The following is a 57,671-nucleotide window of genomic DNA, read 5'->3' as shown; positions in this document are numbered from 1 at the left end:
CAGGTGGCGCCTGGCGGCGCGATGCGGCGAACGGCGGGGAAGGGGCCGCACACGAGACGACCAGCGGCACCGACCCGCACGGCCGCCCCTGGCCGGAGCTGATTCCCGATCACCGGCCAGTCCTGGCCGCCCCGCCGCCCCGGCTGCCCGCTGGTCCTCGAAGACGGCGGTTGTGCCCTCGTTGTGGTGTAGCCGATCAACCAAGCGTCGCGTTGGTGGTGCTGGGAAGCGCGGGGGCGCTTTTGGGGAGCTTGTCGGGGTAGAGCTGCTCCCTGCTTCCTTCGGGCAGGTGGCTGCGGGAGAAGGCGATCCACTCGTCGTGCAACTCGAAGAGCACGGCAGCGGCCAGCCGTAGGAGAGCCTCTCCGTTCGGGAAGGCCTGAACGACGTCGGTGCGGCGTTCGCACAGGTGACCTACGGCAACTCCTTTGGTGAGACGTTCACTGGTGGCGGAGACGGGGCTGGTGGAGGCGGAGGCGCCGGCCAGAACCACCCCGCCCCCGTCCTCAGGACCGGCGGCCCCGGCACGGCAGGCACCGCAGGTGGCAACGGCTGCATCACCCTCACCTTCTGACACCGTTCTCAAGCAGCACTGCCGGCTTCGGCGCTTCAGGGTGAGGGCCGTGGAAGGCCGAGAGCGAGGCCGACGGCCGCGAGGAAACCGTCGAGGATCGCGGAGCGGTACCGCAGACGTTCGAGTCGGTTACGCAGGAGAGCTTCGCGTCGGCCGGGCGCGACGTGGGGCTGGGCTGTGCTGCACGTGCGCCCGGAGGTGCGCGACCACGTTCAACTCCGCCGCGTACGCGAGTAGGAGGAAGACGGCCAACCACTCGCGCTCGTCGATCAGCCGACGCATCTCGTGGGGGACGTGGATGTTCGAGCGGTCCCCGTACATGGCGCGGGCAAGGTGGCGCTCCACGGCGTCGGACTGCTGGAGCTTCGCCCGCAGGCGACTTCACCCTTGGTCCAGTGCCTGACGGCCGAGCACGTCACTTCGCACCTGCCTGGGCACGTGAGTCAGTACCCCGACAGCCGGCGCCGTCCGCGTGCTGGGACGGCAACGCGGACGGCGCTTCACGGTTGCTGTTCGGCGCCGGCGCCCGTCAGTAGGTGAGGGTGATGCAGCCGTTGCTGCCGGCGGTGCCGGCGGTGCCGGGGCTTCCCGGTGGTTCGAGGTTGCCGTTGCCGCCGTTGCCGCCACCGTTTCCGCCGGGGCCGCCGCTGCCGCCGCTGCCGGTGCCGATCGGGCAGGTGGCCGGTACCGGGGACGCCGCCGCGCCACCGGTAGCACCACTACCGCCGGGGCCGCCGGCAGGTGTGCCACCGCCGTCGCCGCGCCCGCCCTCGTCGCCTTCTTCTCCGACGCTGTCGCTGAACTGGCTGCCCTGACAGGTGGAGCCGCCGAACAGGCCGCCGCCGTAGCCGCCGTTGCCCTCGTTGCCGCCGATTCCTGGCACGAGAAGGCCACCAGGGCCCAGGGGCAGGGGACCGGTCCCGCCGAAGCCGCCGCTGGCCCCGCCGCCGCCGCCGGCGGAGGCCTGGGTGCTCCCGCTGATGGCGAGGGCGGACCGGCCGCCTTTGGTGCCGTCACCGCCGGGGCCGCCGTTGGGATCGAGGAGGCCGCCGAGCCCGGCGGCGCCGGCGGCACCGTCCTGGCCGCCGGTACCGACGGTGAGGGTCAGGACCTGGCCGGGGGTGACGGTCAGGGTGCACGCCACCCGGGCACCGCCACCCCCGCCGCCCCCACCTCCACCGCCGCCCCCGCCGAGCCTGTTGTAGAGGCCGCTGCCGCCACCCCCGCCACCGGATCCGCCACCACCTGCCGAGATGAGGATCGTGGCGATGCTGGTGACCCCGGCCGGGACGGTGAAGGTGCCGTCGGCGGTGAAGGTCTGGGTGGTGGAGGAGATCGCGGAGGCGGGGACGGCCAGGCCGACCGGGAGCGCGAACGCGCCCGCCAGGCTCATCGCGCCGACCGTGGCACATACCGCGCGGGACCGGCCGGCTTTCGGACGAGGCCCACCACGCGTCACACATTGGTTGTCGCTCATGCACCCACAGTGCGAGGAGGGGCGCCCCGCCGCGACTCCAGGAGTCGGCTCGGGGTAATCCCCGCCCGGCCCTGGCCACACCGCAACGCCCGACAGGCCGCCGTCATCGCCGCACCGGGCACTGCCCAGGCCACCACCGCCAGGCCTGCCGCCATCCCCGCGGTGGACGCGTCCTGTTCCACCACCACCTGCGCAGAAACGGCGTCTCCGCTACCACATGATCAGGACATAGCCACTGCCACCCGGGTTCCCCGGCTGGCCGGAGGCGCCCGGGGAACCATCCACGCCGGAGCTGTTGCCAGTCTCCTCACGGGTGCCGCCCCGGCCGCCCTGGCCACCCGTGCCGCCCTCACCGCCGTTGCCTCCGGTGCCGCCCATCGCGACGCCGGCGGGCGGGGTGACCGCCCCGGCCGGTGCCGCACCGCCCGAGCCTCCGGTGCCGCCGGCGCCGCCCCGGCCGCCGGACCCACCCGCACCGCCCACCCCGGTGGATTTTCCCTGGCCACCGGTCACACCCGGCAGACCCGCCCCGCCGACGCTCCCGCCGGCTGCGGCCGTCCCCTTGGCGGTCGTCAGGCCGGTCCCACCAGCGCACAGACCCCCACGTGACCCGCCACTGCTACCGGGGGCACCGCCGGATCCGCCCGATCCCGCCTGCCCGCCCGACCCGCCAGCGCCACCGCTCTGGCCCGTTTTACCGTTCTCGCCCCCGCCACCCCCTCCACCACTGGTGCCGCCCCCGGCCTCCGACGACCCCGTGGTCAGGCCGCCCGGCTGGCCCGCAGTTGCCGCCATATATGCGCCCCTGCCTACCAGGACAACGGTCGAACCTCCACCACTGACGCTCGACGTCTTGGCATTGCCGCCCCCGCCGCCGGACAAGCCGGGCAACCCGCTCGTGAGCAGCGTCCCGGCCAGACCGCCGGCACCGCTCCCGCCGCCGGTCCCGGGCGCACCCTCGCCCGACGACGAACCGACGACGATCCTCAGCACGGTCCCCCCGGTCACGGTGAACGTGCACGTCGCGTAGGACCCGGAGGTACCGCCACCCCCGCCGCCGCCCCCTCCTCCGCCGCCACCACCGCCACCGCCACCGCCACCCATCAGCGACCCGAGCGGCTCGGGGTCCCCGCCACCCCCGCCGCCGCTGCCCCCGGCACCTCCGGCGCCCGGACCACCACGCCCGCCCCCACCCCAACCGAACACCTGCACCTGCGTGACACCTGCGGGCACCGTGAAAGTCCCCGACGCGGTGAACGCCTGCTCACCGGAGGCACTCAGCTGTGCGCCCCCTGCGGCAGGCACGGTGGCCACCGCCGACCCGCACAGGCAAGCGCAGCCAAGGGTCAGTGCCCCGGTCACCGCCAGCACACCTCTCCCGCCGTGGCCACGGCGCTCCCGCCGCCCGCCTCGTGCCACAGAATCCGCTGTTCCGTGCACAGCACAACCCCTTTCCGACCATGGACCGCCGGGCCCCGATGGCACGGCTTCCCACTCATCCTCACCAGCCGCCGGCCTCCCCGCGCCCGGGCCTGCGCCACCCTGACGGTCGGGTCGCCCGGGAGTGCGATTCCCCTGGGCGACCCGACCATCAACGAGGGCATCTCGCATGCCGCGATCGGCAGCGTCCAGGACGCGGACCACGAACTCCTCGGCGTCCCGTTCGTCGGCACCGACCATGTCCTGCGCCTCAACCGCACCCGGGTGGGGGCCTTCTCGGGCGTGGCCGAGGACCTCTTCGAGCACCTCGTCGAGCGCCGCCTCACCCACTACCGCGAGGAGGCCCACGCCCGCCGTTCCTCGTGGCCGACCGCCACCTGGGACGACGACTGGGACGGCCCCGTCTCCATCCACCCGGACGGATCCGTCCTCGCCCTGCGCGTGCTCCCGGAGCGGGACTGCTGACAGCGCAGCGGCCCTGCGTGTTCCGGGCTCCGGCTTCCGGTCGGCGCGGAGGCCTGCCGGACCGAGGACAGCGGGCGGCCGACGAGAGGCCGGGCCTGCCGGGCACAGCCATGCCACCTGCTATGCCTGGGGCACTGCTCATTCCTCGTCGTCGGCCTCCGGTTGCCAGGCCTGGAGCAACGCGTGAACGGGAAGTGCGGAGTCCGGCACCGCGAGTCGGGTGACCGGCATGGCGCCGGTGGCTCCTGCGACGAGGTGCTCGCCGACGAGATGCGGGACGAGCAGTGCCACCGTGCCGGCCGGCCAGTCGGCCGCGACCTGGTAGGTGGCGATGACGGCCGTTTCCCACTGCGTCAGCGGATCGTGCGCCCGTTCCTCGTACGGCTCCTTCTCGACCGTGGGGATCTTGACGGCGAGCAACTGCCGCGGGGCTTCGCCGTGCAGGGCGGCCTGTCGGCGGACTTCGCGAATCCAGCCCGTGACGAGCTCGTCGAACGCGGCCTCGGTCTCCGGTCGGCCCTTGCGGCGGCGGCCGAACGCGTCGCGCACCACGGAGGACACCGCGAAGTCGTTGTCCTCCAGGCGGCGCCACGACCAGGACGCCCGGTGCTTCCAGGCGCGCCAGGCACGTTGCACCACCTTGGCCGCATCGGCGCCGAGACCCGCGAACTCCTGGCCCGGTGTGAACTCCGGCTCCGGGAGCAGTCTGACCGCCGCGGCCTGCACCAGCGGGACCGGCTGCACCAAGGCCGCGAACGCGCGGCGCTCTTCCTCGATGACCTCGGCGAACCTGGCCTGCAACGGCTCGGCCCAGGGCTGCAGGACGGGGAACGCCTGGAGGGCCTTGTTGCTCCTGATCAGGTAGGTGTGCAGGCGGCGCCAGTGCTCATGGCGGTGGCGCCGCGTCTCCCGGGCGCGGGAGTGGCGCTCCCACGCCTCGTCGTCGAAGTCCTCCTCCAGCTCCCCGGCTTCGCCGTCCGCCTCGTCCGACGGCTCACCCATATTGCTCGGGGGGTACTCGCCGATGGCCAGGGCGAGCGCGGCATCCGCTTCCTCCGCTTTCTCCTCCTCCGAGTCGGGTTCCCGGTCGAGCCAGAACTCGAGGGCGCCGATGTCGATGACCGCCACCAGGAGCCTGAGGATCGGACTGTCGACGGGAAGCGGCCACCGGCAGCTCCCGCACAGCCGTCCCACAGCCTCACCCAGCGGGATCTCGGCGCTGCGGACGAAGGACGCCAACCGCAGCGGGCCGCAGGCCTCGTCGCCATGGAGCTTGCCCTTGCCGGACGCCGCGGCGTAGCAGGCGAGGGTGATGTTCCCGGCAGGGCCGAGCGGAATCTCCGGAGTGAAGGTGCGGCCGAGCGGGACACGGCGGACAGAGGCGGTAGTTGACGGCATGCTGGCACGCTAGCGGGTCCCACTGACACCCGTGCCGTTGTCGCTCCGCTGCCGTCCGCAGGTGGCCACGCGCCAGGGAATCCCTGGGGCCACGGCCGCCCGGGGCTACTGTGCCGTCAGCGGCACAGTAGCCGTGGGGGACAACTCCTCGGCGGCTCGGGTACGGTGTCCGGCAGGACCAGGTCCGGACCGCCGACAGCATCGGCGGAACCAGCCTCGGCCGAGTTCTTCTCCACCGTCCGGAGGTGCGTCAGCAACGCGCCCACCAGCGGAACTCCACCATCTACCACGCCGCGTGCCTGCGGCGTGCCTCACCGCACCGGAGTTCCCCGCATGCCCGAGCACCAACTCGCCGCCTCACCCCGCGACTTCCTGTGCGAACACACCCCCAGCAAGAGCCGTGTCCTCGCGCTCCTCGCCCACGACGACGGCCCTGACTCGCTCCAGGCTGTCCTCACCTGCCGTGACCCCGAACTCGCCCACCGCGCGGCCGAACTGCTGCGCCGGGCCTTGAGCCGGGCGGCGGGTGTCCTGTACACCGAGTCCGTGGACGGGTTGTGCGGGCAGTTGCCGGACGCTCCGGCGTCCTCACTCCGGCAGGCCGTGGCCCACGTGCTCTCCGGCACCTGGCCGGTCGCCGCTGGAACGCTCATCGCCTGGCCCGAAGGATCCGCGCATGAGGACCCGGGCCAGGACGACGGCGCGGACAGCGAGGGCGGCGACAACGACGAGGCCGCGGAATCCGGCGGCCCCGCGCGGGGTAAGGCTCGGTTGAGGGACCTTCCGGGCCAGGTCGTACGGATCACTTCGCTCCGCGAGTTCCACGTCCACGACCGGCAGGCCCTGCTGGACGCCGCGGGCGAACAGGGATGGGAACCGATGCCGGCCGATCAGCTCGACGATGACGATCCGTACGACGTGGTCGGCGCGGTGATGTGGCTCGCGGACCCGCCTGCCGACGTCGACGGGGCGGACGCCCTGACCGATCGCAGCCATCTTTCTCTGCTGCGGTGGGACAAGGGCGACGAGGTCGCCGAGTGGAGTGTGGAGCCGGTCGTGGCGGACTTCGGCCCCGGCCCGCGTGCCGCCAAGGCCGGGGAGTCCCCTGAACACAGCCGTGGGGAGGAACTTCCCGATTTCGCGGCGCTCTTCCCTGTGGAGCCTCCGCACTGCGAGGACCCGGAGTGTGAGGAGGAGAGCTGCTTGTGGCAGCTGACTCCCCGCACGGCCGACCTCCTCCACACCGCGCTGTCGCTGCTGGCCGACGAGGCGTACGAGGACGCCGAGGAACTCGGTGACGGGCGCCTCGTCCCGGACAAGCACGAGGGCGATTGGGGGGTGTTCCCGCGGCTGCCGAAGCTGACCTTCGCCACCGACCTCCAGTGGCGGCGCTGCTTCGCCCGCGCCGCCGACGACCTCGCCGACGACCTTGAACGCGGCCACTGGCCGCGGCCGACCTGTACCGCCGAGGAACTCGCCCTGCACCTCGCCATCGACGACGCCGGCGACAGCGCCGACGAGCTGGGGGACGACTCCGACGGCACCGGGCACGGCACGCACAGCACACTGCCGACGCACCGCGACGACTACGACTTCGGCGCCTGCACGGACATGTTCTTCCAGGACACCGACGTCCTCATGCTCTACAGCTCCCGCTTCGACGGCATCGAGGACCCCGACGGCGACGCCAACCGGCAGCTCGGTGTGGGTGACCTGCGCGCGCAGGCCTGGTTCGAACCGTTCGGGAACGTCACGGCCCGCGACCCCCGCCGCGGCTTCCGCCGCTGAACGGCCGAGCCCGCACCGGACGGTGGACGGAGGCATCTTGCGTGCCTCCGTCCACCGTCCGCGCAACCGGGCAGGAATGGCGACGGGGCACTTGCGGTCCGGCCCGGCAGGTCGGGTGACCGACCGACCGGGCGGCTATGCGGCGAGTGGCAGGTCGTCGTCGCCACGGGGGACGGCCCGGAGCCGGCCTGCCTGGGCTTGATCGAGTGCCCGGGCGAGGGCGTTGACGGCCTGGTCGGCGGAGTCCTTGAAGAGGTGGCCGTAGAGGCTGATGGTGGTCGCGAGGGTGGTGTGGCGCAGGGTCTTGGAGATGACGGCGACGGGGATGTTCTCGGCGATCATGATGCTGGCTGCGGTGTGGCGCAGGTCGTGCAGGCCGATCTTCGGCAGGTTGAGTTCGGCGGTGCGTTTGCGGAGCTGGTCGAGGACCCACTGGGGCCGCAGCGGTGTTCCGCCGGGGCGGGCGAACACCGGGCCCTCGAGCCGGGCGTCGGGGTGGGCGGCCATCTGGATCGCGCTGGCGATGGAGGGCTGCGATGACTCTGGTGGAGAGGCTGATCCAGGCGCGGCTGGCCTCGGTCTTGGGCTCGCGGAGGTGGATCTTCCCGTTGTCGATGGCGGCGAGGGTCCAGCGGACGTAGAGCTTGCGGTCCATGAGGTGGACGTCCGACCAGTGCAGGGCCAGGGCCTCGCCGCGGCGCATACCAGTGCCGAGCATGACCTCGAACAGATCGGTCAGCTGGTCCGCGTACTGCTCTGCACCATGCTGCAGGAAGGTGGCTGCCTGTTCGGGGGTCCAGCAGATGCGTTCGGCGGCGCGGGGCCTGGCCGGCACGGAGTGCTTGGCCGGGTTGTAGCGCAGCCCCCACGAACGCACCGCGGCGTTCAGCGCGTTGCGCAGCGTGGACACGGCCCGGTAGACGGTGATGCGCCCGCGGTTGGCCTCCAGCTGGGCGGTGACCCAGGCGTCGACGTGCTCCGGGCGCAGATCGAGGAGCCGGAGGTGGCCGAAGGCGAGGATGGGGTCCCGCTCGACGCACGCGGCGTGGCCGGTCGACCACCGGCGGCGGCACGCACGAGCTCGGCTTCCGCGACGGCCTGGCGGCCGCAGTCAACGCCTACGCCCGCGAGCAGCAGCTGCTCACCCCGTCCGACCCCGACCTCACCCCCGCCCAGCTCGGCGCGGGCCTGACGGCGGTCGTGTCGGTGAAGCTCGATCGCCCCGAGTTCGAGGGGTGCACCCGCGACAGACTGGGCAACGGGCCTGTCCGTGCCTGCGTCGCCGAGGCCGTCCGGGAGCACCTGGCCGCCTGGCTCCGCGCCGACCCGGCGCAGGCGGCCGCCGTCCTCGCCCGGATCTCGATGACCGCCCGCCGCTGACAGCGCACCGAAGACACCGAAGCCCAGGTCGGGGTTGGGTCCCCGGCCTGGGCTTTTCGGTGGGCGCAGACGATCCCAGCGCCCCCACCAGCCACAGGGCGCCACGGTCGTCGGGGCCCGGCCCGCCTTCGCCTACTCCGGGACGAGGACCGCGACTCCGGTCACGCGGCCCGCGGCGAGGTCGCCGAGGGCCGCGTCGGCGTGCCGCAGCGGGTAGCGGCGCACGTGGACCACCGGGCGGGTCCGGGTGGCCTCGGCCAGGTAGGCCTGTCCGTCGGCCCGGGTGTTGGCGGTGACGCTGCGCAGCGTGCGTTCCTGGAAGAGGTGCCGCTGGTAGTTCAGTGGCGGGATGTCGCTGAGGTGGATGCCGGCCACCGCGAGCGTGCCGCCCCGGTCCAGCGCCGCGAGGGCGACCGGCACCAGTTCGCCGACCGGGGCGAAGAGGACGGCGGCGTCCAGCGGTTCGGGGGGCGGGTCGTACGAGTCGCCGGCGAACTCGGCGCCGAGCTCCAGCGCCAGCCGTCGGGCCGCCGTACCTCGGGTGAACGCGGCCACCCGGGCGCCCCGGGCGAGGGCGAGCTGGGCGGTCAGGTGCGCGGACGCGCCGAAGCCGTAGATGCCCAGGAGCCCGCGCGACGGCAGCTCGGCCCGCTCCAGCGCCCGGTAGCCGATGATCCCGGCGCACAGCAGCGGGGCGAGCTCCTCGGCGGGCGGCCCTTCGGGCAGGCGGTAGGCGAAACGGGCGTCCGCGACCACGTGGCGGGCGTAGCCGCCGTGCCGGTCCCAGCCGGTGTAGCGGGAATCCGGGCAGAGGTTCTCCCGCCCGGTCCGGCAGTACCCGCAGCTGCCGCAGGTCCGGGCCAGCCAGGCCACCCCGGCGCGGTCCCCGACGGTGAACTCCTCGACCGCGGGACCGGCCGCCCGTACGCGCCCGACCACTTCGTGCCCCGGTGAGCACCGTGCCACCCGGGGAGCGAGGTCCCCCTCGGCCAAGTGCAGGTCCGTACGGCACACCCCGCACGCCTCCACTTCCACCAGGATCTCCTGCGGTCCGGGTGCGGACAGCGGCCGCCGCTCCCACACCAGCGGCCCCGGGCGTGCCGTACCCACCGGCCCCGGCTGCGCCACGACCCAGGCCTCGGTCTCTCCCGGTGCTGCGTGTGTGGTGTCCATCGCCGCCTCGTGTGTTGCTGCCCCTGCTCTTCAGGATCATCCCGGCAGGGCCGCCGTGCACACGGGCCCTGCGTCGCCCCGCTTCTGCGCCGCCCCGCCGGACAGTCGTGGAGGACCCCCTTCCGCGCAGTCAGGTCCGTTCGTTCGGCTGTCTCCTGCTCGGTGTGCTGCTCGTCCCCGGACCCGGCGGGGCCGAGGACGTCGAGGCGTCTGCGGCTGCGCCGGCTGCGTTGGATGCGACGGATCGCGTCGACGTTCTCGTCGGGGTGGCCAGGAGGATCGTGGCCAGGGTGAGGGCGGCAGCCAGCCAGGTGGTGGTGTGGAAGGCGTCGGTGAAGGCCTGGGCGGTTTCCGGGGAGGCGCCCGCGTCCAGTGGGGACGATGACGTGCCCGGGGGGAGGAGCAGTCGGTAGGCCACCGTGGTGACCGTGCCGAAGACGGCGATCCCCAGGCCGGCGCCGGCCTCGTAGGCGACGGACTCGATGCCCGCCGCCGCGCCTGCCTGGGAGGACGGCGCGGTGGTCATGATCAGGTTCGAGGCGACCATCTGGACCAGGCCGTGGCCGAACCCGATCAGGGCCAGCCCGAGCGGGACCACCGTGCCGGAGGCGGCCAGCACGTATCCGGTCACCGCGAGCAGCAGGCCGGCGGGTACGCCCGCGCGCGATTGTCCCAGGCGGGAGAGGAGCAGTCCGCCCACCGGCCCCGCCACCGTCGCGGCCAACGGCATCGGGATCAGGTACAGCGCGGCGGCCTCCGCCGACAGTCCCTTGGCGATCTGCAGGTACTGCACCAGCTGGAGTTCGAAGCCGACCATCACCAGCACCGGCAGTACCGAGGCCACCACTCCGGCGCGCAGCCCGGGCAGCCGGAACAGGGACAGGTCCAGCATCGGGTGCGGCATCCGCTGCTGCCGTCGTACGAACAGCACCAGCGCGGTCAGGCCCGCCGCTGCGGGCAGCACCACCTCCGGGATGCCGACGCCGTCGTGGGTGAAGGCGATGATGGCGTAGGCGCAGCCCAGGAACCCCACCATCGAGAGCAGGGGCGAGGTGGCCTCCCACGGTTGCCGTTCGGACTCGACCTCGTTGCGCAGCAGCAGTGCCACGGCGGGCACGGCCAGTGCCACGATCGGCAGGTTGACCAGGAAGATCGAGCCCCACCAGAAGTGCTGGAGCAGGAAGCCGCCGGCCACCGGTCCCAGCGCCGAGGCGCCGGCGGCGACCGCGCTCCACGCCCCGATGGCCACCGCGTGGTCGCGGCCGTCGCCGAAGGTCTGCCGGATCAGCGCCAGCGTGGCCGGGATGATCATCGACGCGCCGATCGCCAGCAGGGCCCGGGCGCCGATCAGGGCCGGCGGACCGGGTGCCAGCGCGCACAGCGCGGAGGCCGCGCTGAAGACGGCCAACCCGGCCAGCAGCAGCCGCTTGTGCCCGATCCGGTCGCCCAACGGCCCGCTGACCAGCACCAGTCCGACCATCAGGAGCGAGTACACGTCGACCGCCCACAGCAGTTCGGTCGGGGATGCCCGCAGTTCGTGGGCGAGGGTCGGGACGGTGATGGTGAGGATGGTGACGTCCACGGCGGCGGGCAGGAAGCACAGCAGCACCACGGTCAGCACCAGCCAGCGCCGGGCCGTCCCGACCACGGGCAGCGGGCTGCTCACCGGCCGAGGTCCAGAGCCGTCCTGGCTCGGTCGATCAGGTCGTGCAGTTCGGCGAGGCTGGGGGCGTAGAACATGCAGCTCAGTCTGCCAGTTTGAAGGTCCGTCAGCTCGGTCGGGACCACGCCCCGGTCGGCGTGTCGGGGTGAGGCCACGAGCGGTCCGAGCAGACGCAGCACTTCCGGCAGGTACAGCCCGGCCGGAAGGCCGTAGAAGTCGTAGTTGCCGACCGCGTGGGTGTCGAGGTAGCCGGGGCCGATGAGGTGCTCGCCGAACTCGTGCACGTGACTCGACCCGGTACGGCGGGCGTTGAGGTCGTGCAGGTAGACGACGCCGTCGCGGGCGATCGCGTCGATGCCGAAGCGCCCGCGGTAGCCGCGCCGTTGCATCTCCTCGGCCAGCCGGAGTCCGCCCTCGGTCAGCGGGCGGTACCACCATGCGCGGCGCAGCTCGCGCGCGGTGACGTTGCCGCGCAGGTGCGTGGCGCCCTCGAACAGCATGTCGGTCGTGTAGCAGAGGTGGGGCGGGGCGTCCGCCGGCACCATGTACTCCACGGACGGGAAGGTGATGTCGCCGTGGAGGAACTCCTCGACGACCACGGCGTCTTCGTCGTAGAACGTGCTTCCGGCCAGGCGTTCGGCGATGTCGTCGTCGCCGGGCCGGAAGATCAGCAGGCCGAGGCTCGCCTCGCCGCGATCCGCCTTGACGATGCACGGCGTGCCGGTCGCGAGCATGTCCCGGACGGCGGCCGGCACGTCCTGCTTCCCGGCGCAGTGCGTGCCGGGCGGGATGCGGCAGGGGCCGTCGGTCATGCCGAGATCGGTGGCCAGGTCGCGCAGGCCGGTCTTGGTGTCCAGCAGGTCGCGCAGGGACTGCTGCGGCGGGCTCTCCGGCAGTTCGGTCACCACGTCGTACCGGGTGCGCAGGGCCTCGGTGAACCGCCACAGGTCGGCGGTGGTGGTGTGCGGGATCAGCCGGAGTCTGCGGCCCGGCCCGGCGTGGGCGGCCACGGCGGCCATCAGTTCGGGATCGGCGAGCATGTCGGCGAACAGCGAGCCGGTGCGGCCCGCCGGGCTGAGGTTCACCACACCGTCGATCTCCAGGAACTTCCGCTGCCAGTCCAGGTCTCCGATCGGCTCGTAGGTGATGAGCATCTTGTCCAGCGGCCCCCAGAACAGCGCCTGGTCCTGCTGGGCGTAGCACTCCGACAGCAGTTCGTCGACGTCGTCGGCGCGGACGGCGAAGTCGCGCAGGGTGTCGACGGCGTTGCTCACGCAGAGGGTGGGTACGGTCACGGCTTCTCCTCGTGCAGATCGTGCAGAAGTCCGTCGCCCTGGGACACCAGGTCGACCGCGGCCGAGACCACGTGCCAGAAGAGCTCCTTGCCCAGGGCGGCGGTGGAGCCCGAAGTACTCGACAGGACACCCTGGTTGGTCGTGCGGCTCACGTCGGCGGGGTGCAGGTAGATCCCCGGGCGGGGTGGGTCGGCGTGGTCGGGCCGTGCGGGCGAGACCAGCTCCGGGCGGAGGTAGAGCATCAGGCTGGTCTCGGTGATCCCCGCGTGCTCGGCGTGCCACCCCGGGAAGAGCGGCACCCGCCCGGCGAGCCAGTCGGTGTCGACCAGGCTCCACCAGCTCAGCGCGATGAACTCCTTGCCCGCGGCCGCCGGCCGTCGGCCCACCTCGTCGAGGGCCTCGAAGAGGAACGGCTCGTTCTCGAAGTGGCCGTTGACGACCAGCAGTCGGCTCCACGGCAGGGCGCACAGCGACTCCAGCGCGTCCTCCAGGAAGGCCAGCAGGGACCGACCGCGCACGTAGACGGTGCCGGGGAAGGCCAGGCCGCCGCCGCTCTGCGGAAGCGACCGCGCCGCGATGGACTGCGTCGGCAGGGTCAGGGCGTTCAGCTCGTAGGCGATCTGTCGGGCGAACGCTTCGGCGAGCACGGTGTCCACGGACAGCGGCAGGTGCGGACCGTGCTGTTCGGTGGCTCCCACCGGCCACACCACGGTCCGCCCGGTGGTGGCCGCCAGGACGTCGGCGCTGCTCAGGTCGCACAGCTGCGGTCCGGCGCTGCGGGGGGTCATGGCCGCACCTGCCCGGATCGGTTCGCGCCGGTGGCGGGTTCGAGGCCCCGGCCGGTGTTCCCGGCGTTGGTAATCCCGGCGTTGACGTTCCCCGTCCCGGTGTTGTCCGTTCCGGTGGTCTCGGCCACGATCCGGGTGAGCGTGGGGTACATGTCGGTGTGCAGCGCGGTGTACACCTGGGCCGCCACCGCGCCGACCGCCAGGTAGTCGTGCACGTCCCGGCCCGACTGCACGCCGCCGGAGGCCAGCACGGGAAGGGTGAACCCGGCTCGGCGCAGCTTCCACAGGGAGGCCAGCACGAGCGGCTTGATGCCCGGTCCGGAGTAGCCGAACACGCCGCCGAGTTGGAGGTCACCGGTCTCCGGGTGCACGGCGGCGGCGGGCAGGGTGTCGCTGATGGTCACCGCGTCGGCGCCGGCCCGGGCGGCGGCGAACGCCCGGGCGTGCAGGCCCTCCCCGCTGGCCAGCTTGACCGAGAACGGCACCCGCGTCGCAGCGTGGGTGGCCGCGGTGTAGGCGTGCACTCGCTCGGGGGTGTCGTCGAGGCCGTCCTCCTCGTTGAGGCAGGAGATGCCCAGTTCCAGTGCCCGGCAGCCCGTCGCCTCCACGCGGGCCGCCAACTCGGCGAGTTCCGCCGGGCTGTCGGCGTGCAGCGACGCGATGACCGGCAGCCCGTCCCTGGTCAGGTCGCGCAGGATGCGCACCCAGTGCTCGACGGACCGTTTGGAGTAGGTGGTGCTGTTGATCATTCCGGTGGGCAGCCTGACGAGGCGCTCGTCCAGGCCGATCGGCGGGTTGGGGTGGATGGTCTTGGTGACCACCGCGCCCGCGCCGGCGTCCAGCAGCCTGCGGATGTTGCGCTCCTGGTCGGTGAGCAGGCCGGAGCCGACCACGACCGGATTGGCCAGGTGCATCCCCAGCAGGTGGGTCGGGGCCTCCATGTCAGGCCGCCGCCCTGGTCCGGCCCAGCGCCGCGAGCACGCCGTCGACCAGCAGCGCCGGGTCCTTGGCGATCTCCTTGGCGGACAGGAACGTTGCGGCGGCGACCTGGGCGAGTCCCTTGAGCAGGTGGCTGGCCGACTCGGAGAAGGGCTGGTCGGTGATGCCCACGATGGGGCGGCCCAGCGCGCTGGCCCAGCCCAGTTCGATGTGCGTGCCGTCCGTGCGCAGCAGGGTGCCGTCGAGCACCGGCAGGACCGGCACGAACACATCGCATTCGCGCATCCATGCGTAGTCGCGCACGGACACCTCCTCGGGGGTGAACGAAGCGGTGTCGGCACCGAATCGTTCGGCCACGTGCGCGGACAGCACGGTGGCGCCGGCCTGCCGCGACTGGTCGATGGTCAGTCTCAGGAAATCGTGGATCGGCGCCGCCATCCCGCCGGGCACCAAGGCGTGCTGGATCGGGCCGCCGACGAACACGGTGACGCCGCGCAGGGCGTCGGGGGTGACTTTCATGGCGTTTCGAAGCTCCTTCGAAGGAGTCTGCCGACAGCCGCGCAAGGAGGCGGACTTCGGTCGGCAGGAAGCAGAAATGGTCAGCGCTATCGACAGAAGTGGTCAGCGCCATCGGATGGTGCGCTCGCAGTGAACGGGGAGGAAGCCGGGGGTGAGGCCTGACGCTGCCACCGGGGAGCCCGATGGCGTTCCCGTTCCCGCGCTCTGTGTCCATCCGGACAAAGGGACGACCTCAGGCTAGTTCGGGATGATTCACCAGGACAAGAAGCATATGCGCCAGACGGAGATGCGTCTCAAATTGCACAAAAGGTGCATAGCTGCCGCTCGGCTGTCGATCGCGGCCCGCTCGGGAGGCGCGTTGCGGGCCGGTTTTCGCGGGTGTACGGACCGTGTGCTCGGAAATGGCCGAATCGCCGTCGAACTAACGTGCAAAAGAATTGTCGAATCCGGTGTTCGAAGGTGCGTGGCGGGTAAATCGTCGACCATTGACAGGTGATAAGGCCTCGGCTAGCTTCGATAAAGCGTGAATGGCCGGCGCCGCCTTGTATTTCGATCGGCGTCGGCCCGCTTTCGGCCCGACCGTTTCCGCGATCTCACTCGCCTTTTCGCACGCCGGACGCCCGGTCGCCGCCTGTTCGAATGAACCCACCCAGAGGGGAAGTTCTGGTGAATCCTTTGCAGACCATCAAGCGAATTCTGCACTCCGAGGTGCTGGTGGAGGTGCCGATCGACCGGATGCGACTCGACGACAGGCTGCGCGAGAATTACGGCATGGACTCGCTCGGTTTCGTGGAACTGCGCGTGCAGTGTGAAGAGGCGTTCGACATCAGCATCCCCGACGAGGCCGTCGCGGCGGGGGAGTTGTCCACCCTCGGCGATGTGCTGGCACTGGTCGAGCGGCTGTCGGGGGCCGACCGCCCCCCGGCCACCGCGTGAGCACGGCCCCGGTCACCGCTGACGACCACCCCGGGGACCCGACCGGTGTGCTGTTGCGCGGCACGGACCTGCACCTCAACCACTACGGGGCCACCCGGCTCCCGTTCGCCTGCGTGGGCGGCAGCGGCCTGCACCTCGACGTGGTCGACCTGAGCCCGGAACGCCGGGGCAGGCGGCTGCGGTTGCTGGACGCCAGCGGCGGCTACGCCAGCGCCACCCTGGGCGGCGACCACCCCGTCGTACGAGCGGCGCTCGCGCGCAGCACCGGAGTCGGCAACGTCACCGACGAACTGGGCTCGCTGGAACGGGCGGAGCTCCTCGACCGGCTCTTCGGCCCCGGCGGGCTGTGGACCGACCACTTCCCCGCGGGGCGGTACCACGTCAGCGGACGCAACTCCGGCTCGGAGGGCAACGAGTTGGCGCTGAGGCTGGTGCTGGAGTCCCGCTTCGACGGCCGGCGGCTGTGCCACCGCCCGGGCAAGGAGCAGCGCGACACCATCCTGGCCTTCCACGGCGCCTGGCACGGCTGGACCAGTGGACTGGTGCAGCTGCTCAACCGCAGGTACTACCGGGCCGGGCTGCCCGGCGCGGACACCGCCGGCCCGTACGGCGTCCGGGTCCACCACATCCCGTTCGGCGACCTCGACGCCCTGACGGAGTACTTCGCCGAGTCCGCCGACCGGCTGCTGGCCGTCGTGGTCGAACCGATCCAGGGCGACGCGGGCATCCTCGCGCCTCCGCCCGGATACCTGCGCGAACTCGCGCGGCGGTGCACGGCCGACGGCGTGCTGCTGGTGGCCGACGAGGTGCTGACGTTCGCCAAGACCGGCAGCTGGTTCGCCATGCGCGACGCGGACGGACCGGTGCCCACCGACATCACCGTCATCGGCAAGTTCCTGGGCATGGGTACGGTGTCCACCTCGATGGTGATCGCCCGCAAGGAGCTGGCCGTCCGCTCCTCCGGCGCCGTGGCCACCTCCGACCTGCGGCCGCCGAACTGCGCGGTGATCCGCGACGGCATCGAGCACATCGAGGCCGAAGGGCTGCTGCGACGCTCGGCCGACGTCGGCGTGGACCTGGCCAAGCGTCTCGACGACGCCCTGGTGGGCCGCCACCCGGACGTGTTCACCGAGGTCCGCGGGAGCGGGGTCATGCTCGGCGTGGAACTGACCGCCGCGGCGGCGGACCGGATCGGCGCGCTGCGCCGGGAGTTGATCGAAGCGGGCGTGTACGCGGAGTTCATGGCGGGCGCGGGCAGATGCTCCGGCGGCCGGCGCTACATCCACCCCACCCTGCGGATCGTGCTGCCGCTGATCACCACCGGGACGCAGGCCGACGAGATCGTGGACCGGGTGGCGGCAGGCGCCCGGGCCCTGTGGTGAGCGCGGAGTTCCGCACCCGGGTCGAGCACGTCGACACCGACGCGACCGGGATCGTGCACTTCTCCCGCTACACCTCGCTGATGGAGACCGCGGGCACCGAACACCTCGAAGCGCACGGCGCGGGCCTGACCGCCTTCGGCGCGGCCGACGTCGACCTGGTGGTCGCCGACCTGCGGGTGACCTACCTCAACAGCGCCGTGTACCGCGACGTGATCATCGGGGACACCCGGGTCGACCACGTCGGCGCGGCCTGGTTCGCCCTCGCGGTACGTCTGCTGCGGGAGGAGCAGGACGGCACCCGCACCCCGCTGGTGGCCGGCGACCTCGTCTTCGCCGCCGTCGCCCCCGACACCCGGCGCGTGGTGCCCCTACCGGCACCGCTGCGACAGGCCCTGAGAGGAATCGTCCCGGATGCGACACCCGAACGAAACGGCACCCCCTCCCGTCACGGTCCGCGAGGCACGTCCGCTGGGCACCTCGGCCATCGCCGCCCTGGTGCGCGGACGCCACCCCCGCCTGTTCATCGACCGGGTTCTGGACCATGAGCCCGGCGTGTTCCTGCGCAGCATGTTCGCCGTCTCGGCGGAGATGGGCGCGCTGTCCGGGCACCTGCCCGAGCGCGGCCTGACCCCGGGGCTGATCCTGCCCGGCAGCCACACCATGCAGGCCTTCGCCCAATCCGGCGTCCTGCTCTACCAGTTGAGCAGCGATCCGCTCGCCGACGACGAGGTCACCCTGGTCGGCACGGTCAAGTCCCGGTTCCTCGCCCCGGTCGTGCCCGGCGACCAGGTCGTGCTCGACGTCCGCGCGGACCGGCTGTCCGGTCCCACCTTCGCCTTCTCCGCCGTGGTGACCGTGGAGGGCCGATCGGTCGCCGGGTTCCGCGGCGCGATGAGCCGGACGAAGGTCGATCCCGCGGCGGCGCGGCCGTGGTGACCCCGGTGATCACCGGACTGGCCTGGGACACTCCGCTGGGCCGGGACCAGGAGGCGGTGTGGGAACGGCTGTGCGCGGGCGACTCGGCGCTGGCGCCCGTCCACTCGCCGCACCCCCTGCGCAACACCGCCGCCGCCGTCGTCGCGTCGGTGCCGTACGGGACCGGGGCGGGCGAGCGCCAGCGCGCGCTCGCCGGGCGGACGCTGTCCGCCGCGTTCGCGGACGCCGGTCTGTCCACCACCGACCCCGAGGTCGGCCTCGTCCTGGGCACCAGCTTCGGCGCCTGCCTGGACGAGGCGGAGCCGACGCTGCACGCCTGGGCCGACGACGCGGCGGCGGGCATCGGGCACCCGGGCACGCCGGTCTGCGTCATGACCGCCTGTTCCGCCGGGTCGGACGCGATCGCCGTCGCGCACGCCCTGGTGCGCTCGGGCGAGCGGCGGGTCTGCGTGGCGGGCGGGGTGGACGTGGTCACCGAGGCCAAGCGGCTCGGGCACTCCGCGCTGGGCACGATGAGCCCCACCGGACTGCGGGCCTTCGACCGGGCGCGCGACGGGATGCTGCTCGGCGAGGGCGCGGCCTTCGTGGTGGTCGAACACCCCGACTCCGCCCGGGAGCGCGGCGCCCGGGTGCACGCCCGGCTGCGCGGGGCCGGCGCGGCCAACGACGCCGCCGGGCTCACCGCGCCGGACCCGTCCGGGCGCGCCGTGCTGCGCGCCGTCGAACGCTGCCTGGCCTCCGCGGGCCTGGCACCCGCGGACATCGCGGTGGTCAACGCCCACGGGACCGGCACACCGCTCAACGACGAGGTCGAGGCGCGCAGCCTGCTCGAACTGTTCGGAGCCGACGGCCCGTTGGTGTTCGCCACCAAGGGGGCGTTCGGCCACAGCCTGGGCGCGACCGGGGCCGTCGAGGCCGTGGCGACGGTCCTGGCGCTGCGCCACCGACGAGTCCCACCGGTCCTCGGGCTGCGCGATCCGGTGGCACCGCTGCGGCTGGCCATGGGATCGGCGCAACCCGTCGGCCCCGGCGCCGGACTGAGCCTGACGCTGGGGTTCGGCGGGTTCAACACGTGCCTGCTGTTCGAAGGGGTGAGGGTGTGACACACGTGCCGACGGGCACCCGGCTGCTGGGCTCGGCGACGGTGGTCGCCGACGACCCGGACGAGTACACGGTGAACAAACCGTCCTTCTACGCCGACCCGGCGGCCTGGCTGGTCGCCGAGACCGTGGACCGGGCACTGGCGGACTGCGCCGAACCCGTGCTCGACGACGCCGCCGACACCGGGATCCTGGTCATGAGCGCGACCGGGAGCGAACGGACGATGCGCCGCATCGCCGACTCGCTGCCGAAGTCCCGGGTGTCGCCACTGCGCTTCGCCGGAGCGAACCCGGGCGTGCTGGCCGGGCTGCCCGCCCTGCGCCACGAGTTGCGCGGGCCGTCCCTGCTGCTGGCGGCGCACCCCGACCGGGCCACCCCCGTCGCGTTCACGGTGATCGGCGGCTGGCTCGCGGACGGCCACGCCCGGCACGTCCTCCTGGTCGGCCTGCAACCCGCCGCGGGAGAAGGGCAGTTGTGTCGCTGCCTGGTCCTGACCAGCGCCCGGGAAGACCGGTGAACAGCCTCACCCGGTCCGAGGTGGCCGACTTCCTGACCCGGGTCGAGGCAACCCCGGCCAGTACGGGCGGCGGCGCCCCGGCCGGGGTGGACGACGTGCTGGCGGACCTGGCCGGCCTGGGCCTGGCACCGGGCGACGCGGTCGTGCTCTGCCTCACCAACGGAGTCGAACTGCTGCGCGTGCTGCTCTCGTCGCTGCTGCTGGGCCTGGTGCCGCTGGCCGTGCCGCCGAGCACGCCGTGGCAGCGGGTGCGCGCGCTGGCCGGGCACGTCGGGGCCGGCGTCGTGGTGACCACCCGGCTGGCCGGCGCGGGGCCGCAACTGCCGGTGGGCGGCGCGTTCGCCGTGCCGACCGGGCACCCCACCACCCCGTACCGGCCGGGCGAGATCCTGCTGTCCACCTCCGGCACCTCCGGGATGTTCAGCGCGTGCGTGCACCGGGTGGCCTCGCTCCTGCACAACGCCCGCCTGCACGCCGGGGCCACGGGCATCACCCCGGCCGACACCCTGCTGGTGAATCTGCCGCTGTACTACTCCTACGCCCTCGTGGCGCAGGCGTTCGCCGCGTACGTGACCAAGGCGCGACTGGTGCTCGACGGGCCGCCGTTCTCGCCGGCCGGGTACCGCGACGCGGTCACCGCGCGCGGGGTCACCCACTCGGCGGTGACCCCGACGATCGCCCGCCAACTGCTGGCCGACCCCGGGCTCGTGCCACGCGGCCTGCGGGCACTGGCGGTCGGCGGGGACCGGCTCGCACCCGCGGAGGTGGCCCGCCTGCTGGCCGCGCGGCCCTCCGCGGAGCTGTACCTGACCTACGGGCTCACCGAGGCCGGACCACGCGTGTCGACCCTGGCCGCGCACGCCGAGCCCGCGCACCGGTACGGCTCCGTCGGCCGCCCGCTGCCGGGAGTGCGCGCGTCACTGCGCGGGGTGCAGGGCGACGTGGGCGAACTGCTGGTCGAATCCGGCACCGTACTGCTGCGCCGGGTCGGGCAGCACAGCGGCAGAGTCCTGCTGGGGCCGCGGACCATCGCCACCGGGGACGCCTTCTCGATCGACGACGGCTATCTGACCTTCCACGGACGCCTGTCGGACTTCGTGGTCCTGCGCGGCGAGAAGGTCTCACTGAACACCGTCCGGCAGGCCGCGCACGCCATCCCGGGGGTCGTGCACTGCGTGCCCGAGGTGGTGACCGAGGACGGCACGCAAGTCCTCCACGTCCACCTGTCCGTCACCGGCACCCTCCCCGGCGGCGAGAAGGCACTACGCCACCTCCTCAACTCTCAGCTGCTGCCCGCCGAACGCCCGCGCGCGGTGTTCGTCTCCACCGCCGACCCGGAGGCCTTCCGCAAATGACCCTCCGCCTCGGCTGGACCGTCCCGACGGCCCTCTCACCCGCCGGACTCCGCGCGTTCGCGGTGACTGCGGAGAGCCTCGGGTACGACCACCTGTCCGTCCCCGAACACCTGGTGTCCGGCGTTCCCGCCTACGAGAGTCTGACGCTGGTGGCGTTCCTGGCAGCCGTCACCACCCGGATCGAGCTGGCGACCGCGATGACGATCCTGCCGCACCGCCCGGTGGTGCTCGCCGCCAAGCAGACCGCGCAACTGGCCCACCTCAGCGGCGACCGGCTGCGGCTGGGCATCGCCATCGGATCCGACGCCGCCGAGTCCGCCGCCCTCGGCGTCGCCCCGGGCACCCGTGCGGCACTGTTCGAGGAACAGGTCCACGCGCTGCGCCTGCTGTGGACGCGGCCGGACGCGGACTTCGCCGGCGAGCACGTCGCGTTCTCCGGCGTCACCCTCACCCCCCGGCCGCGTCCCGTACCCCTCTGGATGGGCGGCGGCACCCTGCGCACCGGAGGAAGACCCGGCTCACTGCGCCGGATCGCCACCCTCGCCGACGGCTTCACCATGTCCGGCCTGCTCGCCAACCGGGTCAACCGCGGTGCCGCACTCATCGCCGAACTGCGGACGGCGGTGACGGAAGCCGGCCGCGACTGGAGCGCCTTCGGCATCGAGGCCCGCCTGCGCCCCGCCCCCGGCCGGCCGGACACCTGGCGCTCCCTCGCCGACGCCTGGCGGTCCGCCGGCGCCACCCACCTCACCGTCACCACCGACGACCTCTCCCTGCTGGCCCCACTGCACGCGGCGCTGACCGGGTAGCACGCCGGCTCAGGGGGGTGAAGTCGTTCGGCTCGCGCACATCAGCTGAGCTGATGAGTTATCGCCGTCATCCTTTCGGGCTTCATGGCAGCGGGTGGTGTTTCCTTACCTGTCGGTCAGGCGAGAGCCTGCTGCGCACTCCGGCGTTCAACTCCGCGCTCCAGCAGGTCCTGCGTGAGTGGTGCGCGTTCCTGGACAGCCCCGCGAGCCGCTACGTGCCGACCGAGGCGGCCTCGGGCGGGCAACTGTACGCCTACGAGGCCGTGCACACCGGCATCGGCCAGGGCCAGTACAACGGCACGGTGCCCCTGGGCACCACGCACACCCTGCTCGGGTACGAGATGAACGACACCGCGCGCTGACCACCTACATGATCTCCACCACCGACTACTCCGGTGCCCGCGCCGCCACCCTCCAGGCCGCCGCCGACCTCTTCGGCTCCGACAGCACCGCCTCCACCACCGTCGCCTCCACCTGGTCCGCGGTGAACGTCGACAGCTGACCCCACCGGCCGGGCGACCCCTGCCTCCGCCCGTGCGGCGCTTCACCTGGATGGTCGAAGGATGTCCCGGCCTTCAGCCCGGGGAGGAATCCGGTTTTCCGTGTGGCGGGTCAGGGGCGGCCGTTTTGCTGCCAGGCGGACCGGTGTCCACCAATCCGAGTGCGAACACTTTTTTGTCAGACCGTCAGGCTATGGTGCCGGGCATGGAGATCACCGCGCAGAACACCGGCCCGACATCCGGCCTCCGTCCCGCGACGGACAGCCGCCGACCGCATTCTGCACGGTGATCGTCAAATACTCACACGCGAGATTCAGGGGCGAGAACATGTCACGGACCGAACTCCACCGACGACGTGCCGTCATCGGGCTCATAGCCGGCGCGACGCTGATATCCCTCGCCGGATGCGGATCGTCGAGCCCGGCCAAGAGCGCCACCGCACCGGGGGCCGCGGTCTCGACGTCCGCGGGTGCGGCGACGACTGACGCGGCAGCGCCCGCAGCGGCGGGCGCCCCCACCGGCCCGCCGGCGAAGGCTGGCAAGGGCAGCGCCGACGTGACCTTCAGCGGCGTGGAGTCCGGCTCCATCAAGGCCGCAGACAGCACCTGCACCGTCATCAAGGGTGAGCTGACGTCCTTCCAGGCGCCGTCGGACCAGAACGCCGGTGGCCCGAGCGTCGCCGGCGTCGAGTCGGGCACCGGCTGGATGATGCCGGTCAGCACGGCCGCCCACGTCGGCGGCTACGTGAAGAACAACGCGACCGGCGTCAAGGCGACCAAGACCGGCGACAGTTGGACGGTCACGCTGACGGACACGGAGGTGGCCGCCACCTACGACCTCGGTCAGACGGTCACGCTCAACGGAACGATCATCTGCGGCCAGGTCGTCAGCGCCGGCTGACCGGCTGACCGGCCGTAGAACGGGACCTTGTGCCGAACGCCGGGGGGAGCCACCAGGCCAGAGGCTCCCCCCGGCCATAACTCGACCGAGCGTGCGGGCGCATCCCCGGATGCGACCGCCGGACGACCCCTCACGTACCTCTTTGGTGTCCTAAGGTGTCGATCTCGTAAGCCTGTTGAAGGATGGACGGGTCCTCATCCGGAGTGATGATCCCCCGGTGGCGGCGCTGACAGGCTGGCTCGTGGCGAACTCCTGTTCGCCCGAGTGAAGGGAAGCACCATGTCTCGTCGTCTGACCAGTGCCCTGATCGCAGCCTTCTGCCTGGCGGTGTCCGCGTCACCCGCCTCCGCCGCCGTGGCGGGGGCCGAGGACTCCGCAGCTTCGTCGGCCCGCCCGCGTGGCGGTCCGCTGCAACTCGCCCTCAACGGGCTGACCGACGCCAAGGCGGTGTCCGCGATCGCCGAGGTGCGTGACGGTGACCAGCGGTGGCGCGGCACCACGGGGGTGACCGACCTGGTCGGTCAGGCGCCCGTCCGTGGTGACGGCCGGTTCCGGATCGGCAGCGTCACCAAGACGTTCGTCGCCACCACGGTGCTGCAACTGGTCGGCGAGCACCGGCTCGGCCTGGAGGACTCGGTGTCGAGCCACCTGCCGGGGCTGGTCCCCAACGGGCAGAACATCACCGTCCGCCAGCTGCTCAACCAGCGCACGGGCCTGTTCGACGCCACCAACGAGGGCACCGATGTCTTTCCCAACCTCAACGACCCGGCCGTCTTCCGGACGTGGCTGGCCCAGGGCGGGTTGAACCGCACGTTCACCGCGCGTCAGTTGGTGGCCGCATCCGTCTCCCACGCCCCGTACTTCGCGCCCGGCACCCAATGGGGCTACTCCAACACCAACTTCGACATCCTCGGTCTGATCATCGAGCAGGTCACCGGGCACCCCTACGGACAGGAGGTCGGTCAGCGCATCCTGCGTCCGCTCGGGATGACGAAGACCACGGTCCCCGGCCGCTCCACCACGATCCCCGGCCCGCACGCCCACAGCTACTGGACCACCGTGGACGGCGCCGGCACCGGGAACGTCAAGAAGACCGACATCGACGTCACCGACCAGAACCCCTCCTGGGCGGGCGCCGCCGGAGAGATCATCTCCACCACCGATGACCTGATCCGATTCCAGCAGGCCCTGCTGAACGGGAAGTTGCTGCGCCCGGCGGAGCAGCGCGAGATGACCACGACGTTTGAGACCGTGCCGGGCTCGCACGAAATCGACTACGGGATGGGGCTGGCGCGGGTGCAGCTCTCCTGCACCACCGTGCTGGGCCACAACGGTGGCACCTTCGGCTTCACCACCCAGCTGTGGGGCACCGCCGACCGCCAGGTCGCGCTCTCCTACACCCCGCGGGGCGATGACGCCGAGCAGACGGCGCAGAACGAGGCGGGCAACAAGTTCCTCGACGCCGTCTTCTGCGGCGCCCACTGAACGTCCGCCGGGGGCGGGTCGGGCGTGTCGATGATCGGCATTCCTGATTCTGCGTCAATTATCGCTACGGTCAGCATATTTGGATGGCGTGGCGCCGATAGCATGCGCTGACGAATGGTCGTGGTGAACGGAGGAAGAGATGGACGGGTCGGCAGACGAACGGCTGGGGCGTCGCCACCTGCTCGCCCGGGCCGGCGCGGTGGCGGCCGGCGGTGCGGTTGCCGGCCTGGCCGTCGGGCCCGCCGAGGCGGCGGGCCACCAGGGCCCGGGTCCGGCGGGAGGTGGGGGCGGGCCGGAGGGCCGGCCGTTCGGGCCGGTCACGGTCCGCCCCGATGACTCCCGCTACGACAGCCTGCTGCGGGGCGACAACTACCGTTTCGTCGGCCGGCCGGAGGAGATCCGCCTGGCCGGCTCCACCGAGCAGGTGGTGCGGGCCGTCGCCGACGCCGTCCGCTCCGGGCGCCGGATCGCCGTGCGCAGCGGCGGCCACTGTTTCGAGAACTTCACCGGCGACCCGGCGGTGCAGCTCCTGCTGGACCTCTCTCCGATGGACGCCGTCGGCTTCGACCCCGCGATGGGTGCCTTCGCGGTGCAGCCGGGGGCGACCCTCGGACGCGTGTACCGGACCCTGTTCAAGGGCTGGGGTGTGACGATCCCGGCCGGCGGCTGCCCCGAGGTGGGCGCGGGCGGGCATCTGGCCGGCGGCGGGTACGGTCCGCTGTCCCGCGCCTACGGCTCGGTCGTGGACTACCTGTACGCCGTGGAGGTGGTGGTGGCCGACCGGGACGGGACCGTCCGGGCGGTGGTCGCCACCCGGGACCCGGACGATCCGAACCACGACCTGTGGTGGGCCCACACCGGCGGCGGGGGTGGCAACTTCGGCGTCGTCACCCGCTACTGGCTCCGCTCCCGTGACACCCCTGGCCCTGGCACCCCCGGCCCCGAAACTTCCGGCCCTGGCACCCGCTCCCACGGCGACCCCGCGGCGCTTTTGCCGCGCGCCCCGGGCGAGCTGCGGAGGTGCCTGGTCGCCTGGAGCTGGGACGAGAAGATGACGGAACGGGCGTTCACCACGCTGCTGCGCAACTACGGGACGTGGCACGAGCGCAACAGCGAGCCGGGCACCCCCGCGGCGAACCTGTACGCCGTCCTCATTGCCGGACACCGCAAGTCCGGCACCCTTGAGCTGGTCGTGCAGATCGACGCGGGCGTTCCGGGTTCCGACGCGGTGCTCACCGACTTCGTGCGCGCGGTGACCGCCGACGTGGGTGCCACCGAACCCGCCACCCTCCGGGGCGTCATGCCCTGGCTGCCCACCAGTACCTGGCCGGGGACGGGCGAGGCCGGCAACTCGATCACCCGGCGCTACAAGGACAAGGCCGGCTACCTGCGCCGCTCCCTTACCGACACCCAACTCGTCACCGCCTACCGGCATCTGACGAACGGCGCGGGCGGTACGGAGTGCGGCCTGCTCCTCGTCGGCTACGGCGGCCAGGTCAACGCGGTGCCCCCCTACGCCACCGCCGTCGCCCAGCGCGACTCGGTCATGAAGGCCGTCTACTACACCGTCTGGGCCGACGAGTCGGACGACGCGGCCCATCTGGCCTGGGTCCGCGACTTCTACCGCGAGGTGTACCGCGACACCGGAGGCGTCCCCGTCCCCGGCGAGGTCAGTGACGGCTCCTACATCAACTATGCGGACACCGACCTCGCCGACCCGGTGTGGAACACCTCCGGCACCCCGTGGCACACCCTCTACTACAAGGACAACTACCCTCGCCTGCAACAGGTCAAGGCCAACTGGGACCCGTGCAACATCTTCCGGCACGCCCTCGCCATCGAACCGCCCGACCGGAGGCCGTAACGAAAGCCCCGGGGGAGGCGCGCCGGAGGTTCACTCGCACGAGTGATTGTTACGCTGTGCACATTGCCGGACACTCAAAGTATTCGGGGGGCTCATGGGGGCTCTCCCGGTGCGAGGGGAGCCGTCATGGCCGCAGCCGAATCTTCCTCCATCGAGGTGCCGCGGATCGCGAGCAGTTCGCAGCCCGCCGACCGGGACCAGGGCCTCGCGGCGATCGGCGGCAACGTCGGCGCCGTGTGGCGGGGGTGGTGGACGTGGACCCCGGGAAACGGGACGTTCAACCTCCAGATCGCCTGGAACGTCATCGGGATCGACTCGACGGTCGTCATCACGGCCTCCGAGATCGACGGGAACGGGCACCGGTTCGTCGGTGCGGCGCCCTTCCAGGTGTCGAGCATCGCCCCGAGCAACGGACTGGTGACGTTCAAGATCAACATCGGCTGGAACAGCCCGCTGCCGATGCGCACCGACGTCCTGGTCTTCAACTGAGCGCCGGTCCCCGGCCGCCCCGGACACGCAGGCCGGGGACCGTGCCGATCCGGTGACGACAAGCATGGCCCGCCCCGTGGCGGTTCCGGGTTCGCCCGAACCGCCACGGGGCGCCCGTTTTCCCGGGAGGAGCCGGTTCCATCGCGACCGCGCCGGGCATCCCCGCCGGCAGCGCAGGTGCTGCGCACTGTGAATCACCGTGAACTCATGTGAACGGTCGGATAATTCGCCACCCGCCGCGTTGACGGCCCCCATGGCGCGGATAGAACACTGAGCACATAAGTGATTCCGCACATAGGGGGCTCGATGCAGTTCGAGTACGTCCTGCTCGCCCTGCTGGCCGGCCGGCCGTTCAGCGGGTACGACCTGCGCAAGTGGGTCGAGACGGAGGGCCAGTTCCTCCGTTCGCGGGCCCACCACAGCCAGATCTACCGCCTGTTGGGGCGGATGGTGGCGGACGGCTGGGTGGCGTTCGAGGTCGATCCGCGCGAGGGGCGTCCCGACGCGAAGGTGTACCGGCTCACGCCGGTGGGGCGGGAGGCACTGATGGAGTGGGTGCGCTCCCCGTACGAGCCGCCCAGCCGGTTCCAGGACGCGGACTTCCTCTCCCGCTTCGCCTTCGCCGCGGTCCTGGACCGCGAGGCCGCGATCCGGCTGATCCGCACCGAACTGGACCACCGGCGCGAGCAGATCGCCCGCAACCGGCCCCGCGACCGCACGGTCCGCTTCGAGGACCCGCTGCCCGAGCTGGACCAGGAACTGGCCCGCGGGGTCTACGAGGAACTGCACCAGTACGGCGCCGGCGCGATGGACGCGTGGGTGGCCTGGCTGGAGCGCATGCTCCGGCGTCTCGAACAGTGGCAGCCGGGGCACAAGACGCCACCGGCCGGAGAGGGGAGCGCCGCATGAAGGCGATCATGGTGATGTTCGACAGCCTCAACCGGCACATGCTGCCGCCCTACGGCGGGGACTGGACGCACGCGCCGAACTTCGCGCGGCTGGCCGAGCGGTCCGTCACCTTCGACCACGCCTACGCGGGGTCGATGCCGTGCATGCCGGCCCGCCGCGAGATCCACACCGGCCGGTACAACTTCCTGCACCGCAGCTGGGGCCCGCTGGAGCCGTTCGACGACTCCATGCCCGAACTCCTCAAGCAGAACGGGGTGTACACCCACCTGGTCAGCGACCACCCGCACTACTGGGAGGACGGCGGCGCCACCTACCACGGCCGGTACAACACCTGGGAGTTCTTCCGCGGCCAGGAGGGCGACCCGTGGAAGGGCCAGGTGGCCGACCCGGAGATCCCCGAGGACCTGAAGAAGCTCCGGTTCGAGTCCTACCGGCAGGACTGGGTGAACCGCCCGCACCTGGCGACCGAGGACCGCCACCCGCAGACGCTGACCTTCGACGCGGGCCTGGAGTTCGTCCGCACCAACCGGGACGCGGACCGGTGGTTCGTGCAGATCGAGACCTTCGACCCGCACGAGCCGTTCTTCAGCCACCAGCGCTTCAAGGACCTCTACCCGCACGACTACGAGGGCCCGCACTTCGACTGGCCCGACTACAAGCGCGTGGTGGAGACCCCAGGCCAGGTCGAGCACGCCAGGCTGGAGTACGCGGCGCTGCTGTCGATGTGCGACCACTCCCTCGGGCGGGTGCTGGACCTGATGGACGAGCAGGACCTGTGGGACGACACCCTGCTGATCGTCAACACCGACCACGGCCTGTTGCTGGGGGAGAAGGGCTGGTGGGGCAAGACCGTCCAGCCCTGGTACAACGAACTGGTCCACCTGCCGCTGTTCGTGTGGGACCCGAGGGCCGGAAAGGCCGGGGAACGGCGCCGGGCCCTGGTGCAGACGATCGACCTCGCACCGACGCTGCTGGAGTACTTCGGCATCGAGCGCCCCGCGGACGTGCAGGGCCACCCGCTGCCGGTGGCCGAGGACACCCCGGTGCGGGAAGCGGCCCTGTTCGGAATCCACGGCGGCCACGTCAACGTCACCGACGGCCGGTACGTCTACATGCGCGCCCCCGCCACGGCGCACAACGCGCCGCTGCTGGAGCACACGCTGATGCCCACCCACATGCGCGGACGGTTCTCCCCGGCCGAGCTGGCGAACCTCCAGCTGGCGGAGCCGTTCACCTTCACCAAGGGCGTGCGCACCCTGCGCGTCCCCGGCCGCACCTTCATCAACCCGTACCAGCACGGCACCCTGCTGTTCGACCTGGAGGGCGACCCCGAGCAGCGCACCCCCCTCGTCGACGACACGGCCGAGCTGCGGATGGCGACCCTGCTGGTGGAGCTGATGCGCGCGGGCGACGCGCCGCCGAGCCAGTACGAGCGCCTCGGCCTGCCCGCCGAGGGCCCGGTCGGCGCGGAGCACCTGCTGGTCCGTGCCCAGCGCGAGCAGGCCGACCGGACCGCCGAGCCGCTGCCCCGCCCGGAGGACTACCCCTCGGGACGCTTCTCGCTGCGGACCCCGGTGTTCGCCCTGATCTCCGACCCGGTCGCCGTGGAGGTGATGCGCAGGCACCTGCCCGGCATCGTCGACTCCGAATTCCTGCAGTTCCTCGGCCCGACGCCGCTGATCGACGTCGCCGCCCTGGCCGGCGGCCTCACCGACGTGTCGGCCCTGCGCCGGGTGGCCGAGGAGCTCGCCGCTCTCTGACCCGCTGGCGCACGACCCAGCCGGCGCACGACCCAGCCGGCGCACGACCCAGCCGGCGCACGAGGTACCGGTGACGGGGTTGCAGCCCCGTCACCGGCGAGCACGCCCCCTTTCCCCCGCACTGCCCCTGTGACGAACGATGCGAAGAGCGGAGTCGCGCATGTCCGACCTTATCGAGGGCACCTCCGGGCCCGCCACGAGGACCGGCCCGCCCCCGGTCAGAGGCCGGTGGGCCCAGCTCTCGGTCCTCGGCGGCGCCATGCTGGTCGACGGCACCGAGGCCGGCCTGGTCACCGGCCTGTTCCCGGTCATCAGGAACGCGCTGGGCCTCACCCTCGGCTCGCTCGGCGTCCTGACCGCCGCCGGCAAGCTGATCGGCGTGCTCGCGGCCCCCCTGTGGGTGTGGGCGGCACGCCGCTGGTCGCGCAAGAGCGTCCTGGTCCTGTCCACCGGCCTGTGGGGGGTGTGGGGCGTGGCCGCCGGCTTCTCCAGGAACTTCACCGAGCTGCTGGTCTTCGTCACGGTCCTCGCGGCCGGCTACGCGGCCGCCCAGCCGCTGGTCTCCGAGATCATCGGCGACCTGTTCGACCCGGCGTCGCGCGGCCGCGCCGTCGGTGCCCTCTACGGTGCGCTCGCACTGGCCGGTTCGGTGCTCGGCCCGCTCATCGGGCAGCTGGCGGGAGTCCGCGACGGCTGGCGCTGGGGGCTGTGGGGCGTCGGCGTCCTGAACATCCTCTTCGGCGTGGTGCTGCTGCTCTGCTTCCGCGACCCCGGCCGCGGCGCGGCCGAGCGGCAACTCGCCGACCTCGACCGGGCCGCCCGCGAGTCCCGGACGAAGGTCGACCTGGCCACCGTCGTCTCGCTGTTCAAGATCCCCAGCTTCGCGATCCTCCTGGTGTCGCGGCTGCTCTCGGGACACCTGCTGCTCTCCTCGTTCGCCGTCGTCTACCTGGTGGACGTGTTCGGCTTCACCACCCAGCGAGCCGCCGTCGTCCTGATGCCGCTGGGCATCGGATACCTGCTGGGCACCCTGCTGGGCGGCTTCCTCGCCGACTGGGCCACCCGCCGCAGCCCCCGCCACGGGCTTCCCGGCGCGCTCCAGGGCGCCCAGGTCGCCTTCGCCGTCCTCGCCTTCCTGGGCACCCAGGTCCACTACCGCGGCATCGGCGCCTACGCCCTCCTCTTCTGCCTGATGGGTGTCGCCCAGGGCGTCAATCCCAGCCTCAACCGGCCGATGGTCATGGCGGTCACCCCGCCCGAGCTGCGGGCCACCGCCTTCACGATCTACGTCTCGGTCTTCGAAGCCCTCGCGTGGGCCGCCTTCGGCCTGGGCGCCGGTTTCCTCGGCCAGGCGGTCGGACTCCGCCCGGTGTTCCTGGCGGTCCTGGTGGTCCTCATGCTCGTCAACGGCGCCTTCCTGACGCTCCTCCACCTGCCCTACGCGAAAGACGTGGAGCGGGTGCAGCGGGAGCTCGACCTCAGGCGCCAGGCGGCCCTGGCCTGACCCCGGCCCGCCTTGCACGGCCGGCTGAACCCAGTCCCGGCTGAACCCACTCCCGGAGGAACCTGTGAACCTGCCCTCGGCGCCCTGCTGCACGCCCTCGCGAGGCCCCGGCGCGATCCGCCCGCTCCGCCTCGCGGCCCCGCGTCCCGCCGGGCCCGCGGACGGCATGGTCCTCCTGCCCGGCGGCGAGTTCCTGATGGGCACCGACGACTCCGAAGGCTTCCCCGACGACGGCGAAGGACCCGTGCGGCAGGTCCGGCTGGACCCGTTCCTCATCGACGCCCGCGCCGTCACCAACGAGCAGTTCACCGCGTTCGCCGCCGACACCGGCTACCGTACCGACGCCGAACGCCTGGGCTGGTCCTACGTCTTCGCCGGCTTCCTCCCGGCCGCCGTGCGGCGCACCGCCGCGCGGGTGGAGCGGACCCCCTGGTGGTGCGCGGTCACCGGAGCCGCCTGGGACCGGCCCGAGGGCGCGGGCAGCACGGTCGCCGACCGCGGCGACCACCCCGTCGTCCACGTCTCCTGGAACGACGCGCACGCCTACGCCTCCTGGGCCGGCAAGCGCCTGCCCACCGAAGCGGAGTGGGAGTACGCGGCCCGCGGCGGACTCGAACAGGCCCGCTACCCGTGGGGCGACGAACTCGATCCCGACGGCACCCACCGCTGCAACATCTGGCGCGGCACCTTCCCGGCGAAGAACACGGCCGCGGACGGCCACCGCGCCACCGCCCCCGCCGGCTCCTTCGCACCGAACGGCTTCGGCCTGTACAACATGTCCGGCAACGTGTGGGAGTGGTGCGCCGACTGGTGGACCACCGACCACCCCGCATCCCCGACCTTGGCCAACCCCACCGGCCCCGCCACCGGAACCGCCAAGGTCATCCGCGGCGGCTCCCACCTGTGCCACAAGTCCTACTGCAACCGCTACCGCGTCGCCGCCCGCAGCTCCAACACCCCCGACAGCTCCAGCGGCCACGCCGGCTTCCGCTGCGCCCGCGACGCCGAACGGCCCGACTGACGCGCCGACCCGCCCGCGTGGGGCCACGCCGTTCAGCCGGGCCCGCAGATCACCAAGCCGGGGCTCGCCGATCACCGACCCGCTGTCCTGGCCTCCGGGCGGGCCGTCAGCCCTCCGGTGCGGGCGGCAGGTGGAAGCCGACCTCGGCGCCGCCGGAGGGGGCGGCGGTGGCGAAGACGGTGCCGTGGTCGGCGGCGACGAGGTCATGGACGATGGCCAGGCCCAGCCCCGAGCCCGGGGTGGACTGGGTGGCGGCGGCGCGGTGGAAGCGCTCGAAGACGGCCTGCCGGTCGCCGGGGGCGATGCCGGGCCCGTGGTCGCGCACGGCGAGGCGGGTGCCGGTGACGTGGACCTCCACCGGGGTGCCGTCCGGGCTGAACTTGACGGCGTTGCCGACCAGGTTGTCCACGCAGCGCTGCAGCGCGCGCGGGCGGGCCTGCACCGGCACGGGCCGTTCGGCGGTGACGGTGATCTCGCGGCCGGTGCGGCGCCGGAAGCGCCGGGCGCTGTCCTCGGCGGCGGCCGTCAGGTCCACCGGCTCCGGGTCCTCCACGGTCTGCTGGTCGGTGGCCAACTCGACCAGCTCGCGGACGAGTTCGTCGAGTGCGACGGTTTCGGTGACCAGGGTGGCGAGGATCTGCTCCTCGTCCGCGGGGGCGAGCCGGCCGCGGGCGCGCTGGAGGAGTTCGGCGCAGCCGCGTACCGAGGTCAGCGGGGTGCGCAGCTCGTGGCTGGCGTCCTGGACCAGGCGCTGCTGCTGGTCGCGGGAGCGGCGCAGGGCGCCGACCATCGCCTCGAAGGCGCGGGTGAGGCGGCCGACCTCGTCGCGTCCGGCGGCGGGCAGCGGGGTGGCCAGGTCGCGGGTGGTGGTGATGTGTTCGGCGGCGCGGGCCAGGCGCCGCACCGGGCGCAGGATCCGGCCGAGGACGAGCCAGCTGAGCAGTGCGGAGGCGGCCGCGGCCGCGGCGCTGGTCCAGGTGATGCGGCGCAGGAACGCGTCGTCGACGGTCTGCGCCCCGGCGTAGGTCTGGCCGACCATCACCGCGCCCTGCCCGTCGGGGCGGGCCTTGGTGAGGATGCCGTAGGGGGTGCCGTCGACGGTGGCGTCCTCCTGGTGAGCGCCCTGTGCGGTACGGGCCACCTCCCGGGCCCGGTCCGAGACCGGCAGCGCCGGGCCGCCCGGGGCCCCCAGCGGCCGGGTGGTGCCGTCGGGCAGCAGCAGCTGTTCGACGGTGTCGGGCCGTGCGGGCGGGGGGCGGTCGAGGTCCAGGGCGGCGAGCACGGTGTGGGCCCGGTCCTCCAGGCTCCGGTCGAGCTGGTCGGCGACCAGGGTGCTGACGCCGCGGTAGGCGGCGGTGACGGGCACGGCGATGGCCAGCAGGACGGAGGCGAGGACCACGAGGCCGATCCTGGTGCGCAGCATCAGGCGGTCCTGGCGGTGTAGCCGACGTTGCGCACGGTGTGGATCAGCCGGGGCGCGCCGCCGTCCTCGGTCTTGCGGCGCAGGTAGCCGATGTAGACGTCGAGCGAGCGCGAGTCGGTGTCGAAGTCGTAGCCCCAGATGCGTTCGTAGATCTGGTGGCGGGTCAGGACGGTGCCCTGGTTGCGCAGGAGCAGTTCCAGCAGGTCGAACTCGGTCTTGGTCAGGTCGAGCCGGCGCCCGCTGCGGTGGGCCTGGCGGGCGCCGGGGTCCAGGGCGAGGTCGTCGAGGCCGAGTTCGGCGCTCTCGCCGCCGAGCGGCTCGGTGCGGCGGAGCAGGGCGCGTATGCGGGCCAGGAGTTCCTCGGTGGCGAAGGGCTTGGCCAGGTAGTCGTCGGCGCCGGCGTCGAGCCCGGCGACCCGGTCGCCGAGCTGGTGGCGGGCGGTGAGGACCAGGACGGGCAGGCGGTCGCCGCGCCGGCGCAGCATCCGGCACAGCGCGAGGCCGTCGAGGCGGGGCATGACCACGTCCACCACGGCGAGGTCGGGGCGCCGGTGCTCCAGGAGCTCCAGGGCCTCCTGTCCGTCGGCGGTGGTGAGTACCCGGTAGCCCTCGAAGCGCAGCAGGTGGTCGAGGGTGTTGCGGACGCCGGGGTCGTCCTCGACGACCAGGACGGTGCGCCGGGCGGCGGTGGGATCTGTCATGGTGTCATCTTCACTGGTGGCGGGCGTGGTCATGCCGGTCGGGGGCGGTCGGTCGGCGGGTCGGGCGGCCGGTCAGTGGGTCGGCGGGTCAGCGGGGGACCGGGACGACGGGGACCGGGGGGATGTGCGTGAGGCAGGAGGTGTCGCCGACCGCGCCGGTGCGGATGAAGTGGGTGGAGATGCCCACCGCGCAGCCGGTGGACTCCATCTCCGGGATGTGCCCGCTGTTGGGCACCGAGACGAAGGCGCTGCGGCGGAACTGGGCGGCGGAAAGACGGGAGTTGGCCTCGGGGGTGTTGGTGTCGAGGTCCCCGGAGAGCACCAGGACGGGCACGTCGGGCACGTTCTCCAGGTCGGTCGGCTGCGGGTCGGCGGTGCCGCGGCGCGGCCAGGACAGGCAGTTGTCGCCGCCGTCGGTCTGCCCCTCGGTCCAGCCCTTGACGCTGAACGCCCCGAAGTCGGCCGGGTCGGCGGCGGCCAGCGCGGCCCGGTACTGGCGGCGGCGCTCGGCGGGCGGGGCGTCCGGGTCCCAGGCGCGGGCGTAGTCGTTGCAGGTGACGGCCAGGAAGGAGGCCTGGTCCTCGGTGCCGGTGTGCTCGACCTCGGCGCGCACCAGGGCGGTCAGCGGCCCCTCGTCGCCCGTGGTGAGGGCGTGCAGGGCGGCCGGCAGCGCGCCGAGCAGACCGGGCTCCTCGGGGTGCAGGCCGATGCCTCGGGTGGCGGGCTCGTACATCAGGTCGGCGAGCTTGTCCTCGCTGAAGACCACGGTGCGCGGCCTGCCGCCGAGGGAGGCGGTCAGCACCAGCGGGCGGGTGCGCAGCCGCTCGGCGGCGGCGGTGAGGTCGCGGACGGCGCCTTCCGGGTCGCAGGCCCCGCTGCGCTCGCAGATCCGGCGCAGCGTCAGGGAGACCTGCCGGGCGCCGGGCCGGGCCAGGGAGTCGAAGGCGAGCGGGTAGGCGCCGGACAGCACCATCGACTCGACCCGCTGGGGGTGGCGGTCGGCGTAGACCGGCATCAGGTAGGTGCCGTACGACAGGCCGTACAGGACCAGCTTCGGGGCGCCCAGGCGCGCGCGGGCGGCATCGAGGTCGTCGGCGGTGGCGGCGCTGGTGTAGCCGCGGGCGCGCGGGCCGAGTTCCTCGGCGCAGTCGGCGACGAGCTCGCGCTGGGCGGGGCGCGGGGCGAAGCGGTAGTCGGCCTCGGTGACGTCGCAGGGCAGTCGGCCGGAGCGGCCGGTGCCGCGCGGGTCCAGCAGGAGCAGGTCGTAGTCGTCCAGCACCCCCTGCAGTGCCCCGGCCATCTGGTCGGCGCGGTCGATGAGGGTCTCGCCGGGGCCGCCGGGGTTGAGCGCGATGGTGCCCCGGGCCGGGCCGGGGCGGCTGTGGCGCACCACCGCGTAGCTCACGCCGATGCCGCCCAGGCGCGGCTCGTCCGCCACCAGCGGGCGGCGCATGGTCGTGCAGTCGACCTGGTGCCCGGGGACGGTCGGGCACCACGCGGGCCGGCCCGCCGCCCCGGTGGGGGCGGCCTGCGCGGGCGAGGCGGTGGTGACCGGCAGCACTGCGGCCAGCACCGCCAGCGCGGCGGCGGCCAGCCCGCCCCGGCGGGCCGGCTCCTTCGCCCGGCTCGCGGTCGCGTCCGTCGCCCTGCCGGTCGTCTCTGCCGCCGTGCTCGTCGCCGTGCTCGTCGTCATCGTGGTGCCCTCCGTACGTCCTGCGGTCGGTGTGGGCACGACCCTGCCGGGTGCCGGTCAGCGGTTCGGCAGAGCGACGGCAAAGGCAGGTAAGAACTCCGGCCGGTCCCCCCGCCGGAACCACGCGACGCAGCATCAAGATCCTTTCCTTGATGGAAACTTGACGAACACGAGTCGTCCCCAAGGCTTCTCTCTGTTCGAAAAATCGGTCTAACTAATAGCACCGGACGGGGCAGGGCCAGCACGCAGCAAGCGGCTGAAGCCCACGGACGCCGGTGCCTTCCCGCCGTCGGGAAAGCCGCTCACCTCGCCCGGCCACGGCATCGCCATGCCGCGTCGGCGAACCGTCAGGTCGCGCAAGGAAAGAACTCGTGGTGTTCACGTGGGGGAGAGGGGCAAGTCAAGGATGACGAAGTCCGCAGGAGCGCGCAGATTCGCGCAGGTGGTGGCGCTGGTCACGGTCGTGGCAACCGCCGCGGCCTGCAGTGGCGGCGGTGGTGGGGGCGGCGGCAGCGGCAACCCGGGGCCGGCCGGAGCGGCGGTGCAGGGGGGTGTGGTGCGGGTCGCCGAGGCGCCCTCCACCTTCCCGGACGCCATCTGGCCGTTCGACTCCCCGGCCCAGGTCAGCACGGTGAACACCAGTCAGTTCCAGGAGCTGTTCTACCGCCCCCTGTACTACTGGGGCCTGAACGACAAGGTCACCCTCGACCCGGAGGTGTCCCTCGGCGAGGCGCCCACCTGGAGCGCGGACGGCACGACCGTCACCGTCCAGGTCAAGCCGTGGAAGTGGTCCAACGGTGAGGACGTCAACGCCCAGGACGTGCTGTTCTGGATCAACATGGCCAAGGCCGAGTCGTCCAACAGCGGCTACTACACCCCGCCGAACCCGGCGATCGGCGCCAAGTACTTCCCGGACAACGTGGCTTCGGCGACCGCCTCGGGACAGACCCTGACGCTGACCCTCAACACCCCGGTCAACCAGACCTGGTTCACCGACGACGAGCTCAGCCAGATCACCCCGATGCCGCTCGCCTGGGACCTCACCGGCCAGGGGCAGAAGGGCAGTTGCGCGAGCGACGCGTTCGGCTCGGACGCCGCCGCGAAGGACTGCGCGGCCGACTACGCCTACCTCAGCGCGCAGTCGACCAAGGGCGGCGACTTCGCGGGCAGCCCACTGTGGTCGGTGGTCGACGGCCCGTGGAAGCTCAAGAACTACAACGGCACCTCCGGCGCGTACGGGATCGTGCCGAACACCGCCTACTCGGGTCCGCAGAAGCCGCACCTCGACGAGGTGGACTTCGTCCCCTACACCTCGGCCACCACCGAGTACGCGGACCTGAAGGCCGGCAGCGGCGGCGCCAACGCCATCGACGTCGGCTACCTGCCGGCCGAGAACTCCCCGACCTTCAACGCCAAGAACCCGGACGCGGGCAACCCGTTGAGCAGCGCGGGCTACTACATCCCGGCCCCGACCTACCTGGACGAGATCTCGTACTACCAGATCAACTTCGCCAACCCGGCCGTAGGGCCGCTGTTCAAGCAGCCCTACTTCACCAAGGCCGTCCAGGACACCGTCGACCAGCAGGGCATCATCAACGGCATCTGGAAGGGCTGGGGCTACCCGAGCACCGGCGCCGTGCCCAGCCTCCCGGCCGGCAACCCGCTCTCCCCCAAGAGCCAGTCCGAGCGCGCCACCTACGACCCGGCGGCCGCGAAACAGCTGCTGAGCAGCCACGGCTGGAACACCGACAGCGTCCCGGCCACCTGCACCGACCCGGGCACCGGCCCGAACCAGTGCGGCGCCGGCATCGCGGCGGGCACCAAGGCCGCGTTCACGCTCGACTACCCCTCCGGCCAGGCCGCGCTGGACACCATGGCGGCGGACATGCGCTCGGACGCGGCCAAGGCGGGCATCGGCATCACCATGGTCAGCCAGACCCAGAACACCATCGGCAACGAGGGCGTGGCCTGCAGCGCCGCCCAGCCGGCCGGCTGCCAGTGGCAGGGTCTGCTCTACGGCGGCTGGGTCTACGCCCCCGACTACTACCCGACCGGCGACGCGCTGTTCGCCACCGGAGCCGGGCCGAACGTCTGGAGCTTCTCCGACCCGAAGTTGGACCAGCTGATCGTCAAGACCACGACCGGCAGCGACGTCAACGACCTGTACGCCTACGAGGACTACATCGCGGGCGTCCAGCCGGTCATCTACACCCCCAACACGCTCGCGATCAGCGAGGTCACCAAGAAGCTGCACCTCGACGCCGGTGACCCCTTCCAGGGCTACGAGCCGGAGTACTGGTACTACACGAAATGACGGCCATCCGTAACGGCGTCGCCGCCGCTCCCCTCGGGGGGCGGCGGTGACGGCCTACCTGATCCGACGGCTGTTCCAGGCCCTCCTGACGGTGCTGATGGTCACCGTCATCTCCTTCGGCCTGATGCAGCTCATGCCGGGCGGCCCGGTCCGGGCGATCCTCGGCTCCCACGCCACCCCGGCCAACATCGCCCACCTGACCCAGCAGATGGGTCTGGACCGCCCCGTCTACGTGCAGTACTGGACCTGGCTGGACGGCCTGCTGCACGGCAACCTGGGCTTCGACTACATCCAGCAGCGCCCGATCTCCGACCTGCTGTTCAACGCCCTCGGCGCCTCCGCCTACATCGTCGGCGCCTCGCTGCTGCTCGCGCTGCTGATCGCGGTGCCGGCGGGCCTGCTCCAGGCCACCCGCCGCAACAGCGTGCTGGACCACGCCTTCACGGTGTTCTCCTTCGTCGCCTACGGCGTGCCGACGTTCTTCATCGGCTTCCTGATCCAGCAGTGGTTCGAGGACGACCTGCACTGGGTCTCGGTGCAGGACCAGGTGGCCACCTTCGGCGACGCGCTGACCCACCCCGGGGCCGTCTGCCTGCCCGTCCTGACCCTGACCGTCACCACCGTGGCCGGCTACAGCCGCTACATGCGCTCCGGGGTGCTGGACCAGATCACCCAGGACTACGTACGGTCCGCCCAGGCCAAGGGCGCCTCCCGGCGCCGCACCCTGTACGGCCACGTGCTGCGCAACGCCCTGATCCCGATGGTCACCCTGGTCGGCCTCTCGTTGCCCGCGCTGGTCGGCGGCGCGCTGATCGTCGAGTACGTCTTCAACATCCAGGGCATCGGCCTGCTGACCACCCGTGCCGCGCTGCAGAACGACTACGGCATCACCTTGGCGGCCACCCTGCTCACCGCGGTGACCACCGTGGTCGGCTCGCTGCTGGCCGACCTCGGCTACGCCGTGCTGGACCCACGAGTGAGGCTCACCTGATGGCCCTGACACACGATTCGAGGGAAGGTCGGCCCGCCTCCGCCCCGGGCGGGGAGCCGGCCGGGCGGCCCCGCTCGATGCTCCGGCGCGGCGCGGAGGTCTTCGCCGAGAACAGGCTGGCCCTGGTCGCCGTCGTCGTCCTGGTCGCGATCATCGCCTTCTGCTTCCTCGGCCCGCTGTTCTACCACGCCGACACCTCGGTGGTGAACCTCTCCGCCGTCACCCTGCCGCCGGGCGCCGGGCACCCGCTCGGCACGGACAACGACGGCATCGACGAGCTCGGCAAGGTGATGGTCGGCGGGCAGACCAGCCTGGAGATCGGCCTCGCCGCCGGTCTGATCGCCGCCGTCCTCGGCGCGCTGTACGGCGCGGTCGCGGGCTACCTGGGCGGCTGGATCGACGCGTTGATGATGCGGGTGATCGACTCCTTCATGTCCTTCCCGCTGATCTTCCTGCTGATCTACCTCAGCAGCGTCTACGGGAAGAGCAAGACCATGCTGATCCTGGAGGTCGGCCTGACCTCCTGGTTCGGCATCACCCGCCTGGTCCGCGGCGAGGCCCTGGCGATCAAGGTCCGCGAGTACGTGGCCGCGTCCCGGATGATGGGCGCGGGCGGCCGACGGATCGTGCTGAAGCACATCCTGCCCAACACCATCGGGACGACGATCGTCAACACCACGTTCTCGATCGCCGACGCGGTCTTCGCCCTGTCCACGCTCAGCTACATCGGCCTGGGCCTCCAGGCCCCCAACAACGACCTGGGCGGCATGCTCGACGTCGGCACCACCTTCGCCGGCCAGGGCTGCTGGTGGATGATCTATCCGCCCGCCGCCGTGATCATCCTGGTCATCCTGTGCTTCAACGTGATCGGCGACGCCCTGCGCGACGCCTTCGAAACCCGGCTGCAGAAGCGGTGAACCCGACGGAGGATCAGCAGTGGCGCTCCTCGAAGTGACCGGCCTGCGCACCGAGATCCGGCTGAAGCGCTCGGTGGTGCACGCCCTGGACGGCGTCGACCTCGCGGTGGACGTGGGCGAGACCCTCGGCATCGTCGGCGAGTCGGGCTGCGGCAAGACCATGACCGCCATGTCGATCATGCAGCTGCTGCCCAACGGCGGCAGCGTCGTCGACGGCCGGGTCCTGCTCGACGGCCGCGACCTGCTCGCGCTCGGCCCCGAGAAGATGGACCGGGTGCGCGGCAACGACATCGGGATGATCTTCCAGGACCCGACCACCTCGCTCAACCCGACGATGACCATCGGCCGGCAGATCTCCGAGTCCGTGCGCATCCACCGCCGGGCCTCCCGGAAGGAGGCGCACGAGCGCGCCGTCGAGGTGCTGTCCCTGGTGGGGATGCCCAGCCCGGCCCGGCGGGCCCTGGTCTACCCGCACGAACTGTCCGGCGGGATGCGCCAACGGGCCATGATCGCCATGGCCCTGGCCAACGAGCCCAAACTGCTCATCGCCGACGAGCCGACCACCGCCCTCGACGTCACCGTCCAGAAGCAGATCCTCGAACTCATCGACCACCTCAAGCAGCAGCTCGGCATGGCCGTCATCCTGGTCACCCACGACCTCGGCGTCATCGCCGGACGGGCCGACCGGATCGCCGTCATGTACGCCGGGAAGGTCGTCGAGACCACCGGCACCGAGGAGCTCTACACCCACCCCCGCCACCCGTACACCGAGGCACTCTTCGAATCGCTGCCGGAACGTTTCGCCGAGTCCGGCGGCCGGCTCTACTCGATCCCCGGCCTGCCGCCGGACCTGACCACCCCGCCGCCCGGCTGCCGGTTCGCCGCACGCTGCCGCTACGCCACCGAGCAGTGCCACACGCAGGAGCCGCCGCTGTCCGGGGACGCCCCGGACCACCGCTACGCGTGCTACTTCCCGGTCGGCGAGGCCGAGCAGGGCGGCCGCCCGGCGGCCGTGGCACCTTCCCCGGCGACGGCCGTACGGGCCCCGGAGGTGCGGGCCGCTGCGGTGCCCGAGGAGGCGCCGGCCGAGCCGCTGCTGCGCATCGAGAACCTGGTCAAGCAGTACGCGGTCACCAGCGGCCTGATCCTGCGCCGGGCCGTGGGCGCGGTCAGCGCCGTGGCCGACATCTCCCTGACGGTCCGCCGGGGGGAGACACTCGGCCTGGTCGGCGAGTCCGGCTGCGGCAAGACCACCGTCGGCAAGCTCATCGTCGGCCTGGAGCGGCCCACCAGCGGCAGCCTGCTGTTCGAGGGCCGGGACCTGGCCCTGGCGCCACGGGCCGAGCGCCGCCGACTGCGCCGGGACGTCCAGCTGATGTTCCAGGACTCCTACGCGGCGATGAACCCGCGGATGCCCGTCCACTCGATCATGCGCGAGCCGCTGGACATCCACCGGGTCGACGGCCAGGCCGAGCGCGACCGGCGGATCAGGGAGATCTTCGACCTGGTCGGCCTGCCGCTCACCGCCCTGGACCGCTACCCGCACGAGTTCTCCGGCGGCCAGCGCCAGCGCATCGGACTGGCCCGCGCGCTGGCCCTGCGCCCCAAGCTCATCGTCGCGGACGAGCCCGTCTCGGCCCTGGACGTGTCGATCCAGTCGCAGGTGCTCAACCTGATGAGCGACCTTCAGGGCGAACTCGGACTGTCGTACCTGTTCATCTCGCACGACCTGTCCGTGGTCCGGTACCTGTCCGACCGGATCGGCGTGATGTACCTGGGCAAGCTGGTGGAGATCGGCCCCGCGCCGTCGGTGTACGCCCGGCCGGTGCACCACTACACCCGCGGCCTGCTGGACACCATCCCCGTGGCCGACCCGGTGGTGGAGAAGGCCAAGAGCAGCCGGGGCGTCGCCGGGGAGCTCCCGTCCGCGATCGACCCGCCGTCCGGCTGCCGCTTCCGCACCCGCTGCGCGGCGGCGCAGCAGATCTGCGCGGAGGTCGAGCCACATTTGACCGCCTTCGGCCCCGACGACCACCTGGCCGCCTGCCACTTCCCCCTGCGGGCCGCCCCGGTCCGCTGAATCGCGCCCCTGGCCATGCCCCCTCCGGGAGCGGGCCGGCGAGGCCGTCGGCGATGGGCACACGGCGGGCACATGGCGGGCACATGGCGGTGGTCACGTGGCGATGGGCACACGGCGGTGGCCTCCACCCCGAGAGCGGGGTGGAGGCCACCGGGCCGGCTTCCGAGAGGCCGGCGAGTCCGGACGCACCCGGCGGGTGCCGCGCGCACGCGGGCCACCCGTGGGAGGAAGGTCAGGTGCAGGGGATGACCCGGCCTCCTGTCACGACGCACTTGGGCGGCACCAGGCGCGGGTGTCCGGTGTTCGTCTGCCACTGCACCTTCGGGACGCCCTTGATGATCGCCTGCAGCGCGTAGATGAAGGCCTCCAGGAAGTCGCCCTTCCCTGCGGCGGCCACCGCGCGGGCCCCGTCGATGGCGGCGCCGGTGGCGTCGCCGGCCTGCAGGATCTGGATGTCACCCAAGGGGCTGACCATCAGCCAGGCGCCGTTGCGGCCATTGGTTCCCGATGCCCAGCAGACCCGCCCGTCGGCGGCGGTGACGACGAGGTTCCCGTCGTCCTGCATGACGGCCTTGGCCCCGCAGCCCACGGTCTTCGACTCCCATACGGCCCAGGTGTGGTCGCCGATGGCGTCGCCCTGCGTGTAGTAGGCGACGAGGTTGCCGTCCTGCTGCATGACGAGCCGGGTGGATTGCTCCGCCGCCCTGGACTCCAGGCTCTGCCCCGGGCACAGGGTGTCCCCGTGCCACATCCACGAACCGGAGGACTGCCGCCCGTTGCAGACCGGGGGGAGCTGCATGCCGTCCGGGAAGCGCGGGTCCCTTCCGCCTCCGCCTCCGGGGTTCCCGCCTCCGGGGTTCCCGCCTCCGCCTCCGCCGGTACCACCGCCGCCGGTGTTCCCGCCGCCTCCGGTGAACGTCGAGTCGTCGAGCTCCCACCACTGGGCGGTGGAGGAGGTGCAGGCCCAGACGGCGAGGTCCTCGTTGCCGTTGACGGCGGTGAGGCAGCCGTTGTCGGCCGCGGAGACGATCCGGTACCAGCCGGGCAGGTTCTGGCTCTCCTGGAAGCGCCAGAGCTGGTTGGCGTTGCCCTCCTGGGCGCTGGTGAGGTGGGTGCGGTGGGTGCTGGGGTTGTGGTCCATCACCATCGCCCCGGCGAACTTCGTCTCGATCAGCCACTGGTTGTTGGGCTTCTGCCACAGCATCCACTGCTGTGCGGCGCTGCCGTTGCGGCCCTGCGCCTTGATCCGGGTGCCGCCGGCGGTGTTGGCGCCGTCGAGGTCCGCGACCAGGCCGCTGTTGCCGGAGCGCAGGACGGTGGTGACGCCGTGGCGAACCCCGCTGCCCCCGGGCGCCTGCGGGGTTCCCCCGCTGCCGGCGTTCCCGCCGCCGGTCGAACCTCCGCCCGTCGAGCCGCCGTTGTTCCCGCCGGCGTTCCCGCCGCCGCCGGACGAGCCGCCGGTGTTCCCACCGCCGCCGCCTCCGCTGGAGCCGCCGCCAGGGGTGGGTCCGTTCTGGATGTTGTCGAGCCGCCAGCGCTGGCGGTCCGAGCCGTCGCAGGCCCAGATGCCCAGCTGCTCACCGGCGTTGTTGGCGGTCAGGCAGCCGTTGTCGGCGTCGCTGGTGATCCAGAACCAGCCGCCTCCGGCGTCGTGGAACGCCCAGTGCTGGTTGGCGTTGCCGTCCATCGTCCGGATCAGGTGGGCGCGGTGGGTGCCCGGGTCGTGGTCCATGACCATGCCCTGGCCGGCCGCGGCCTTGCCGTCGGTCAGCAGCGTCTCGATGATCCAGCGCCCGTTCGCGGTGGGCCAGAACGCCCAGCGCTGCGCGTTGTTGCCGTTCGCGCCGAGCGCCTTGATCGAGGTGCCGGAGGCGGTGTTCGCGCCGTCGAGGTCCGCGACCATGGTGTTGTTCGCCGAGCGCAGGGTGGCGACCTGCGACGAACCGACGCCGGGGCTCACCACCGGGGTGGTGCCGGGCTGCTGCGCGGGCTGCTGCGGGGCGCGCGGCGGGACGGTGCCCAGGCCCCAGCGCTGCGCGTCGCTGGCGTTGCAGTCCCAGATCTGCAGTGCGGTGCCGTTCGCGGAGTTGCCCGCCACGACGTCGAGGCACTTGCCCGAGTTCGGGTTGACCAGGGAGGAGTCCGCGCCCTGGCGCCAGTTCTGCGCCGCGCTGGCGTTGCAGTCGTACAGGCCCACCCGGGTGCCGCCGGCGGTGTTGCCGGCGGCGACGTCCAGGCACTTGCCGAACGCCTTCAGGACGAGCCCGCCGCTGGTCGCGGTCGGGGTCCACTGCTGGGAGGCGGTGTTGTTGCAGTCGTAGAGGTCGATCGGGGTGTTGTTCGCGGTGTTGCCGGCGGTGACGTCCAGGCACTTGGACGGCAGCGCCGAGTAGACCGGCACCGCGGCCGCGTCGCCGGAGTTCCCGCCACCACCACTGCCACCACCACTGCCACCGCTGTTGCCACCGGTACCACCGTTGCCGCCGCCGGTCGACGGGTTGTCGACGGCCTCGGTCAGGCGCCACTTCTGGGCGTTGGTGCCGTCACAGCCGAGGATCGCCAGCTCCGCACCGTCGGCCGCCGCCGTGAGGCAGCCGTTGCCGGCGGCGCTGACGACCGTGAACCAGCCGCCCCCGGCGTCGGCGAACCGCCACAGCTGGTTGGCGTTGCCCTCCTGCGCACCGATGAGGTGCGTGCGGTGGGTGGTGGGGTTGTGGTCCATCACCATGCCGCCGCCGAGCTTCGTCTCGATCAGCCACTGGCTGTCCGGCTTCTGCCACAGCGTCCACTTCTGCGCGTCGTTGCCGTTGCGGCCCTGCGCCTTGATGCGCGTCCCGGCGGCGGTGTTGGCGCCGTCGAGGTCCGCGAGCAGGCCGCCGTTGCCCGACTGCAGCACCACCGTCCGGTTGTGCGCGGGCTGCGTACCACCGGCGCCCAGCGGCGGCTGGCCGCCGGTGCTGCCACCGCCCGTGTTGCCACCGCCCGTGCTGCCGCCGTTGTTGCCGTTGCCGCCCCCGGCCGTCGGCACGGTGCCGGAGAGCTTCCACTTCTGCTGCGCGCTGCCGTCGCAGTCGCGGACGGCCAGTACCTCGTGCGCGCCGCGCTGGGTCAGGCAGCCGCCGGCCGCGCTGACGACGTTCGTCCAGCCGCCCCCGGCGTCCTTGAACTGCCACAGCTGGCCGGGCTGCCCGTCCGCGGCGGCCGGTGCGAGCACGCTCTCGTGCCGGCCGGTGTCGTGGGCCAGCAGCATGCGCTCGGCGGCGGAGGCGCGGTTGTAGGTGAGCCGGGTCTCGATCGACCAGTTCCCGTTGCCGCGGTCCCAGAACACCCACTTCTGCGCATCGGTGCCGTTCGGCTCGTAGGCCTGGACGGCGTTGCCCGCCACGGTGCTGGAGCCGCGGACGTCGGGTACGAGGGCGTCCCCGGTGCCCGGCTGGAGGTAGGCGCCGGCGCCGGCATCGTTGCCACTGCCGCCGTTGGGGCCGGTACCGCTGTTGGGCCCAGTGCCGCCGTTGGGGCCGCTGGGAGTCGACGGGCCGCCGAAGATCGGCGGGAACATGGGCAGCGCGGGGAACCAGGGCAGTGAGATTCCCGGAGGCGCGGGCACCGGCGGACGGCCGCCGGTGGAACCGTTGTCACCGCCCGGGGTGTTGCCGTCCGGCGGGTCCTTCCGCTTGCACTTGGGAGGCTCCTCCGGCGACTTGGGCGGGTTCGACCAGGCGGCGGGGTCGTTCGGGAAGCCGGTGGTCGCGGGCCACGGGACGTCCGGCAGCCCCGGCAGCGAGGGCCACGGGACGGTGGGGAACCCGGGGACGGACGGCCAGCGCCAGAGCGGGCTGCCCGGGAGCGTCGGCCAGGTGACGTCCGGAAGCGAGGGCCCGCCCGTCCCCGGCGCGTCCGGCAGGTCGGGGTGGCCCGGCCACGGCACGTTCGGCGAGCCGGGCACCGAGGGCCACTTCACCTGCGGGAAGCCCGGCACGGTGGGCCAGGCCAGGTCCGGGTGCCCCGGGATCGCCGGGTCGGCGGCGCTCGGCAGCCCGGGGATCAGGGCCTTGCCGTCGTCGTTGCCGTTGCCGGGCAGCGGCAGCACCGGCCACGGGACGCCGGGGTGGCCCGGCATGGCGGGCCACGGGACGGCCGGGGAGCCGGGGACGGCCGGCCAGGTCGCCTCGGGGTGGCCGGAGATGGCGGGCCACGCCGTGGTGGGCAGAGCGGGGAAGCCGGGCCAGCGCAGCTCAGGCAGGTCGGGGTGGCCGGGCATCGGGACGCCCGGGAAGCCCGGGACGGACGGCCACGGGATCGCCGGGTGCCCTGGCAGCGACGGCCAGGTCACCTCGGGGCGGTCCGCGACGGTCGGCCACGGCAGGTCGGGGAAGCCGGGGACGGTGTGGCCGACGCCGGAGCACGGCACGGACAGGTGCCAGCCCTGCCGGTCCGAGCCGTCGCACGGCGCCACCGTCAGCGCGTTGCCGTCCAGGGTGAGGCAACGGCCGTCGGTGGCCGTGGTGATGCGGTAGCCGCCCGCGCCGTCGGCGACGAAGCGCCAGCGCTGGCCGGGGCTGCCGTCGGGCTTGCCGCTCGTCGCGTCGTTCTCGATCGGCCGCACGGCCAGCCGGTCACCGTACGCGGGGACGCTGAGCACGCTGCCCTGTCCGGCCGGGGTGGTGCCGTTGGTCCGGCCGGTCTCGATCACCCAGGTGTCGTCCGACTTCTGCCAGGTCGCCCAGCTCTGCCCGGCGGAGCAGTCGGGGGCGGCGGCCCGTACCGGGCTGCCCGGAGCGGGCGCGGCGTCCGGCACGTCGGCGACCAGGCCGGCGGCTCCGGAGGTCAGGACGGAGACCTTCCCGTGCTGCGGCTCCCGGGCTGTGGCGGCGGAAGCGGAGGCCGTCGACGGCGCGCTGTCGGCCGGGACGCCGACCGGGGCGTCAGCCGGGACGCCGGCCGCCGCGAGAGAGGTCATGGACGCGGCCGCCGCGCGGGGCCGGATCGGGGGGATCGGCCGACAGGTCTCGTCCTTGCGACGCAGCGGGTCCTTGCTGAACATCACCGGATAGTGGTCCGATTCCTCCACGTAGCTGAGGCGACGCGCCGTGTACTGGTGGTCGGCCGGCAGCCCCCGGGCGATCATGTAGTCGAGTTCGGAGGTCGGGAGCTTCATGGGGTAGGTCATCATGCCGGAGCTGACGAGCCGACGACCATCGCCGTACACCTGCGCCATCGACAGCGACCCGGGCTCGCGGTTGAAGTCGCCCATCAAGGCCCAGTTCGCGTCGCCCGTCGCCGTGACCGCCTGGATGGCGGCCGGCACGTTGTTCCGCTCCTGGAAGCCTGTTGCCCTGTTGGTGGCGTGCATGGAGTAGTACCACGTGCCGTCCGCGAGCTTGACGCCCAGGATGGGCTTGGCATCGTTGGTCACCTGGCCGTTGTTCTCCGGCTGAGGCGGAATGACTCTCACCACGGGTGCCGCAGCGTTGTCGACGTTCCGCGACACCACGAGGGCCAGCGAGCGCTCTCTATTGTCTGACCTGACCCGGTAGATGGTGCGAGTGCCGCCCATCCAGTCGGGAAAGGCGTCCCATCGGTACCTCTGGACCTCGAAGCCGTTCGTGTTGATCGATGCTTCGGGCACGATGTCCGGAAAATCCGGATCCACGTCCCGGATTTCCTGCAGCGCGAGAACGTCAACCTGTTGGGCGAGATTGAAGATCTCACTCTGCCATCTGGTGCCGTACTGATTGTTGTAGGTCGCGGCCGAGTGTTCCTGAACGGTCGCCGGTACGGCCTGCGGCGGAGCGACGGGGCCCACCGCGTGCGCGGGTATCGGGAACGCGCCGATGAGCCCCGCCAGGAGGGCGAACAGCGGCACGACCGCCGTGTACGCCCATCGTGGTCGCCACGGTATTCGCCGTTCGGTCGGTGAGGCGGTCGTGCCCGGGTGTGCCATTGAGAAACTCCTTGAAACTTCACAGCTGTACCGGGGCACGTTGACAGCAGGTGGTAGACAAACGATGAACGGGCGGCCTGGCGGCGTTTATCTCGCTGCGGCACCAGCTGTGAACCCGCGACAGGTCCGATGCCCCGCCAGTTGCCCGCGCCGGATGGCGCGTGAACTCGCCGTTGAATGAACGGCGTAAGGAGGCGGGCGCGAGGGGGGGGGTCGCCCGCCGAGGGTTCATCCAGGGCCGGGAGCGGGATTCGCGGGCGTCTGCGTGCTCCGCTCCGATCCGGTCATCCGTCAGGATCTGCTGGCTGGAATCACCCCTGGTGTCGCGCCGACTACCTTCAGTAGCGTCGCCCCCGCAAGATCGATCGAACACGGAGGGGCACGATGAGCGAGAAGACGGACACGGCGCCGGTGTTGGGCACGCTGCTGGCGGCACTGGCCAAGGCGCCGGAGACCGCTGGCAAGTTCGACTCCTGGGCCGGTGAGGGCGCCAACGAGTCCGTCAGTGGCGAGGAGGTGGCCGCGCACCTGCCGTCCGGCGTGCTGACCGCCCTGGCGGAGCGCGCCGGGGTGAGCGAGGCCGAGGCGGCGGCGGCCCTGGCCGAGGAGATCCCGCCCTTGGTGGCCGCCATCCCGGCCGAGGAGATCGCGCTGTTCAGGGCGGTGGGCCGGATCGCGGACCTGACCCCGGACCAGCTGGCCGCGGCCCGGCAGATCGCCGCCGACACCAAGGAGTTGACGGCCCGCCTCCCTCAGGCCGCCTCCTGGCTGGGCGACGGCCCCAACGAGCCGGTCACCGGCGAGGACCTGGACCGGGCCCTCGGGCACGACACCGTCATCCGGATCGCCCGGGCGACGGGCCAGGGCGAGAACGAGGCGGCGAAGGGCCTGGCCGCCTTCCTGCCCGAGTTCGTCGACGCGATCTCCCCGGGCGGCGAGGTCGACCTGCTCGCCCTGTGGATGGTGCTGGCGCAGGAAGCCCCCGGCGCCGCCGCCGGCCCGTCCGTCTGACCCGCCCACCGCCTCACCGACCGACCGGCCCCCTCGCAAAGGAAGACCACATGGAGTCCCCCGCCACCAACACCGCGTCGCTCTACGCCGCCAGCTACCTGGCGGTCAACGGCACGAACCAGACCGACCTCGCGAAGAAACTGTCCTCCGGGTACAGGATCAACTCCGCCGCGGACGACGCCGCAGGTATGGCCGTCGCCTCGAACATGACCCTGACCATCGTCAACTCCGGGCAGGCGGCCCGAAACGCCAACGACGGCATCTCCCTCACCCAGGTCACCGAAGGCGCGCTGGCCGAGGTGGAGAAGCTCATCGACCGCATCAGCCTGCTGGCGACCGAGGCCCTCAACGGCACGTACAGCCAGGCCAACCGCCAGGCCGTCCAGCAGGAAATCCAGCAGTGCCTCGGCGGGATCGACACGATCGGGCAGCAGACCCAGTTCAACGGAAACCACGTGCTGGGCAAGGACCGGTCCTACAGTTTTCAGATCGGTCCGATGGACGGCAACGTCGTCCTCGTCGACATGCAGAGGATGAGCACCTCGACTCTGGGCCTGACCGGCCTCGATGTCACCAGGACGGTCGTGACCACCGTGCCCGAAGGCACACCGCTCCCCGCGGACGTCCCGTGGCCGCGACCCGAAGCAGGAACCCTGGTCTCGTACATCGGCGACAGCGACGGCACACTCCACTACGCCCTGCTGAAGGACGGCGTGTACACCGGCTACCCGGACCGCTCGGAGCCCGTGGACGTGCTCAACAACGGCAAGGTGTACCTCAACCCTCTCGCCGCGGCCGCCGGCGCCCTCGACACGCTCAACTCCCTGCGCGGGGACCTCGGCTCCTCACCGGACCGGTTCCAGTCCGACATCAACACCCTCAACGCCACGGTGACCGACCTGTGCGCCGCGCGCTCCCGCATCACGGACACCGACTATGCGGCGGCCACCGCCCAGTACATCCAGGCCAACATCCTCGTGAACGCCGGTCAGAACGTCCTCGCCAAGGTCAACCAGCAGCCCCAGATGATCATGATCCTCGTGCGGGACCTGTAGACAGGCCGGGCTGCTCATCCGTTCGGGTGAGGCGGGGTTGGACGGGGGCCGGGGGTGGCAGAACGGCGGGCATGACGACTTCCTCCACCAGGCGCCGCCGGGGCCGCCCCGGCAAGCCGGCCTTCGCGCCCGTGCCCGTCCGCCAGGCCGTCGGGTCCGCGGTGCCGTCCGGGCCGCGTCGACCTGCCGCCGGGTGCTGCCGGACCTGGAACAGCGAGCACAGGCTGCCCGGCGGCCAGGTGGTCCGGACGACCTGGCACCAGCCTGCCTGCCCGGCCCGGGCCGCTCGGTGACCACGCACCAGGCGGTGGACGGTCTGTCCCGGTTCGGATGGGCGGCTGCCCCGGGGCGAGGTGCTCCCGGGGCAGCCGTGGTGCGGGTGCGGGTGGGGTCAGCCCTGCCCGCCGATGCCGATGCCGGTCTCGGTGGCGTTGCCCGCGACGCCGCCCGGGCCGACCGCGACGGCGCCGGTGAGGAAGGAGGAGCCGCAGGGGCCGAACTGGGCGTCGGTGACCTGGAGGGCGCTGCCGTTCGGGCCGACGGCGAACGCGCCGCTGTCGAAGTTGAGGGTGGGGATGTTGTCGGGCGCGGCGGCGGAGGCGGTGGTCGCCGCGCCGATGACGAGCGGGAGGCTGAGGACGGAGACGGCCAGGATGCGGTGCGCGGTACGCATGGGTGGAATCCTTCGAGGTGCGTGGTGAGGGTGGATCGGACGGCCGTGGTGTGGCGGCCCGTCACCATCCACACACGGTCGTGTGTGCATCGCTACCGGGGGGAGGCTGTTCGTACCATAGGTTCACTCGACCCTCGGCCCGGCTCTGCTCGCCGGGCCCGGCCTGCCGGCCGTGGACCCACCGGCGCCCGCCCCGCCCGCAGGGCCTGACTCCGTCAGGCGAGGTTCTGTTCCAGGGCCGCGAGGTAACGCTTCATCGCGTGGTCGCGCACACCGGCCGTGGCCGGAGCGAACGCGTCGGCGGTCAGGCCCTTGGCGCGGTCGGCGAGCCCGGCGACCAGGCCCATGGAGTCGTGGAGCCGGCCCGAGGAGTCGATGTACTTCAGCGCCTCGACATGGGTGTAGGCCGGCTCCGGCGGCAGCTGGGGCACGATGTCGTTGTTGTTGACGAACCGGTACAGGCGCCCCTTGAAGCCCTCGTTGCAGGCGGCGGCGAGCAGCCGGTCACAGGTGCGGGGCTGCCCGAACGTGACGATGCCGTCGGCCTGGAGACGTGGGTCCTCCAGGTACAACCGGGCGCCGGCCAGCATGGCCAGGGCTCCGCCGAGGCTGTGGCCGGTGAACCACACGGTCTGGCCGTTGGTGCGCAGCTGGGCGTGGGCGTCCCGGACGTCAGGGAAGACCGACTCCAGGGCTTCGGCGAAGCCGTAGTGGACGTAGCCGGTGCGGGCGGGGCCGGGCCAGGGCGGCGTGGAGGAGTCGGAGAGCCAGTCGCGGATCTCGGCCGGTTGGGTGCCGCGGAACGCCGTGACGATCATGTGGTCGCTGGCCATGGTGTAGGCCTGGGTGTCCTCCAGCGGGAAGGGCGGAGTGAACCGGGTCTGGTGGTGACGCACCCGGTCGAAGCCCCAGTCGCGGGCCTGCTGTTCGATGGCGGCCTCGTCCTGGTAGGCGAGTTCGGATGCCTTCGCCAGCCAGTAGGCGTGCGGGACGCTGTAGTTCTTCGCCTGGTGGTCGAAGGTGGTGGGCACGGGCACGGCGATCTCTCCTCCGGGACGGCCGGCGGACGGGGGGAACGCACCGCCGGCGCGGACATCAGACCCGTCGTACCAGAGCGCGGCCAGCCGCCCCGGGCGGGCCGCGCCCGGATGTCACCCCGACAGACGCGCAGGCGCACCGGGCGGCGGGCGGCTACGGGTGGTAGAGGGTGCGGGCGTGCGTCAGGTCGGCGGGCCCGTTCTGGCCGATGTGGAAGAAGTGCTTCACCTGCCAGGCCTGCGTGCTGCGCGCTTGCCGGTTGGTCGTGGTCACCCAGGGCGGGTAGACGCGGAACCCCCGTTTCCCGCCGGAGCCGTTGCGGGAGACGATGTCGCGCTCGCACAGCACCTCGCGTGGGAGGACGAACTGCCCGAAGCCGTTGTCGTCACGGCAGCTGATGACGAAGAGGTCCACCCCGTCGTCGGCGTCGAAGGGCCGGATCGGTCCCTCCTCGGAGCGCAACCACACGGTGACGAACTGGCCCACCTTCGTCGGGGTGGTCTTGGCCGCGCGGAACCGGACCGAGCGGCCGTCGATGGTGAACCGGCAGGCCGCGTATTCGGCGCTCTCCGGTTCGGCCACCGGGGGCGAACAGGCCAAACCGCTCGGGTCGTACACCAATGCCTTCGCCGCCAGCAGGTCACCGTGAAGCCCTGCCCACGGCTGATTCGTCACCATCCCGTCATTCTGCCATCGAGACTGCCACCCCTTGAGGTGCTCTGCCAGGGCCTCCTGCCGTCGGACCCGATCACGGACAGGCGGGTGGAGCAGGCGCCGTCGCCATCCGGTCGGCAGCCGCTCCCGGGACGCACGGCACGGGCCGCTCCCGGTCGGGTGGTCGAGCGCGTCGCGCTACGCGGAGTCGTGTCGACCTGCCGGTGGCCGATCCGATGCCGCAGACCGGGGCTTCGCCTCCGCTCTAAACCAGCTCCCGCAGGCGGAAAGCGGGCCCTGCCCCGGTAGATTGCCATCCTTGACCGAGCGCGGCGCGAACTCCCGCCTCGACGATGGACGGCACGACGGGGAACGCTGACGTGGCTGCCAGAAGCACCGGGCCCGTCCGGTCGACCCGCTGGACCGCGAAATCGGACCGGCCCCATGTGCACGCGATGCAGCAGCGGACACCACCGTGTACCCGCCACCGGTACACCACCCCGTCGATGGTGATCAGGCGCGACCCTTTCTTCCTCAGCGTCAACTATGCTTCCTCGTACGGAACATCAGTATGGGGCGACTGCTCAACTCGGCTGCGCCGCACCGAGCGTGCCAGAGTCCGAGGACGAAAAGCATCCGACTTTCGGCGAGTCGCATTGCCCCTCGGGGGCTCGCGTTGGCCGGGCCTGGCACGGATCCGACAGTCAGTACGCGGCATGCCACCGCCCCGCCGGCGCCGGAGCGATCCTGGCGGGCATCGGACGGACCGTTCACCGGTGCGCGACGGTCGCGGCCGTGGTGGCAGGATGCCCGGGTGGATTGGATATTGCGTGCCGCTGCAGAGCTGTTGGACACGGAGCTGTCCGAGCCCGTCGACTTGGGCGGAAGCCGGCGCAGCAGGGTGCTGCGCTGCCGGACCGGTTCCGGGGAGAGTGTGATCGTCAAGGCCTACACCGACGAGCCGGAGGCTCGGCGCTGCTTCGCTGCGGAGGCGGCCGGGCTCTCGTTCGGCCTTGCCGGTCCCGAGGTGCTGGGGGTGGACCCGAAGGTGCCGCTGCTGGTCATGGCGGACCTCGGTGATTCGCCGACGCTGGCGGATGTGCTGCTGGGAAGCGACTCGAAGGCCGCCGGGGAAGGCCTGGTGACCTGGGCGCGCGAGCTCGGGCGGCTGGCTGCGAAGTCGGTGCATCGGCGAGTCGAGTTCAGGCAGTTGTGGGACCGGTACGGCGCGGGGATGACCGCCTGGGATGACGAGCCGTGGATCGCGCGGGGTGTGGCTGCCTTGCCCGCGGTGCTCGACGCGGCCGGTGTTGCGGTTCCCGCCGGGCTGTGTGAGGAACTCGCTCGCATCGGAACGGCGGGCGGGGAGGAGTACCCGGCGTTCACCCCGGGCGACACCTGCCCTGACAACAACCTGCTCACGCCGCAGGGGCTGCGGCTGCTCGACTTCGAGGCCGCGTGCTACCAGTCGGTGTTTCTGACGGCCGCGTACTGCCGGATGCCGTTCTCCACCTGCTGGTGCGTCTTCGCCTTGCGGGCGGGGATCTCACGGAAGGTCGAGGAGGCTTACCGGGCGGAGGTCGTCGCGGTGTACCCGGCGTTGGCCGAGGATGCGGTGTGGCAGGCCGGGATGCGGCAGGCCGTCACGGTCTGGACGGTGAACGCGACCGTGCGCCTGCTGCCGCGCACGGTGGAGGACGGACCGATGCACAAGACGCGTCGACCCGTGGCGACCAGGCGCCAGGTCCTCAGGCACCGCTGGCAGGTGGCGAGCACGCTGGAGGAGTTCCCGGCATTCGCGCAGACCGTGCGACAACTGCTGCGCAAGGCCGCCCGGGAGTGGGATGCGGCTCCGCTACCGGGCTATCCCGCCTTCCGTGCCGCGGGGGCGGACCGGGAGCTCGCATAGAGCGGCGGGTGCGGGCGACACCGGTGGCGGCGGGCGACCCGTCGGCGGGCGGTCGAGGGCGCGGGCGTCCGCGAGTGAGGAGCCATCTGGCAGGAGGCCTGGACCCTCGGGTGAACACCACCGAGTCGACGGCCTGTCAACGCACCCGTTGACGGGAGCGTTGACGCCGCGTCTACCGCGGCCCGGTGGCATGAGCGCAGGCCGGTTCCAGGGGGGAACCGCCCGAGAGGAGAGCCCCGAGATGTTCACCCGTCGTACGGCCGCCGCCGTCGTCCTGTCCGCCGCGACCGTCGTGTCCGGGATGGCCTTCGGCGCCGGGACCGCAAGTGCGGCCGAGTCGCTCCCGTCCAGCGGCGCCGACTACCGCATCTCCAGTTACGCGGGCGGCGCCCTGCAGTGGGACAGCCGCAACAACGCCTCCAACGTGGTGGTCCGCGACTGGAACGAGTCCTCCGCCCAGCAGGTCTGGACGGTCAGGGACGAGGGCAACGGCACCTGGTCGGTCAAGGTGCCCGGTACCAACAACGCCGTCGACCGGGACCGGGTCAAGAACACCGTCGGTGCCTGGAACTACGTCGGCACGGACAACCAGAAGTGGTGGCTGGAGAGCGCCTCGGCGGGCAACGGCCGGGCCTGGCTGCTGCACAGCGTCTCGGACAGCAACCTCTGCCTCGCCCGTGGCGCGGACCTGAACGCCAAGGTGGCCGCCTGCAACGCGGGGGACCTGGCGCAGTCCTGGAACCTCGACCGCAACGGCGCCACCACCCCGCCGACCGCCGGCCGCCCGAGCATCGACCTCGACTACTCGCAGGCCCCGGACCTCGGGCCGTGGCTGGAGCAGCAGAAGAGGACCGTCGCGGACTACTACCCGACGATCTCCAACCTGATCACCAAGGGAGCCTTCGCCGCCCCCAGCTACTTCAAGATCATCTTCGACCCGAAGCTGACCGACAACCCCGCGTTCACCACGGTGAACCCCAGCAACGGCGTCAAGGAGGTCCACGTCAACATCGGCTACACCCGCGGCAACCAGGGTGACACCGGCTTCCTGGTGCACGAGGCCGTGCACGTCGCGGTCTGGGACAGCCCGTTCTCCGGCAAGTGGTGGCTGGGCGAGGGCCTGGCGGACTGGGTGCGCGACTACAACTTCCAGCCGGGCACCGGCGCCCAGCACTTCGGCCCGGACTCCAACTACGACAGCGGCTACCAGGCCACCGCCCGGTTCATCGACTACGTCTCGAAGGCCTACAACAAGCCCGACCTGGCACACCTGCTGAACACCACGAACTACAACGACCAGATCTGGGTCCAGCTCACCGGCAAGAGCGCCCAGCAGCTCTGGAACGAGATGCCCAAGTAACCCGCGCCCCCACACCCCACCCGACGGCCCGGCACCCACGTGGTGCCGGGCCGTCGGGCCGTCGTCAAGAGCGCCGACAAGGGGCGCGTGTGCGCGGCGCGAGACGGCCCGGTGTGCCGGGAAACGCCGAAAGATCACCTGTTCGAGTGAAGATCGAGATCGGTGCCCCGAGTTCTGATCGCTCGTCGCCGATGATGCGTTCGAGAGCCTGCGGAGAGGGCCGGGCAGGAGCGGCCTGTCGGGAGGCAACGCCGCCGCGTCCTGGTGGCAGCCTCCGCGGCCACGCCCGGCGCGGCCGAATTCCCGCATGGCAGCACACCCGATGAGGAGATGAAGTGCAGGAGAAGCGGCTCAAGTCCTGGGGCAACAACCGCGCAGGTCAGCTCGGCGACGGCACCTGGACGGACTTCCGTACGACGGCCACCACCGTGCTGGGGCTGACGAGCGCCGAGGTGGTGAAGATCGCCGCCGGGGGGAGCGGCGCCGCCACAGGTTTCGGGCTGGCCCTGCTGACCGACCGCACGGTGCAGACGTGGGGCGCCAACGGGTCGGGGCAGCTCGGCGACGGCTCGGTGTTCAGCCACAACGCGCCCGGCCAGGTCGTCAACCTCTCCGATGCCACCGACGTCGCCGCGGGCGGAGTGCACAGCCTGGCACTGCTCGCCGACCGGACCGTGGTCGCCTGGGGGCGCAACAACCACGGCCAGCTCGGCAACGGCACCAACGTCGACAGCAGCGTCCCGGTCCGGGTCGAGGGACTCGACAAGGTGATCGCGATCGCCGCCGGACTCAATCACAGCCTGGCGCTGCGCGAGGACGGCACCGTGTGGGCCTGGGGCCACAACATCAACGGTCAGCTCGGAGACGGCACTTCGGCGAGCCGTAACGTGCCGTCCCCGGTGAACAACCTGACCGGTGTGACCCGGATCGCCGCCGGCGCCGCCCACAACCTGGCCCTGGTCGGCCCGCCGAGCAGCTCCAGCAGGCCCACCAGTGGCAACGCGGTGAAGGCGTGGGGCTACAACGCCACCGGCCAGCTCGGCGACAACACCACCATCAACCGCTTCACCCCGGTCGACACCCAGGGCAGCTGGCTCGGCGGGGTCTCCGGGATCGCGGCCGGAGCCCACCACAGCCTTGCCGTCACCGACAGTGACAACAAGCTCAAGGCCTGGGGCCAGAACACCTCCGGCCAGATCGGCGACGGCACCACCGACTACCGGATCATCCCCGTCCCGGTCCCCGGCCTCACCGGCGTCCAGCTGATCGCCGGCGGCCGCGAACACAGCATCGCCCTGCTCGGCGACAACACCGTCCGCTCCTGGGGCAACAACGGCTCCGGCCAACTCGGCAACGGCACCACCACCGACAGCCGCACCCCCGTCACCTCGCTCACCGCGCTGACCGGCGTCGACAAGATCGCCGCATCCCTCGGCGGCGACTTCAGCCTGGCCAACTGAAGCCGGCGCGGGGGCGCGCCGCCCCCCCCCCCCCCCGCCCCCCCCCAATCGCAAACACAACGGAAAGGAAAAAGAAAAACA

The 57,671-nt window shown here is 72.1% G+C and carries 45 protein-coding genes and 2 pseudogenes; 30 read left to right on the top strand and 17 right to left on the bottom strand.

Annotated elements, in window-relative coordinates; all coding sequences use genetic code 11:
* Nucleotides 1-196: 196 nt before the first annotated feature.
* Complete coding sequence (locus ACFWPT_RS02125) at nucleotides 197-493, bottom strand: transposase (RefSeq protein ID WP_380478815.1); 297 nt, start codon at nucleotides 491-493, stop codon at nucleotides 197-199.
* Between the two features lie 610 nt (nucleotides 494-1,103).
* Nucleotides 1,104-1,967, bottom strand: a complete 864-nt coding sequence (locus ACFWPT_RS02120) for a hypothetical protein (RefSeq protein WP_380478813.1) — start codon at nucleotides 1,965-1,967, stop codon at nucleotides 1,104-1,106.
* Between the two features lie 1,518 nt (nucleotides 1,968-3,485).
* Here ACFWPT_RS02120 and ACFWPT_RS02115 point away from each other — a divergent pair.
* A complete protein-coding gene (locus ACFWPT_RS02115; RefSeq protein WP_380478811.1) occupies nucleotides 3,486-3,956 on the top strand; it encodes a hypothetical protein in 471 nt (156 codons plus the stop codon).
* Nucleotides 3,957-4,094: 138 nt separating this feature from the next.
* Here the strand turns inward: ACFWPT_RS02115 and ACFWPT_RS02110 are convergent, their stop codons facing one another.
* Nucleotides 4,095-5,354 (bottom strand): hypothetical protein, encoded by a 1,260-nt coding sequence (locus ACFWPT_RS02110; RefSeq protein WP_380478809.1) that lies wholly within the window; start codon nucleotides 5,352-5,354, stop codon nucleotides 4,095-4,097.
* 333 nt (nucleotides 5,355-5,687) lie between these two features.
* Here ACFWPT_RS02110 and ACFWPT_RS02105 point away from each other — a divergent pair, with 333 nt between their 5' ends.
* The gene (locus ACFWPT_RS02105; protein WP_380478807.1) at nucleotides 5,688-7,142 is read left to right on the top strand and encodes a hypothetical protein; all 1,455 of its coding nucleotides are present in this window, start codon (nucleotides 5,688-5,690) and stop codon (nucleotides 7,140-7,142) included.
* 135 nt (nucleotides 7,143-7,277) lie between these two features.
* Here the strand turns inward: ACFWPT_RS02105 and ACFWPT_RS02100 are convergent, their stop codons facing one another.
* Nucleotides 7,278-7,649: a tyrosine-type recombinase/integrase gene (locus ACFWPT_RS02100; protein ID WP_380478805.1), complete on the bottom strand. Its 372-nt coding sequence runs from the start codon at nucleotides 7,647-7,649 to the stop codon at nucleotides 7,278-7,280.
* Nucleotides 7,650-8,210: 561 nt separating this feature from the next.
* On the opposite strand from ACFWPT_RS02100, the pseudogene ACFWPT_RS02095 reads away from it, so the two are divergent.
* Nucleotides 8,211-8,522: pseudogene (locus tag ACFWPT_RS02095) on the top strand (hypothetical protein); the annotation flags it as partial.
* Between the two features lie 132 nt (nucleotides 8,523-8,654).
* On the opposite strand, the gene ACFWPT_RS02090 reads toward ACFWPT_RS02095, so the two are convergent.
* The 6 genes from ACFWPT_RS02090 to ACFWPT_RS02065 all read right to left on the bottom strand — a co-directional run bounded on the left by ACFWPT_RS02090 (nucleotide 8,655) and on the right by ACFWPT_RS02065 (nucleotide 14,899).
* Nucleotides 8,655-9,695 (bottom strand): zinc-dependent alcohol dehydrogenase family protein, encoded by a 1,041-nt coding sequence (locus ACFWPT_RS02090; RefSeq protein WP_380478803.1) that lies wholly within the window; start codon nucleotides 9,693-9,695, stop codon nucleotides 8,655-8,657.
* A gap of 130 nt (nucleotides 9,696-9,825) precedes the next feature.
* Complete coding sequence (locus ACFWPT_RS02085; protein WP_380478801.1) at nucleotides 9,826-11,361, bottom strand: MFS transporter; 1,536 nt, start codon at nucleotides 11,359-11,361, stop codon at nucleotides 9,826-9,828.
* Nucleotides 11,358-12,653, bottom strand: coding sequence for a hypothetical protein (locus tag ACFWPT_RS02080; protein ID WP_380478799.1), 1,296 nt, complete (start codon nucleotides 12,651-12,653; stop codon nucleotides 11,358-11,360). The genes ACFWPT_RS02085 and ACFWPT_RS02080 overlap by 4 nt, the downstream gene beginning before the upstream one ends.
* Entirely contained in the window at nucleotides 12,650-13,441 is a 792-nt protein-coding gene (locus ACFWPT_RS02075) for a creatininase family protein (protein ID WP_380478797.1), read from the bottom strand. The genes ACFWPT_RS02080 and ACFWPT_RS02075 overlap by 4 nt, the downstream gene beginning before the upstream one ends.
* The gene (locus ACFWPT_RS02070; protein ID WP_380478795.1) at nucleotides 13,438-14,382 is read right to left on the bottom strand and encodes a dihydroorotate dehydrogenase; all 945 of its coding nucleotides are present in this window, start codon (nucleotides 14,380-14,382) and stop codon (nucleotides 13,438-13,440) included. The genes ACFWPT_RS02075 and ACFWPT_RS02070 overlap by 4 nt, the downstream gene beginning before the upstream one ends.
* A 1-nt stretch (nucleotide 14,383) precedes the next feature.
* Entirely contained in the window at nucleotides 14,384-14,899 is a 516-nt protein-coding gene (locus tag ACFWPT_RS02065) for a nucleoside 2-deoxyribosyltransferase (RefSeq protein WP_063351995.1), read from the bottom strand.
* A gap of 666 nt (nucleotides 14,900-15,565) precedes the next feature.
* On the opposite strand from ACFWPT_RS02065, the gene ACFWPT_RS02060 reads away from it, so the two are divergent.
* The 18 genes and pseudogenes from ACFWPT_RS02060 to ACFWPT_RS01975 all read left to right on the top strand — a co-directional run bounded on the left by ACFWPT_RS02060 (nucleotide 15,566) and on the right by ACFWPT_RS01975 (nucleotide 32,367).
* Nucleotides 15,566-15,835 carry an acyl carrier protein gene (locus tag ACFWPT_RS02060; RefSeq protein ID WP_380478793.1) on the top strand — a complete coding sequence of 90 codons (270 nt, stop codon included), beginning with the start codon at nucleotides 15,566-15,568 and terminating at the stop codon, nucleotides 15,833-15,835.
* Nucleotides 15,832-17,217 carry an aminotransferase class III-fold pyridoxal phosphate-dependent enzyme gene (locus tag ACFWPT_RS02055; RefSeq protein WP_380478791.1) on the top strand — a complete coding sequence of 462 codons (1,386 nt, stop codon included), beginning with the start codon at nucleotides 15,832-15,834 and terminating at the stop codon, nucleotides 17,215-17,217. Before ACFWPT_RS02060 ends, ACFWPT_RS02055 begins: the two co-directional genes overlap by 4 nt.
* Nucleotides 17,214-17,762 carry an acyl-CoA thioesterase gene (locus ACFWPT_RS02050; RefSeq protein ID WP_380369219.1) on the top strand — a complete coding sequence of 183 codons (549 nt, stop codon included), beginning with the start codon at nucleotides 17,214-17,216 and terminating at the stop codon, nucleotides 17,760-17,762. Before ACFWPT_RS02055 ends, ACFWPT_RS02050 begins: the two co-directional genes overlap by 4 nt.
* A 7-nt stretch (nucleotides 17,763-17,769) precedes the next feature.
* Nucleotides 17,770-18,153, top strand: a complete 384-nt coding sequence (locus ACFWPT_RS02045; RefSeq protein ID WP_350876226.1) for a polyketide dehydratase — start codon at nucleotides 17,770-17,772, stop codon at nucleotides 18,151-18,153.
* Between the two features lie 5 nt (nucleotides 18,154-18,158).
* Complete coding sequence (locus ACFWPT_RS02040) at nucleotides 18,159-19,256, top strand: beta-ketoacyl synthase N-terminal-like domain-containing protein (RefSeq protein WP_380478789.1); 1,098 nt, start codon at nucleotides 18,159-18,161, stop codon at nucleotides 19,254-19,256.
* On the top strand, nucleotides 19,253-19,771 hold the full coding sequence (locus tag ACFWPT_RS02035) for a polyketide synthase (RefSeq protein ID WP_380478787.1): 519 nt from the start codon (nucleotides 19,253-19,255) through the stop codon (nucleotides 19,769-19,771). Before ACFWPT_RS02040 ends, ACFWPT_RS02035 begins: the two co-directional genes overlap by 4 nt.
* Nucleotides 19,768-21,126, top strand: a complete 1,359-nt coding sequence (locus ACFWPT_RS02030) for a class I adenylate-forming enzyme family protein (protein WP_380478785.1) — start codon at nucleotides 19,768-19,770, stop codon at nucleotides 21,124-21,126. The genes ACFWPT_RS02035 and ACFWPT_RS02030 overlap by 4 nt, the downstream gene beginning before the upstream one ends.
* Nucleotides 21,123-21,935, top strand: a complete 813-nt coding sequence (locus ACFWPT_RS02025; protein WP_380478783.1) for a TIGR03619 family F420-dependent LLM class oxidoreductase — start codon at nucleotides 21,123-21,125, stop codon at nucleotides 21,933-21,935. Before ACFWPT_RS02030 ends, ACFWPT_RS02025 begins: the two co-directional genes overlap by 4 nt.
* A gap of 53 nt (nucleotides 21,936-21,988) precedes the next feature.
* Nucleotides 21,989-22,297 carry a phophatidylserine decarboxylase associated domain-containing protein gene (locus tag ACFWPT_RS02020; RefSeq protein ID WP_380369205.1) on the top strand — a complete coding sequence of 103 codons (309 nt, stop codon included), beginning with the start codon at nucleotides 21,989-21,991 and terminating at the stop codon, nucleotides 22,295-22,297.
* A pseudogene (locus ACFWPT_RS02015) lies at nucleotides 22,285-22,437 on the top strand (M4 family metallopeptidase); the annotation flags it as partial. The gene ACFWPT_RS02020 and the pseudogene ACFWPT_RS02015, both read left to right, overlap by 13 nt.
* Nucleotides 22,438-22,762: 325 nt before the next feature.
* On the top strand, nucleotides 22,763-23,335 hold the full coding sequence (locus ACFWPT_RS02010) for a hypothetical protein (RefSeq protein WP_380369199.1): 573 nt from the start codon (nucleotides 22,763-22,765) through the stop codon (nucleotides 23,333-23,335).
* 279 nt (nucleotides 23,336-23,614) lie between these two features.
* Nucleotides 23,615-24,820 (top strand): serine hydrolase domain-containing protein, encoded by a 1,206-nt coding sequence (locus ACFWPT_RS02005; protein WP_380369196.1) that lies wholly within the window; start codon nucleotides 23,615-23,617, stop codon nucleotides 24,818-24,820.
* Nucleotides 24,821-24,959: 139 nt separating this feature from the next.
* Nucleotides 24,960-26,684, top strand: coding sequence for an FAD-binding oxidoreductase (locus ACFWPT_RS02000; protein ID WP_380478781.1), 1,725 nt, complete (start codon nucleotides 24,960-24,962; stop codon nucleotides 26,682-26,684).
* Nucleotides 26,685-26,810: 126 nt separating this feature from the next.
* The gene (locus tag ACFWPT_RS01995) at nucleotides 26,811-27,173 is read left to right on the top strand and encodes a hypothetical protein (protein ID WP_380369192.1); all 363 of its coding nucleotides are present in this window, start codon (nucleotides 26,811-26,813) and stop codon (nucleotides 27,171-27,173) included.
* 306 nt (nucleotides 27,174-27,479) lie between these two features.
* The gene (locus ACFWPT_RS01990) at nucleotides 27,480-28,082 is read left to right on the top strand and encodes a PadR family transcriptional regulator (protein ID WP_380478779.1); all 603 of its coding nucleotides are present in this window, start codon (nucleotides 27,480-27,482) and stop codon (nucleotides 28,080-28,082) included.
* The gene (locus ACFWPT_RS01985) at nucleotides 28,079-29,842 is read left to right on the top strand and encodes a sulfatase (protein WP_380369189.1); all 1,764 of its coding nucleotides are present in this window, start codon (nucleotides 28,079-28,081) and stop codon (nucleotides 29,840-29,842) included. Before ACFWPT_RS01990 ends, ACFWPT_RS01985 begins: the two co-directional genes overlap by 4 nt.
* 160 nt (nucleotides 29,843-30,002) lie before the next feature.
* A complete protein-coding gene (locus ACFWPT_RS01980; protein WP_380478777.1) occupies nucleotides 30,003-31,346 on the top strand; it encodes an MFS transporter in 1,344 nt (447 codons plus the stop codon).
* A 64-nt stretch (nucleotides 31,347-31,410) separates the two neighbouring features.
* Nucleotides 31,411-32,367: a formylglycine-generating enzyme family protein gene (locus tag ACFWPT_RS01975; protein ID WP_380478775.1), complete on the top strand. Its 957-nt coding sequence runs from the start codon at nucleotides 31,411-31,413 to the stop codon at nucleotides 32,365-32,367.
* A gap of 106 nt (nucleotides 32,368-32,473) precedes the next feature.
* On the opposite strand, the gene ACFWPT_RS01970 is transcribed toward ACFWPT_RS01975, so the two are convergent.
* The 3 genes from ACFWPT_RS01970 to ACFWPT_RS01960 form a co-directional block, all read right to left on the bottom strand.
* Nucleotides 32,474-33,790 (bottom strand): sensor histidine kinase, encoded by a 1,317-nt coding sequence (locus ACFWPT_RS01970; RefSeq protein ID WP_380478773.1) that lies wholly within the window; start codon nucleotides 33,788-33,790, stop codon nucleotides 32,474-32,476.
* Complete coding sequence (locus tag ACFWPT_RS01965; protein WP_380478770.1) at nucleotides 33,790-34,491, bottom strand: response regulator transcription factor; 702 nt, start codon at nucleotides 34,489-34,491, stop codon at nucleotides 33,790-33,792. The genes ACFWPT_RS01970 and ACFWPT_RS01965 overlap by 1 nt, the downstream gene beginning before the upstream one ends.
* A gap of 88 nt (nucleotides 34,492-34,579) precedes the next feature.
* On the bottom strand, nucleotides 34,580-36,184 hold the full coding sequence (locus tag ACFWPT_RS01960; protein ID WP_380478768.1) for an alpha/beta fold hydrolase: 1,605 nt from the start codon (nucleotides 36,182-36,184) through the stop codon (nucleotides 34,580-34,582).
* 406 nt (nucleotides 36,185-36,590) lie between these two features.
* On the opposite strand from ACFWPT_RS01960, the gene ACFWPT_RS01955 reads away from it, so the two are divergent.
* Genes ACFWPT_RS01955 through ACFWPT_RS01940 form a run of 4 tightly spaced genes read left to right on the top strand, consistent with a single transcriptional unit; the run spans nucleotide 36,591 to nucleotide 42,486 of the window.
* Nucleotides 36,591-38,498 (top strand): ABC transporter substrate-binding protein, encoded by a 1,908-nt coding sequence (locus ACFWPT_RS01955; RefSeq protein WP_380478766.1) that lies wholly within the window; start codon nucleotides 36,591-36,593, stop codon nucleotides 38,496-38,498.
* A gap of 46 nt (nucleotides 38,499-38,544) precedes the next feature.
* Nucleotides 38,545-39,489, top strand: coding sequence for an ABC transporter permease (locus ACFWPT_RS01950; RefSeq protein ID WP_363581283.1), 945 nt, complete (start codon nucleotides 38,545-38,547; stop codon nucleotides 39,487-39,489).
* On the top strand, nucleotides 39,489-40,406 hold the full coding sequence (locus tag ACFWPT_RS01945) for an ABC transporter permease (protein ID WP_380478764.1): 918 nt from the start codon (nucleotides 39,489-39,491) through the stop codon (nucleotides 40,404-40,406). The genes ACFWPT_RS01950 and ACFWPT_RS01945 overlap by 1 nt, the downstream gene beginning before the upstream one ends.
* Nucleotides 40,407-40,425: 19 nt before the next feature.
* A complete protein-coding gene (locus ACFWPT_RS01940; protein ID WP_380478762.1) occupies nucleotides 40,426-42,486 on the top strand; it encodes a dipeptide ABC transporter ATP-binding protein in 2,061 nt (686 codons plus the stop codon).
* 232 nt (nucleotides 42,487-42,718) lie between these two features.
* Here ACFWPT_RS01940 and ACFWPT_RS01935 read toward each other — a convergent pair whose 3' ends face one another.
* Nucleotides 42,719-47,902, bottom strand: coding sequence for an RICIN domain-containing protein (locus ACFWPT_RS01935; RefSeq protein WP_380478760.1), 5,184 nt, complete (start codon nucleotides 47,900-47,902; stop codon nucleotides 42,719-42,721).
* Between the two features lie 912 nt (nucleotides 47,903-48,814).
* Between ACFWPT_RS01935 and ACFWPT_RS01930 the strand changes: the two genes are divergently transcribed.
* Together ACFWPT_RS01930 and ACFWPT_RS01925 are read left to right on the top strand one after the other, a co-directional pair.
* Nucleotides 48,815-49,441: a YidB family protein gene (locus ACFWPT_RS01930; protein ID WP_380478758.1), complete on the top strand. Its 627-nt coding sequence runs from the start codon at nucleotides 48,815-48,817 to the stop codon at nucleotides 49,439-49,441.
* 50 nt (nucleotides 49,442-49,491) lie between these two features.
* Complete coding sequence (locus ACFWPT_RS01925; RefSeq protein WP_380478756.1) at nucleotides 49,492-50,496, top strand: flagellin; 1,005 nt, start codon at nucleotides 49,492-49,494, stop codon at nucleotides 50,494-50,496.
* Nucleotides 50,497-50,887: 391 nt separating this feature from the next.
* On the opposite strand, the gene ACFWPT_RS01920 is transcribed toward ACFWPT_RS01925, so the two are convergent.
* The 3 genes from ACFWPT_RS01920 to ACFWPT_RS01910 form a co-directional block, all read right to left on the bottom strand.
* Nucleotides 50,888-51,169: a hypothetical protein gene (locus ACFWPT_RS01920; protein WP_380369153.1), complete on the bottom strand. Its 282-nt coding sequence runs from the start codon at nucleotides 51,167-51,169 to the stop codon at nucleotides 50,888-50,890.
* A 215-nt stretch (nucleotides 51,170-51,384) separates the two neighbouring features.
* The gene (locus ACFWPT_RS01915; protein ID WP_380478754.1) at nucleotides 51,385-52,206 is read right to left on the bottom strand and encodes a lipase family protein; all 822 of its coding nucleotides are present in this window, start codon (nucleotides 52,204-52,206) and stop codon (nucleotides 51,385-51,387) included.
* Nucleotides 52,207-52,360: 154 nt separating this feature from the next.
* A complete protein-coding gene (locus tag ACFWPT_RS01910) occupies nucleotides 52,361-52,885 on the bottom strand; it encodes a MepB family protein (RefSeq protein ID WP_380478752.1) in 525 nt (174 codons plus the stop codon).
* A 910-nt stretch (nucleotides 52,886-53,795) separates the two neighbouring features.
* On the opposite strand from ACFWPT_RS01910, the gene ACFWPT_RS01905 reads away from it, so the two are divergent.
* The 3 genes from ACFWPT_RS01905 (at nucleotide 53,796) to ACFWPT_RS01895 (ending at nucleotide 57,590) form a co-directional block, all read left to right on the top strand.
* Nucleotides 53,796-54,770: a hypothetical protein gene (locus ACFWPT_RS01905; protein ID WP_380478750.1), complete on the top strand. Its 975-nt coding sequence runs from the start codon at nucleotides 53,796-53,798 to the stop codon at nucleotides 54,768-54,770.
* Nucleotides 54,771-55,011: 241 nt separating this feature from the next.
* Complete coding sequence (locus ACFWPT_RS01900; RefSeq protein WP_380478748.1) at nucleotides 55,012-56,130, top strand: basic secretory protein-like protein; 1,119 nt, start codon at nucleotides 55,012-55,014, stop codon at nucleotides 56,128-56,130.
* A 335-nt stretch (nucleotides 56,131-56,465) separates the two neighbouring features.
* Nucleotides 56,466-57,590 carry an RCC1 domain-containing protein gene (locus ACFWPT_RS01895; RefSeq protein ID WP_380478746.1) on the top strand — a complete coding sequence of 375 codons (1,125 nt, stop codon included), beginning with the start codon at nucleotides 56,466-56,468 and terminating at the stop codon, nucleotides 57,588-57,590.
* The last annotated feature ends 81 nt before the right edge of the window (nucleotides 57,591-57,671 follow it).

It is taken from the genome of Kitasatospora sp. NPDC058478 (assembly GCF_042720345.1).
Lineage (GTDB): Bacteria > Actinomycetota > Actinomycetes > Streptomycetales > Streptomycetaceae > Kitasatospora.
The sequence above is the reverse complement of the archived record's forward strand: the minus strand, read 5'-3'. Positions and strand labels throughout refer to the sequence as shown.

What these genes read in the sequence shown, in the direction of transcription:
- ACFWPT_RS01955 (WP_380478766.1), top strand. Translation starts at nt 36,591, where the DNA reads ATGACGAAGTCCGCAGGAGCGCGCAGATTCGCGCAGGTGGTGGCGCTG.
- ACFWPT_RS01925 (WP_380478756.1), top strand. Translation starts at nt 49,492, where the DNA reads ATGGAGTCCCCCGCCACCAACACCGCGTCGCTCTACGCCGCCAGCTAC.
- ACFWPT_RS01970 (WP_380478773.1), bottom strand. Translation starts at nt 33,790, where the DNA reads ATGCTGCGCACCAGGATCGGCCTCGTGGTCCTCGCCTCCGTCCTGCTG.
- ACFWPT_RS02010 (WP_380369199.1), top strand. Translation starts at nt 22,763, where the DNA reads ATGTCACGGACCGAACTCCACCGACGACGTGCCGTCATCGGGCTCATA.
- ACFWPT_RS02075 (WP_380478797.1), bottom strand. Translation starts at nt 13,441, where the DNA reads ATGACCCCCCGCAGCGCCGGACCGCAGCTGTGCGACCTGAGCAGCGCC.
- ACFWPT_RS02100 (WP_380478805.1), bottom strand. Translation starts at nt 7,649, where the DNA reads ATGGCCGCCCACCCCGACGCCCGGCTCGAGGGCCCGGTGTTCGCCCGC.
- ACFWPT_RS01910 (WP_380478752.1), bottom strand. Translation starts at nt 52,885, where the DNA reads ATGGTGACGAATCAGCCGTGGGCAGGGCTTCACGGTGACCTGCTGGCG.
- ACFWPT_RS02120 (WP_380478813.1), bottom strand. Translation starts at nt 1,967, where the DNA reads ATGAGCCTGGCGGGCGCGTTCGCGCTCCCGGTCGGCCTGGCCGTCCCC.
- ACFWPT_RS02000 (WP_380478781.1), top strand. Translation starts at nt 24,960, where the DNA reads ATGGACGGGTCGGCAGACGAACGGCTGGGGCGTCGCCACCTGCTCGCC.
- ACFWPT_RS02005 (WP_380369196.1), top strand. Translation starts at nt 23,615, where the DNA reads ATGTCTCGTCGTCTGACCAGTGCCCTGATCGCAGCCTTCTGCCTGGCG.
- ACFWPT_RS01930 (WP_380478758.1), top strand. Translation starts at nt 48,815, where the DNA reads ATGAGCGAGAAGACGGACACGGCGCCGGTGTTGGGCACGCTGCTGGCG.
- ACFWPT_RS02020 (WP_380369205.1), top strand. Translation starts at nt 21,989, where the DNA reads ATGAGTTATCGCCGTCATCCTTTCGGGCTTCATGGCAGCGGGTGGTGT.
- ACFWPT_RS02025 (WP_380478783.1), top strand. Translation starts at nt 21,123, where the DNA reads ATGACCCTCCGCCTCGGCTGGACCGTCCCGACGGCCCTCTCACCCGCC.
- ACFWPT_RS02090 (WP_380478803.1), bottom strand. Translation starts at nt 9,695, where the DNA reads ATGGACACCACACACGCAGCACCGGGAGAGACCGAGGCCTGGGTCGTG.
- ACFWPT_RS01985 (WP_380369189.1), top strand. Translation starts at nt 28,079, where the DNA reads ATGAAGGCGATCATGGTGATGTTCGACAGCCTCAACCGGCACATGCTG.
- ACFWPT_RS02105 (WP_380478807.1), top strand. Translation starts at nt 5,688, where the DNA reads ATGCCCGAGCACCAACTCGCCGCCTCACCCCGCGACTTCCTGTGCGAA.
- ACFWPT_RS01995 (WP_380369192.1), top strand. Translation starts at nt 26,811, where the DNA reads ATGGCCGCAGCCGAATCTTCCTCCATCGAGGTGCCGCGGATCGCGAGC.
- ACFWPT_RS01900 (WP_380478748.1), top strand. Translation starts at nt 55,012, where the DNA reads ATGTTCACCCGTCGTACGGCCGCCGCCGTCGTCCTGTCCGCCGCGACC.
- ACFWPT_RS01945 (WP_380478764.1), top strand. Translation starts at nt 39,489, where the DNA reads ATGGCCCTGACACACGATTCGAGGGAAGGTCGGCCCGCCTCCGCCCCG.
- ACFWPT_RS01960 (WP_380478768.1), bottom strand. Translation starts at nt 36,184, where the DNA reads ATGACGACGAGCACGGCGACGAGCACGGCGGCAGAGACGACCGGCAGG.
- ACFWPT_RS01980 (WP_380478777.1), top strand. Translation starts at nt 30,003, where the DNA reads ATGTCCGACCTTATCGAGGGCACCTCCGGGCCCGCCACGAGGACCGGC.
- ACFWPT_RS02065 (WP_063351995.1), bottom strand. Translation starts at nt 14,899, where the DNA reads ATGAAAGTCACCCCCGACGCCCTGCGCGGCGTCACCGTGTTCGTCGGC.
- ACFWPT_RS02070 (WP_380478795.1), bottom strand. Translation starts at nt 14,382, where the DNA reads ATGGAGGCCCCGACCCACCTGCTGGGGATGCACCTGGCCAATCCGGTC.
- ACFWPT_RS01920 (WP_380369153.1), bottom strand. Translation starts at nt 51,169, where the DNA reads ATGCGTACCGCGCACCGCATCCTGGCCGTCTCCGTCCTCAGCCTCCCG.
- ACFWPT_RS02110 (WP_380478809.1), bottom strand. Translation starts at nt 5,354, where the DNA reads ATGCCGTCAACTACCGCCTCTGTCCGCCGTGTCCCGCTCGGCCGCACC.
- ACFWPT_RS01965 (WP_380478770.1), bottom strand. Translation starts at nt 34,491, where the DNA reads ATGACAGATCCCACCGCCGCCCGGCGCACCGTCCTGGTCGTCGAGGAC.
- ACFWPT_RS01990 (WP_380478779.1), top strand. Translation starts at nt 27,480, where the DNA reads ATGCAGTTCGAGTACGTCCTGCTCGCCCTGCTGGCCGGCCGGCCGTTC.